Consider the following 55,201-nt stretch of genomic DNA (forward strand, 5'->3'; position numbering starts at 1 on the left):
GCAAGACGGCCGCGCGGAAGACCGCCAAGCGGAAGACCGTGGCGCGCAAGACAACGGCCCGCAAGTCGGCCGCGCGCAAGACAGCCGCGCGCAAGACAACGGCCCGCAAGTCGGCCGCCCGCAAGTCGGCGGCCCGGAAGACGGTCAAGCGCAAGACCGCGGCTAGAAAGTCGGCGCCCAAGAAGTCTGCACGAAAGGCGCCGGCTCGAAAATCGGCTGCCAAAAAGGCGGCTGCAAAGAAGAGAACCGCCAAGAAGACCGTCGCCAAGAAGAAGTCCGCTGCCCGCAAGGCTCCGGTAAAGAAGTCGGCGGCGAAAAGGACGGCTGCCAAAAAGAAGGTCGCGAAAAAAAACGACGGCGAAGAAAACGACGGCCAAGAAGGCGGCCGCCAAGAAAACGGTCGCGAAGAAAACAGTCGCCAAGAAAACAGTCGCCAAGAAAGCGGCTGTGAAAAGGGCCGCTCCGAAGAAGGCCGCCCCGAAAAAGGTCGCTGCGAAGGCCGCCGCCCCGGCGCCACGGCCCGCCGCACCGGCACCAAGGCCCGCCGCTCCGGTGAAGCCACCCATGGCACAACCGGCGCCGAGGCCCCCCGTGGCTCAGCCGGCTCCGCGGCCGCCGTTGGTGAAGCCGACGCCGTCGCAGCCCCCGTCTCCGGGTTTGGGCGGTTCCGCCCCCCGGCCGGGTGGACCTGGGAGCGCTATTCCCGGGTATACGCCGCCGCGGCCGCCAATGCCTGGAAGCACACCAGGACCGGCGCCCACGCCGATGCCCTACCGTCCGCCCTGGGAGCGGGACGACGATTAGGCCGTCTCTTCGCCAAGAGAGAACACGAAGGGCCAGCACCGGTGCTGGCCCTTCTTTTTATCGAGGGCCTTCCAAGTTATCGAAGGCCTTTCAAATCAGCGAAGGCCGTCCAAGACGCGGCCCGCGGCGCCGCCCGAAAGCGGATGAATGTCCGGTCCGCGATGGCCGAAGACGCCGTCCTTAAAGGGCGGAGGGTCAGACCCCTCTGAAAATGTTGCCGCAGGCAAGGATCACATAGGCTGCGATCGCGACCCAAAACTTGTACTCGCCGACGACCGGCAGCGGCATGAAGGTGCTGAGAACCGCAAGGATCGCCAAAACGATCGAAACGACAAAGACCAAGGTGGTCGGTGCAGATAGATTCATTGTCAAACCCTCCCTCATGTTGACGTTTAAACTGTAATCGTTTTCTGTGACTTTGCGAGCGCGGAACCGTGGCGCTAGGGTCACAGTATCGGCCGTTCGTAGGGGCTTTTCGCCAAGAATGTAGGAGACGTTGGTATGGCGCCGATGATGCGGCTCGTCCTTGGGCTTGGTGTTCTTGTTCTTATTTTGTCGGCAGTCGCGCTTGGGCTTCCGGCCTATGTCACGGCCACGCGGTCGGTGGTGATCAATGCGCCGGAATACGTGGTCTTCCCGTACGTGAACAATGTGCGGCGCTATCAGGAATGGGCGCCTTGGTCCGACAAGGACCCCAATATCAAACTGACCTATTCGGGACCGCCGGAAGGCAACGGCGCCAAGGCCGAGTGGGTCAGCGACGTGCCCGCCGTGGGCAATGGCAGCATCCAGATCATGGAGTCCAAGCCGTCGAGCAGCGTGACCCTCGCGGCGGACGCAAAGGGATCCAAGGGACCAGCTACTTCGATTTGGCGCCGTCGGGCGCGGGATCCAAGGTGACCTGGTCGTTCGGCTTCGAGACCGGCTCCAGCCCGATCAAGCGCTGGAAGGGCCTGATGCTCGATGGCTATATCGGCGAGGTTTACGAGGTGGGTCTGGCGAAGCTGAAAAAGACCGTCGAAGCAACCCGCGCGCCGACAACGCCTCAGCCCGCGCCTATGGCGCCCGCAGCGCCGGCGGAAGCCCCCGCGGGCGAGACGCCGGACGGTGGCGAGGCGCCGGACGGTGGCGAGACGGTCGTGCCGGAGCAGGCTCCCCCGGCGCAGCCGTAAGAGCGCGCCCGCCGGTGGATCGCTAGGAACACGTGCTTGGCCGAGTTTTGGGCGCGCGGGCCGGCAACGGCTCTACGAGGTCCAGAGCTTCGGCCTTTCAGCCGTCGCGCTTTCGGCCCTCAAGCTTTCGACCTTAGAGTTTGCGCTGGTTGTCCGCGGGCCGTGGCGCAGGGACGTTCTTCCGCGCCTGTTGGGTCGCCCGCAGGATCAGGCTGTCCAGCGGGCTGCACTCGAACAGTCCGGCTTCGCCTTGAGCCCCTTCCGCTTCGCCCGATGCCAGATGCGGGTCCACGACCGGGCGCCCCGTGACGCGGTAGACGCAGGTCGCGCCGTCGCTCGCGGTGAAGGTGATGCTGTCGCCAATGCCGACCGTGCCGGACCCGACATCGCCGAGCGCAACGTCACCCTCCATCGATCGGGCGATGGCGTCGCTCTGTTTCGCCGGGGCGGCGCCGGCAGGGCTGAGAGACACGGCTTGCGTCGCCGTGTCCGTCGCGTCGCGCAACGACGCGCTGAGCCCGAGGCGTCGCACCGGGGCCGAAGGCAAGCGGGACATGCGTGCCGAAACGTTCTGCCACGGCCAGTCCTGGGCGGTAGCGTGACCGGACAGGGCCTTGGTCCAGGCGCTCTGGCGCAACGACTGAGCCAACCCGCCCTCATCGACCGCCGGAAAGACGTCCCGGACCTCCGAGGCCGCCAACAACGCGGCGAACGCGGCACAAGCGCCGAGACCGGCCTTGGCCACGATGCGCCGGCGTCCTTTCGGCCGCGCACCCTGCATCGATCCCTCCAACTGCATTAGCGCTTCCTCGCGTTCCGTCGCTGAGCGACTTTCGCGCGCAAGGGCTGCGACCGCACGGACAGTGCGATCGTGCCGAGCGATCCAAGCAGTAGAACAACCAGTGCCAAGGTTTCCATTGTTCCCAAGGGTCCTGTCCCTTTCCGTCCCGTCACGTTCCCGTGGCGTCTTCGCTCCTGCGTCTCAGGTCCCGCGCCTCGCGGTCCCGATTCCCACGCAGTGTGCAACTTTACCATAGAGTCGCGCGGCCGAAAGAGGTCTTGAAGAACCTGCCGTTGTATCGAATCGGGCCCCTGTGGCCGAATTTTCAAGGACCGAACGGGGCCCAGTGCCAAAATATATCGGTAAATATCAATAAGTTGTAATATCAGGACATCCCCTCTCGCCCCGCCATCCGGGCCAAGCGGCTCGCGCCGTCCACACGCAAAAGTGGCGCGGGCGGTGCAATATTCCGGCCCACCGGCCCGCCGGCACGGCGGACGCCGGGCATGTCTATGGGGCCCGATCCGGTGCTTTTGTGCGTCTCCGCCGCCGATTTCGCCGCATGGGCCAATCGATCCGGGCAAATCCATGCTGCAATGCACTTGCGGCAAAACAGGCGCACGCATAGGGTTGCCGGGATTTCCGGATGCGCTTGCTTTATTGCAGTCCTCAGAACTTTTCAGGAGCACTTCATGGGTCTGGTCTCCCGCACGCTTGAACGGGTCAAGCCTTCGCCGACAATGGCCATCACGAGCAAGGCCCGCGAGATGAAAGCCGCGGGGTTCGACGTTATCGGTCTCGGCGCCGGCGAACCGGATTTCGACACCCCGGACAACATCAAGCGGCCGCCATCGAGGCGATCAAGCGGGGCGAGACGAAATACACCGCCGTCGACGGCATTCCCGAACTCAAGCAGGCGATCTGCGAGAAGTTCGCGCGCAGAACGGTCTCGACTACAAGCCGGCGGAAGTCACGGTCGGCAGCGGCGGCAAGCACGTGCTCTACAACGCGCTGCTGGCGACGCTCGATCCGGCGACGAGGTCGTGATTCCCGCGCCCTATTGGGTGAGCTATCCGGACATCGTGCTGCTGGCCGGGGCCGAGCCGGTCGTGGTCGACACGAAGCTCGAAGACGGCTTCAAGCTGACGCCCGCGGCGTTGGAGAAGGCGATCACGCCGAAGACCAAGTGGTTCATCTTCAACTCACCGTCCAACCCCACGGGGTCCGCGTATACGCGCGCGGAGATCAAGGCGCTCACGGACGTGCTGCTGCGCCATGAGCGCGTGTGGGTGTTGTCGGACGACATCTACGAGCATCTCGTCTATGACGGCTTCGAATTTTCCACGCCCGCGCAGGTGGAACCCAAGCTCAAGGATCGCACGCTGACGCTGAACGGCGTGTCCAAGGCCTATTCGATGACAGGCTGGCGCATCGGCTATGCGGGCGGTCCGGCCGAACTCATCAAGGCCATCGGCAAGCTGCAGTCGCAGTCGACATCGAACCCGTGTTCGATCAGCCAGTGGGCTGCCGTGGAGGCGCTGCGCGGGCCGCAGGATTTCCTGGCCGATTGGGTCAAGGCCTTCCAGGAACGGCGCGACCTCGTCGTGTCCATGCTCAACGAGGCGGACGGCATCACATGCGCGACGCCCGAGGGCGCCTTCTATGTGTATCCCTCCTGTGCCGGCACGATCGGCAAGAAGACGCCGAAGGGCGACGTCATCAACAACGACGAGGACTTCGCCACGCTGCTGTTGCAGGAAGAGGGCGTCGCCGTGGTGCATGGCGAGGCCTTCGGCCTTTCGCCGTTCTTCCGCATTTCCTATGCCACCGGTCTCGAAGCACTACGGGAGGCTTGCACGCGCATTCAGCGTTTCTGCGCAAGCCTCAGCTAAGCCACTTCGAGGTGTGTTGGAGACGAGACGACAAATTGTAGGGGGGAGCCATGTCCGAAGAACATACGATGAAGTTCTCCAAGCTCAGCACCGCGAACCAGATCGCGGGAAAGATCATGGAGATCCGAAAAGGGGCCGTGACGGCCATCGTCTACGTGCAGATCGCCGGCGACACGATGGTGGAAGTCAGCGTCACCATCGCGTCCCTGGAGACCCTGAAGCTCTACGAGGGCAAGTCGGTCACGTTGATCATCAACCCCGTCGACATCATGATCGGCTGCGAATAGCGCCGGATCCCGGTCTGTGAGCTGGACGGCCGCGGCCCGCGCGGGCGCCGTATGCGGCACGGCTATTGCATATCAGCTCTAAGCAGTACCAACACCGAAAGATCATGGACAAACACGTCTTGGACGACCCCGATACAATCGCCGACCGCTCCACGCGCGTGCTGCAGCTCGCGGACGGGCGGCGCATCGGCTATGCGGAATACGGTGCGCCCGACGGCCACCCGGTCGTCGTGCTTCACGGAACGCCGGGCTCGCGGACGTTGTTTGCGAGTACAACCGATGTTGCCCGTAAGATGGGGTTCAGAATCGTCGCGCCGGACCGCACCGGCTACGGCTTGTCCGATTACCACCGCCACGACACGCTGACCGATACCGCCTACGACATCCAGGCGCTGGCCAACGGGTTGGGGATCAACCGGTTCTTCCTCGTGGGTTTCTCGGGCGGCGGGCCCCATGCTTTGGCTGCGGCGCTTCTGATGAAGGACCGCATCCAACAGGTGGCGTTGATCTCGCCGGTCGGGCTCGTCGGCGAGGCCGAGCACGTGTCGATGACCAGCCTCCAGCATTTCATCTTCTCGTATCTCGGGCATTCCCAGATGGCGGCGCGCGCCTATTTCCACGGCGTGCGCGCGATGATCGAGTGGGTCCCCCACAGTGCGGAGCTGCTGGTGACTCAATACGCGACGGCCACGGACCGTGCCATTCTGGATCAATACGGCCTGCGCCATTCCCTCGGAGCGAGCATGCGCGAGGGCCTGAGCCGGTCCGTCGAAGGCGCGGTTCAGGACTTGCGCCTCTATTGCGGCCCGTGGGGCCTGGCGCTGGACAAGCTGCAGACGCCCGTGTCCATTTGGCAGGGAAGCGACGACACGATCGTGCCGCCGCAAGCGGCCTATCGTCTTGCGGATGTGCTGCCGAATTGCCGGCTCGAAGTGCTCGAGGGCATGGGGCACTATTGGCTCTTCGGTTCGTTCGAACGAATCCTGGACCGGATCCGGACAAAGCCGCCGCGCCGCAATCGTGCAACGCGGGCCGCCTCTTAGCCTCCCGCCGGCCTTTCGGCCAGCCCTACGAAGTTCCTCCCGTTTGTGGTCCAATGCCGTCACGATGACGGTGGCATTCACCCATTGCGCGCTTCAGGCCGCGGACCTCGATGAGTCCATCGATTTCTATGCGCGCTATTGCAGCATGGAGATCGTCAAGGAACACGGCGAGGGCGACAAGCGCGTGGTATGGCTCGCCAGCCCCGGGGCCGGGGACCGGTTCGTCCTGGTGCTGCTCGGGGGCGGCGCGGTCCGCGATCAGGCCGAAGACGATATGACCCATTACGGGTTCGGCGTCGCCACACGCGAGGAGGTGGACAGGATCGCCGCGCTCGCGAAACGGGACGGGTGCCTGCACTGGGAGCCGCGCGAATATGCTCGGCCTACGGGCTATCTCTGCGGGGTAAAGGACCCGGCCGGTTACATCGTCGAATTCTCGTACGGACAGCCGCTCGGGCCGCACGCGGCGTGAACGCGGCGCGTCAGTTCTGGCTGTAGATGCGACAGCAGCAATCCTTCAGCCCATCGGCCCGGAACTCGCAGACGAGCTTTTCCTGCGCGCTGCGGCAAACTTGCGGCGCGGCATTGGCCGCGAGCCCCCGGGTGCAGGTCTGCTTGTAGGGGATGCAGTGGCCGCCGAGGCGCTCGGTATTGGCCGGGCAGCCGCCCGCCGCTGCGCGCCGCTCGCCGCCGCTCCCTGCCGAGGGGGCGGCCGCCGGAGCCTCGTCCTTGTTGCCGCCCCAAAGCGATCCGCCGCCCCACAGTCCGCCGCCGCCCCAGGGGGCGTTTCCGGACGTGCCGTCCGATGGCGCGCTCGGCCCGCTGTCCGGGATCTTCGGCATCTTGCCACGGCGGATGGCGCCGCCTTCGCTGCGGCAGCGATAGCCTTCCGGCGTGTCGCCGCACACGATCTTCGCGCGCTGCACGTCCGTCGCGCCCGGCAACGGCCGAGCGGCAAGGTACTGGGCGGAAAAGGCCAGGGCGGAAAATGCCAAGGCGCGATCCTGTCCGATGGACAGCGGCGACAGTGCAACGACAACCAGCAGCGCGAACGCGGTGACGAGACGCATGAGAAACCCCTTGCAGCGATGGCGACACCATACTGTCTGAATTGGCAGATCAGAAGAGGCGAGGGCGCCGCGCCGCGGAGTTCTAAGACGCGGCCCTTGCCAGAGCCGGTTTCCCTTGTCACGATGGTGTCGTAAAGGCTCGCGGGAGGACGAAGGGCCGGAAAAACGGCCCACCTTGCGCGTTTGCCAAGGGAGGAAGATATGGGCCAAGCGCAGGGCCAACCAGCCCGCAGCGCTCGCTGCATCGCACTGGTTGGCCCCTATCTCAGCGGTAAGACGACACTTCTCGAAGCTATTCTGGCGCGGACCGGCGCCATCGACAGGCAGGGTACGGCGGCAGCCGGCAATACGACCGGCGATGCCTCCGAGGAAGCCCGCCATCACGGTATGAGCGTGGAGCTCAATGCCGCCACGGTCGACTATCTCGGAGACGCGTTCACATTTCTCGACTGTCCGGGCTCGATCGAGTTCCAGGCCGACGCGGCCAACGTGCTCGCGGCCTGCGACGCGGCGGTCGTCGTGTGCGAGCCGGACCCGAAGAAGGTTCCCGCGCTGCAACTGATCCTGAAGCAACTCGAGGATCGCGGCATTCCCCATTTCCTGTTCCTGAACAAGATCGACAAGGCCGAAACCCGGGTCCGCGACATCATTCCGATGTTGCAGCCGGCCTCGACCGTTCCGCTCGTGCTGCGGCAGATCCCCATCTGGGAAGGCGGCATTGTCAGCGGCTACGTCGATCTCGCCCTGGAGCGGGCCCATGTCTATCGCGAGCATGCCACGTCCGAGGTCATCGACATTCCCGATGCGCTGACCGCGCGGGAACAAGAGGCCCGGTTCTCCATGCTGGAGCAACTCGCCGATTACGACGACGAGCTGATGGAGCAGCTCCTGGAGGACGTGCCGCCGCCGCGGGACAAGGTCTTTGACGATCTGGCCCTGGACCTGCGCGAAGGGGTGATCTGTCCGGTGCTTCTGGGCTCGGCGGAGAACGGCAACGGCATTATGCGGCTTCTGAAGGCGCTCCGGCACGAGGCGCCCTTCGTGGAAGCGGCTGCCGAACGGCTCGGTGTCGCCGATGCCAAGTCCTGCGCCTTCGTGGTGAAGACGATCCATACGGCCCATGCGGGCAAGCTGTCGCTGGCACGGGTTTTCGCGGGCACGTTCGCCGACGGGGACGCCGTCTTCGGCGGGGAGGCCGAGGAGCGCATCGCCGGGACCTTCGACGTCCTGGGGCAGGAGCCCGTGAAGCGCGGGCCCGCCAAGCCCGGCGACACGGTGGCCTTCGGGCGCCTTGAAAGCGTGAAGACCGGGGATACTTTGTCGACCGAGAAGGGTGCCGTTCCGGCCATCGAGCGGGCGGTCATGCCCGAACCCGTGTTCGGTCTGGCGCTCGTCGCCAAGGAGAAGAAGGACGAGGTGAAGCTGACCACGGGGCTTGCGAAGATCGTCGAGGAGGACCCCTCGATCGCGATCGCCCACGACCAGGACATGGCGCAGATGGTCCTGTGGGGGCAGGGGGAGATGCATTTGCGCGTCGCCCTGGAGCGCCTGATCCGCAAATACGGCGCGGCCGCGGCGACCTATCCGCGGGAGGTTCCCTACAAGGAGACGATCCGGAAGCCGACGCAGGTGCGCGGGCGGCACAAGAAGCAGTCGGGCGGGCACGGCCAGTTCGGCGACGTGGTCCTCGACATCAAGCCGCAAGCCCGAGGCGGCGGTTTCACGTTTTCCGAGACCATCACCGGCGGCGTGGTGCCGAAGAACTACATCCCCTCCGTCGAGCATGGCGTCCGCGATTATCTTCACGCTGGGCCGCTGGGTTTTCCGGTGGTGGACGTGGCGGTCTGCCTGGTCGACGGGTCGTACCACTCGGTGGACAGCTCCGACATGGCGTTCCGGCAGGCCGGCCGGCTGGCGATGTCAGAGGGCCTGCCGCAGTGCCAGCCCGTGCTGCTCGAGCCCATCATGGCCGTGGAGATCGCGATTCCCTCGGAGGCGACGCCTCGGGTGAATTCGATCGTCTCGTCCCATCGCGGGCAGATCCTCGGCTTCGACGCCCGTCCGGGCTGGCCCGGCTGGGACGTGGTCCAGGCCCATATTCCGGAAGCCGAAATCCAGACCCTGATCGTGGAGCTGCGGTCGGCGACGGCGGGCGTGGGCACGTTCCAGGCCCGGCACGACCACTTGTCCGAGCTGGTGGGCAAGGCCGCCGATCAGGTTCTGTCCCACCGCAGCGACCAGGCGGCCTGATCGCGCGCGGCACGGGCGGGCACGGGGTGATTCGTTCTGGGTCGTCTGGTAGGTTTGGAGCTACCAAATTTTGGCCCTGCCCCTTGCCCCGCCCGTCCTGGCCCGCTAGACGAAGGGGCCGAATTCCAAGTCTGTTGACTGTCAGATAGAGGGTTTTTCCGATGACCGTATTTCCGCAGCTCGATATTCCAGAGACACTTGCCGCCGGCCCCGGGCCTGGCAACACCGATCCGCGCGTGCTGGAGCGCTTCGCCAAGACCGGCGTCGCCGACCACATGCAGGCGGACGTGCTGCGCGGCATGAAAGAGGCCAAGCTGATGCTGCGCGAGCTGTGGGGGACGAAGAACGTCTACACCTACGGCGTGGCCGGCACCGGCTTCTCGGGCCTCGATTGCGTGCTCAGCCTGATCCTGCCCGGCGACAAGGTCGTGGCCTTCCCGAACGGCACGTTCTCGGGCATCGACAGCCTGACCATCCGCATGAAGGCGTCCACGGCCGAGGAACTGGCCGCGGATTCGCTCAATCCGAAGCCGGCCAGCGTGACCGTCGTCGAGACGGCGCACGGGCACCGGTCACCGGCGAGATCGTCGATGCGGCGCTTGCCGAGCACAAGCCCATGTGGGCCTTCATGGCCCATTGGGAGACGGGCTCGGGCCGCGTGAACGACGTCAAGGGCTTCTCCGATGCCTGCCTGAAGCACGGCGTGATGGGCATTTGCGATGCCGTCTCGAGCCTCGGCGTCGGCGATTTCAACATCGACGACTATCCGGGCATCGTGGCCTGGGCGTCCTGTCCGCAGAAGGGCGTGCTGTCTTTGCCGCTGACCTACGCGCCGGTGAGCTTCACCGACAAGGCCATCGAGATGGTCAAGAAGCGGGGCTGCCGGACCTATGTCCACCACCCGATCCTCGACGCCCGCCATTGGGGCATCGTGGACGGTAAGGACGTGGACGCGCCCGGCTATCACCAGACCCATTCCTGCTACGCGGTCGCGGCCTTCCACGAGGCGCTCCGCATCATCCTGGGCTATGGCCGCGCCCGTAAGGCGTCGGACTACAAGTACCACGAAGCCGCGCTGCGCCAGGCCGTCGAGGCCATGGGCTGCGAGGTCACCTCGGACATGCCGAGCCTCGTGGTGCTGAACCTGCCCGGCAAGCTGGCCGGCAAGGAGAAGGAGCTGGTGCAGGGCGCCCGCGCCCAGGGCTTCGGCATCTGGCCGACCCTGTCGGAGCCGGTTCAGGTCCGCATCGGGATCCTCAACCAGCTCAGCCCCGAGCAGATCACCGAGATCGTCAGCCGCTTCGCCGACGCCATGCTGGCCATGGGTGCGGAGTTCGACAAGGCGCAGGTGATGAACCAGCTGAAGTCCTACTACGCCAAGGCCGCGTAGGACGGGATCGGGCGGGACGCGCTGCGTCCCCTGCGGTCTAAGAGGACTTGAAAGTGGCCGGTGCCCGAATGGGTGCCGGCCATTTGTTTTTGCGGGCGGCTAGTCGGTGCGCGGGTTGTTCTCGCGCCATTCGCCGGGGCGCTGGAACGTTCCGGCCCAGATGCCCTTGCCGGCGGCGCGGGCTTCGCTTTCGACGCCGGCATAGGCGAAGCCGGTCTTTCGGCCGAGATCGATCGCATAGCCTTCGCGTACCATGGTCTCGCCGATGTCGGGCACGCCCTTGGCGCGACACTGGGCGACGTTCCGGCCGTATTTGTCGGTCGCCTTTTCGACGCAAGACACGTCCCCGCTTCTGATGAGCTTGGCGAGCGCGGTCTTGGCGGCGCGGCCGCAATCCCATTCCTTGCCCTTGGCGTCGGTGCAGGTCTGATGCAGCTCCGGCGCGTCGATGGCGAAGATCCGGTACTCTTCCCCGTTACTGGCGCGCAGGGAATCGCCGTCCACGGCCACGAGCTTCGCGCTGGGCCGATCATCTCGGACTCCAGGCCGCAATAGCGATTGAGGAGCAGGACCAGAATCAGGACGATCAGCAGCGCGATGGCTTTGCCCAGTTGCTGGGCCAGCGTCTGCTTGGCCGACGTGGAGCGCCGCCGGCTGGTGGTGCTCTTGCTGCGCGATCTGGTTGGCGTGCGGGCCATCAGCCGCCGTCGATCTGGGCGCCGACGATGGCGATGGTCTGCTGGTAGACGCCGGCCGCGTTCCAGCCCTGGATCGCCCGGTAGTTGGGTTGACCGGGTTGATAGCCGGCGCCTGGGCGCCAGCCGTGACCGCGCAGGAAGTTGGCGGTGGAGGCGAGGGCGTCGGACTTGTTGTTGAGGTCGACGCGTCCGTCGCCGTTGCCGTCCACGCCATAGAGCAGCACGTTGCGCGGCAGGAACTGGGTGTGTCCCACTTCTCCATGCATGGCCCCGACTTGGCTGGGGCTCAAGGCGCCGCGGTCGACAAGCTGGAGCGCGGCGTAGAGATGCGGCGTGAAGAACTCCGGGCGGCGGCAGTCATAGGCGAGGGTGGCGACGGCCGAGAGCGTGTTCTGCCGGCCCATGTAGCGGCCAAAGCCCGTCTCCATGCCCCAAATGGCGATCAACGGGCCGGGCGGCACACCGTATCGGCGTTCGATGGCGTTGAAGAGCGCCGCGTTCGAGCTCTTGTAGCGCCGGCCTTGCGAGGCGATGGCCGAGGCGCCGCGCTTCTTCATGAACTGATCCAAGGACAGTTTGAAGCTGTGCTGACCGCGGTCGGCCTTGATGGTGCCGTAGGCGTATTGCGTCCCCATCAAGGCGTTGATGCCGCGCTTGCCGATGCCGTTGGCCGCGGCCTCTTGCGCGAAGGAGCGCTTCCACTTGTCGAAACCGGATGCGTTGTTGCCGCAGCGCGCGGCGAGCGCCGGGGCGGTGGCAAGCATAAGAAGGGCGCTCGCGAGCGCGATCAGTCGGGTATACGCCATCAGGGCCTTCCATCGTTGTCAAAGGCGCCGGGCGAGACCGTCGCGCCAAGCCGCCGTCCTTGCCTGTCTTGCACTTGCGCGTTCTTCGTCCGCGCAAGCTTGTCAAGCCGTGCTCCGTTCCCCGCGGGAGCCCTTGTAGCGTGAGGATTCCTTGCTTGGCAATCGGCCGTTGATGCTAGAGGGCGCAATTTCCATCGACACCGCCGCGCGGCCTCAGGCGCAACCACCCGGCCGCCGAGGCGGCGTCCACCGGACATGGCGCGTTCAAGGTCTTTGCCTTGGGCCCGCAAGCGCTTGACTGTCTACGGCTTCGAACGACCCGACTGCATGTTCTGCAGGGCGTCCGCCATCAACCAGGACAATTGCTGTGCCTGGATGCCGAAGGTCTGCATCTGCGTCTGCACATAACGGCTTTGAAGCGTCATGACCTGTTGCAGATCGCGGGCCTGGGCCAACTCGCTGGCCAGGGCGAAAGAGCGCTCGGCGTTTTCCTTGGCGAAGCCGACGGCGCGATCCTGAATGGCCTTGAAGTTCTTCGCTTCCGGCACGCCGGACGCGGACCAGGCATTCATCGCTTGGCTCATGAACTCCATGAATTGGCCATAGGCCACGCGCGCTTGCTCGACGTTCTTCTCGGCCAAGTCGCGCATGTCTGTCGGAAATTCGAACATTTGCTTCTTATTCATGGGGTCCCCTTCAGCCCGGGTCTATCCTTCAAAGAGTTCTGAGCCCAACTCCATAGGCACTGTAGAATACAGCATATCCGCCCACGAAAGCTATGGCATGGGCCTTAAGGAACGCTTGCCATGGGGCGGGCCCCGGCCCCGCGCTTCGAGCCTTTTCGGCGTTTTTGCCAGTTCCCGCTTGGTGAGGGGACGTGTTCGTGGCAGTTAGCTCAACACATGGCGGGGATCCACGACACCTTCACGACGGGTGCGGCGGCCAAGGCGGAGGCGGGGCCCTCGCAGCGGGAATTGACGCCGCGGGCTCTTGCCACCGGGCTGATCCTCGGCGCGCTTCTCGCCCCGTGCAACGTCTATTCAGGGCTGAAGATCGGCTGGTCGTTCAACATGTCGATCACCGCCCTTCTGCTGGCCTTCGCGTTCTGGGCGCCGGTCTCAAAGCTTTTCGGGCGGCCGTCCTGGGGCATGCTCGAGAGCAATATCAACCAAACGACGGCTTCGGCGGCGGCGGCCATCACCTCGAGCGGCCTCGTGGCGCCCATTCCGGCTCTGGCCGTGCTCACCGGCGGGAACATGCCCTGGGGCACGTTGACGGTCTGGGTCTTCTCCGTGAGTTTCCTCGGCGTCTGGATCGGCTGGTTTCTGCGGCCGCGGCTCATTGAAAAATCCGAGCTGGTGTTTCCCGCCGGCATGGCGACGGCGCAGACCATGCGGGACATGTTCGCCCACAAGGACGAGGCCATGGGCCGGGTCAAGGTGCTAATGTCGTCTCTCGTCGGCGCGGTGCTGTTCAACGTCGTCGACAAGCTCGTCTGGCATCTCCCGCGGGTCGGGCCCTCGCTGACGGCCTCGAAGCTCACCTTCGTCTTCGATCCGTCGCTACTGCTGCTCGGCTTCGGCGGGATTATCGGCTTGCGCGCCGGTCTCGGTCTTCTGGTGGGGGCCATCGTGGCGTGGGGGCTGATCGGCCCGGCCTTGATCGATCGCGGGATCGTCGCCGTCTCGTCCGGGGAGACGAACTGGTTCGAACCGCTCGTCGGCTGGCTCCTCTGGCCCGGCGTCACCCTGATGGTGGCGGCGAGCCTCACGAGCTTCGGCGCCTCGCTGATCGAGTCGACGAAGCCGCATCCGCACCGGCCCGCCCACGCCCACGCGCCCGAGAGCGGGTGGCTGCAATTCGCGGGGTTCGTGGCCGCCGCCGCGCTCGCCATCGTGCTCCAGATCGTCCTGTTCGACGTGCATTGGACCATGGCGCTTGCGTCCATTCCGGTGGCGTTCGCGCTGGCCACGGTGGCGGCGCGGGTGGTGGGCGAGACCTCGGTGGCGCCCATCGGCGCCATCGGCAAGGTCTCTCAACTGACCTTCGGCGTGATGGCGCCGGGCCAGCCCGTCACCAATCTCATGACCGCGAATGTCGCCGGCGGCGCGGCGGGTCAATCGGCGGACCTCCTCAACGATTTCCGCGCGGGCTACGAGGTCGGCGCCCATCCCACCCGTCAGGTCGTCGCCCAGTGCGCCGGGATCGTGGTCGGCAGCCTTGTCAGCAGTCTCGTCTATCTGATGTTGATTCCCGATCCCGCCACGCAGCTCTTCACGCCGGAGTGGCCGGCGCCCGCCGTCGCCGTTTGGAAGGCCGTGGCCGAAGCGCTCAGCGACGGCCTCGGCGGCATCGCGCCGTCGGCGCTCGCTGCGATGGGCGTCGGCGCGGTGCTCGGCGTGGGTCTGGCGCTGGTGGAACGCCAGCTCGACCCGAAGCACCTCCTGATCGTGCCGAGCGGGGCGACGCTCGGCCTTGCTTTCGTGATCCCCGCCAGCACGTCGTTGATGCTGTTCGCCGGCGCGGCCCTGGCGGCGCTGGCGCACAGATTCGCGCCTAATTGGTCCGCGCGGTTCCTGCTCAGCGTGGCCGCGGGGCTGGTGGCGGGCGAAAGCCTGTTCGGGGTGGCGTCGGTCTGGTTCTGAGGCTGCTCGTTCGCGGGGAGCCCGCTACTCGGCCGCTTCGGCGTGGGTTTCCGCCGCCGCCAGGTAACGCTCCACGTCGAGCGCGGCCATGCAGCCCATGCCGGCGGCGGTGACCGCCTGGCGGTAGACGTCGTCGGAGACGTCGCCGGCCGCAAACACGCCATCGACGCTCGTCGCCGTCGATCCGGGCACCGTCTTGATGTAGCCGCCGGGCTTCAGCTCCAACTGACCCTTGAACAGCTCCGTCTGGGGCGAGTGGCCGATGGCGATGAAGATGCCGTCGATGTCCATGGTGGTCTCTTCGCCGGTCTTGGTATTGGCGAGCTTCGCCTGGGTCACGCCGAGCGGGTCCTCGTCGCCGATCACCTCGACGAGGTTGTGATCCCAGAGGACCTCGATCTTCGGGTTCTTGAACAGGCGCTCCTGCAAGATCTTCTCGGCGCGCAGTTCGTCGCGGCGATGGACCAGCGTCACCTTGTCCGCGAGGTTCGCCAGGTACAGCGCTTCCTCGACGGCTGTATTGCCGCCGCCCACCACGATGACGTTCTTGCCGCGATAGAAGAACCCGTCGCAGGTGGCGCAGGCGGACACGCCGAAGCCCTGGAACTTGTCTTCGGTCGGCAGGCCCAGCCAGCGGGCCTTCGCGCCCGTGGCGATGATGAGCGCGTCCGCCGTGTACTCGTCGCCGCTATCGCCCTTCAGCCGGAACGGGCGCTGCGACAGGTCCGCCTCGACGATGGTGTCGGCGACCATGTCCGTGCCCACATGCTCGGCCTGGGCGCGCATCTGCTCCATCAGCCAGGGACCCTGGATCACCTCGGCGAAACCCGGATAGTTCTCGACATCGGTGGTGATGGTCATCTGCCCGCCGGGCTGGATGCCTTCGATCAGGAGCGGTTTCAGCATCGCGCGGGCGGCGTAGATGGCGGCGGTGTAGCCGGCCGGACCGGCGCCGATGATGATCACCTTTTCGTGGCGGGAACCCATGGGCTTTGCCTTTCGGATGGGACGTGTCGGGCACTTCTGCGTTGGATGCGAGAGGTAAGCAGTTGCGCGCGTCCGCGCAACCCATCGCGTTTCGCACCGCATTTATCCCCTCGATTCAAGTCCCAGCGCCTTGCGGATCGGGGCGGCGACGGCCTCGGTGTCGTTGACCGGTGCATAGTCGAAGGGCTCGATCCGTCCTTCGAAGGGCCGTGTGGCGCCGCGTTCGCGCATCAAGGCGTGGAACCGGGCAAGGCGCGTGGACCGGCCCGGCAGGGCCTGAACGTAGACCGGCTTTCCGGTGCCCGTGGCCTCGGTGACCATGTTGACCGAATCCTCGGTGACGACGATGGCATCCGCGAGCGACAGGAATGCGAAATAGGGGTTTTCGCCGGTTCCGTCCCAGACCATATGCGGCACGTCTTTCACGGCTTCGGCCACGGCCTTCAGCGTCTCCGGGCCCGTGCGGCGCGACGGGGTGATCAGAAGCGAGCCCCCGCACCCGCGGGCGAGGTTCGCGAGCGTCTCGCCGAAGCGCGCGCCGACCTCTGGCGGAAAGCTGAAGGCGCGGCTGTTCCCGCCCAGCAGCACCGCGATCCGGGGGTGGGGCAGGCCGGCGATCCGGGGGGCGAAGCGCGCCCCGGCCTCGGTCAGGCGGTCGGCGGTCACGCTGTGGACGGCGCCGAAGGTGCTGATGACGTTCGGGGCGGTGAAATCGTCGTGCACGGGCGCGGCAATCAGGTCGAACAGGCGGGCCGGGACCTTCGGGTCCTGGATATGCAGCCCGTAGGCGCCGCCCAGCCGTTTGATGGCGAGGGCAAGCGGGACGCTGCGGCGCCCGATGGAGATGACGAGACGGGGCCAGGGCGGGGCGAGCGGGGAACTCGACTCCGAGGCCGCGATGCGCCCTTTTGCCGGCACAAGATGTTGAAAGCGGGTGGGAATCAGCCGGATCGGCCCGGCGGGCCTGACGCGTTTCAGGATGTAGGGCAGGCCTACCGCCTCGGCCACGGCGATGCCTTGCGCCTCCATGCCCACCGCGCCGTCGGTGACGATCCAGGTTTCCGGCATGGTTTCCTTTAAATCCCGCTCAAGAAAATTTCCAGAATGGAAAATGCTCAATTTGTTTCCGATTCTGTTGTGTTGGCGGCACAAATATGTGCAAAACTTCCCCGCCGAACGTCAGTGCCTTGCCATCGCGCCTTCTACCGCGATGGGCCCGCTACCGTCCAGGGAGGATGGGGCCCAATGCGTGCCACCCGACTTGATTCCACGGATTGGCTCATTTTGCGTGAGCTCCAAGCCGATGGGCGGATTACCAATATTGAATTGGCGCGCAAGGTCGGCATTTCGGCCCCGCCCTGCCTGCGCCGCGTCCGCGCGCTCGAGGAGGCCGGGATCGTCCGGGGCTTCACGGTCCTGCTCGACGACCGGGCGCTTGGCTTCGACGTGTCCGCGTTCGCCATGATCAAGCTGCACAGCCAGGCGGAGCCGGATCTGACCGCCTTCGAGGACTGGGTCGCCGACAGTCCCGTGGTTCGCGACTGTCATATGCTCTCGGGCGAGATCGACTTCCTGCTGCGCTGCATCGCGCCGGACCTCGGCACCTTCCAGGACTTCATCATCCACGACCTCACCGCCGCCCCCCATGTGGAAAGCGTCAAGACCTCGCTCGTGATCCGGACCTCGAAGCAGGCGCCGGGCGTGCCGACGGAACTGGTGTCGGACCACGCGGAGCCGGTGCGGCGCGCGGACTAGCGCACCACGTTGGCGTAGACCGCGAGGTTGCGGTAGGACTCCGCGCTTTCCAGGCCGAGATCGGGGCCGATGGGCGTCGGCCCTTTCATCGCGCGGATCGCCCCGTCCTGGGCCCCGTCGATGAGATTGTCGGTGATGAGCGCCGTGCCGGCGCCGGCATTCGCGGCCACGCCGATGCCGATATGGCTCTTGCGGATCACGTTGCCGGTCACGGCCACGTCGCGCAGGTATGCGCCCCAGCCGACGATGATGCCGTAGGCGGGCGCCCCTTCCACCACGTTGCCCGAGACCGTGGTGTCCGCTTCCACGGCGATGCCGTTGCCGCGCACTTCGCCGGTTTTGCGGAAGAAGATGTTGCGGATGATGTTGCCTTGGACCACGGCGAGGCGTCCGCCCTCGTTGAAATTGGTGACGGAGATGCCGGTCGCGGCGGTGTCCACGATGTTGTTGGCGATGACCGCGCCTTCGAAGCCGAACTCGGCGTAGAGCGCGACCTCCCCGAGACGGGAGCACGAATTGGCGATCATCTGGCAGTTCGAGCCCGCATTGCTGCGGATGGCCGAGTACGCGCAGTCGGCGATGCGGTTCTGCGTCACCAGCACGGAGCCGGCGCGGAACACGTTCACGCCGTTCCCGTTCTGGCCGCTGCCGCCGCTCCGCGCGGCGATCCGTTCGATGCGGTTGCCGCTCACGAGCGTGCCGTCTTCGCCCATGTCCGAGCGCCAGACGAGGATGCCGTTGTCGCCGCAATCGTGAAGGTGATTGCCGGTGATCTCGAGGCCGCTTGCGTCTTCGCTGAACAGGGCCGCCCGCGCGATATTGCCGAAGGTGCAGTTGGCGATGCGGCCCGCGCATTTGCGCAAGTTCACGCCACCGCCGCCGCTGTTGACGAAGCGGCAGTCCGACACGTCGAGGCTTGAGGCCTCGGTCGCGGTCATCAGGCGCCGTCCTCGCCGAGCGGGATGCCGCCGCCGTCGAGAACGAGGCCGGAGAGGCGCACATTGTCCGCGCCCGGGACGTCGAGCATCGGTTCGCCGCCCGGCTCAGGATCGTGCGGCCCGGGGCGCCGTGCACGTGCGTGCCGGACTTCAGTGTCAGCGTATCGGTCTTGTAGGTGCCGGCGGGCAGGAAGAGCGGCACACCCGTTCTGGCCGCGTCGTCGAGGGCTTCTTGCAGCGTTGCGGTCTGCGCGATCGCCCCGCCGGCAGGAACGATGCCGCGGTCGTTGGAGACGCTTGCCTCTCGTGCCAGCGCCGCGTGCGGGGCCCACGTGCCGAGGCCGGCGCCAAGTCCTGTGCCGAGTCCTGTTCCAAGTCCTGCCAGCAGCGCGTCGCGGCGGCCGATTTGCGTGGCGCCACGGGCGCGCGGGTCTTTCGGTGCGCGCGTCATGAGGACTCCACCGCCGGGCCATCGATGTCGGTGGAGAGCTTGCTTTGCAACTGTATCGCGTGAAGCGCCTCGCGCAGGATCGCTTCTGCGGCCAACAACAAGGTCCGTCTGCTGAGGAGATGCGTTTGCGGCACGTGGACGAAGAGCGCGTCCGCGCCGTTCTGCTCGGCCCAATGGAGCGAGCGATAATAGAGGTCGTTGCAGAGATAGCGCCCGCACGACTGGGAGGTTCGGGCCGGGACCTGTTCGTCCTGCAGCCGGGCGGCGAGCGCATCGACGGGCAGGTAGGTTTCCAGCGTGCCGTCGCATCCGGAAATCACGTCGTGGCGTCCCGGATGCGCGCCGCAGGCATCGGGGCGGTGATCGACCTCGTTGTGGGCCCTGCACTCCAAATGAATCTCCGTCGCCTCGAGCTGGACGCCGAAATGGATCATGAGGCGCGGGCGGATGGACTGATGAAAATAGGCCGCGCGGCTCGCCACGGCGCCCCACTCGGTCGGAAACACGGCGCGATAAAGCGTGCAGTCGTCGGGGGTCGCGGCGGATGCCACCGTTTCGGCCAGCCAGCCGGACGGGTTCTCGGCGACGCCGGGGAAGGGGCCAAACCCCGTGAGCAGACGCGCGGCCTTGCCAACACTTTTGCCATGCCTCTGGCTTAGCTCCGCCGCGGCCAAGAGGGAAGGGGGTATCGCCCGCGTGGTTGACGGCGAAAGGCTACTCGGCGTCTTTCAGCCCGACCAGTTCGGCGAGCGCGTCGGCGCGCGCTTCGGCGGGGCTGAGCCGCCCCTCGCGCACCTGGTCCTCGATGTCCTGGTAGCCGCGCGCGGCCTTGCGTCCGCCCTTGAAGGCCGCGAGCAGGCGCTGCTCGAAAATCTCGCGCATCCAGGTTGCCGCCTGCTCGGCGCGGCGTTCGTCGAGGACGCCCGCCTCTTCGAGCTGCGCCGGCATTCGCCGATCTTCTGCCACAGCGTATCGAGGCCCGTATTGTCGCGCGCCGACATGGTGAGCACGGCGGGCTGCCAGGCGGCGTTGCCGGAGGCGAGAATGTGCAGGGCCGCGCGATATTCCGTGGCCGCGCGGTTGGCGCGTTCCACATTGTCGCTGTCGGCCTTGTTCACGGCGATGATGTCGGCGAGCTCGAGGAGGCCGCGCTTGATGCCTTGCAGCTCGTCGCCCGCGCCGGGGATGGCCACGACCACGAACACGTCGACCATGTTGGACACGGCGGTCTCCGATTGGCCGACGCCGACCGTCTCCACCAGCACCACGTCGTACCCGGCCGCCTCGGCGATGGCGATGGTCTCGCGCGTGGTCTTGGTGACGCCGCCGAGGCTGGAGCCCGCCGGCGAAGGCCGGATGAAGGCATTGGCTTCAGATGCGAGCCGGCCCATGCGCGTCTTGTCGCCCAGAATGGAGCCGCCCGTGCGGGACGAGGTCGGGTCGACCGCCAGCACAGCCACCTTGTGGCCCGCCGCGATCAGATTGAGCCCGAACTGATCGATCAGCGTGGATTTTCCGGCCGCCGGCACGCCGCTAATGCCGATCCGGATCGCCTTGCCGGTGTCGGGGAGAAGCATCTTCAGCAGCGCGCGCGCCCGGGCCTGGTCCTCGGGCCGCGTGCTCTCGATCAGGGTGATGGCGCGCCCCAGCGCCACCCGGTCGCCCTTGCGGACGCCGGCGGCGATTTCGTCAAGGCCCGGCTGGGGTCTTTGCGCAACCCCGGCGCCCAGGCCGCTCGAACGTGCCGCACTCATCTATTCGGCGGCGGCTTTGGCGGACACGCCGAGCTTGCCGAGAATATCCATGGCGGCATTGGCGATGGGTGTGCCCGGACCGAAGATGGCCTTGGCGCCGGCCTCGAAGAGCTCGGGATAGTCTTGCGGCGGGATCACGCCGCCCACGACGATCATGATGTCGCCGCGCCCCTGATCCTCCAGCGCCTGGCGCAGGGCCGGCACCAGCGTCAGGTGTCCGGCCGTGAGCGAGGACACGCCAAGGATGTGCACGTCGTTCTCGATGGCCTGGCGCGCGGCCTCTTCGGGCGTCTGGAACAGGGGGCCGACATCGACGTCGAAGCCGAGATCGGCGAAGGCCGACGAGATCACCTTCTGGCCGCGGTCGTGGCCGTCCTGGCCCATCTTGGCGACGAGGATGCGCGGCCGTCTGCCGTGCTCCGCCTCGAAGGCGTCGATCATTTCCGCGACGCGGGCCATGTTGCCGTCCTTCTTCATCTCGGACTTGTAGACGCCGGTGATGGTGGAGACGTTGGCGCGGTGCCGACCGTACACCTTCTCCATGGCGTAGGAAATCTCTCCGACCGTCGCCATCACGCGCGCGGCGGCCACGGCGCCTTCGAGGAGGTTGCCCTTGCCGGTCTCGGCGTAGTGCGTGAGCGCATCGAGAGCCTCCGTGACGGCGGCCTCGTCGCGTTCGCCCCGCAGGCGTTCCAGTTTCGCAAGCTGCTGTTCGCGCACCGCGCGGTTGTCGACCTTCAGGATGGCGATGTCGGCATCCGTATCGGACTTGTACTTGTTCACGCCGACGATCGTCTGCCGGCCGGAATCGATGCGCCCTTGGGTGGCCGTGGCCGCCTGCTCGATCATGCGCTTCGGAATCCCGGCTTCGATGGCCTTGGCCATGCCGCCGAACTCCTCGACCTCTTTGATGTGCTCCAGGGCCTTGGCGGCGAGATCGTGCGTCAGGCGTTCCACGTAGTAACTGCCGCTCCACGGATCGATGATGCGGGTGGTGCCGCTTTCCTTCTGCAGCATGAGCTGGGTGTTGCGCGCGATGCGCGCGGAAAAGTCCGTTGGCAGAGCAAGTGCCTCGTCCAGGCCGTTGGTGTGCAGCGATTGGGTATGGCCTTGGGTGGCGGCCATGGCCTCCACGCAGGTGCGGATCACGTTGTTGTAGACGTCCTGGGCCGACAAGCTCCAGCCGCTGGTCTGGCAATGGGTGCGCAGCGCCAGCGACTTGGCGTTCTTCGGCGCGAACTCTTCTTGCATGAGCTTCGCCCAGAGGATGCGGCCCGCGCGCATCTTGGCGATCTCCATGTAGTAGTTCATGCCGATCGCCCAGAAGAAGGACAGGCGCGGCGCGAACGTATCCACGTCGAGCCCCGAGGCGATCGCCGCGCGCACATATTCGATGCCGTCGGCGAGCGTGTAGCCGAGCTCCAGATCCGCCGTCGCGCCGGCTTCCTGCATGTGGTAGCCGGAGATCGAGATCGAGTTGAAGCGCGGCATCTCCTTCGAGGTGTAGCCGATGATGTCGGCGACGATGCGCATCGAGGGTTCGGGCGGATAGATATAGGTGTTCCGCACCATGAACTCTTTGAGGATGTCGTTCTGGATCGTGCCCGACAACTGGTCGTGGCCGACGCCTTGCTCTTCGCCCGCCACGATGAACAGCGCCAGCACCGGCAGCACCGCGCCATTCATGGTCATGGACACGGACACCTGGTCGAGCGGAATACCGTCGAACAACACGCGCATGTCGTAGATGGAGTCGATGGCGACGCCCGCCATGCCCACATCGCCCGTCACGCGCGGGTGGTCGGAGTCGTAACCCCGGTGCGTGGCGAGATCGAAGGCGATGGACACGCCCTGCTGACCGGCCGCGAGATTACGCCGGTAGAAGGCGTTGGAATCCTCGGCGGTCGAGAAGCCGGAATATTGGCGCACGGTCCAGGGCCGCTGCACGTACATGGTCGGGTAGGGACCGCGCAGATAGGGCGGCAGGCCGGGCAGCCCGTCGAGGAAGTCGAGGCCCTCGCGGTCCTCCGGTCCGTAGACCGGCTTCACGGCGATGCCTTCGGGCGTCTCCCATGCGTCCGCCGCGGGTCCGAGCGCGGGCTCCCGCGGCTCGCGGTAGTCGATGTCGGTAAATTTCGGAATGCCTGTCACTTAAGCCCCCAAATGCTCGTAGGCGCCGGTCAATGTCTCCAGCGCGTTGCCGCCCGCCGCGACGAAGCTCTCGACGCCCGCTTCATCGAGCGCGTTCTTGAGTTCGCCCGGCTTGCCGGCCAGATAGACATGGGCCGCGCCCGCTTCCTTGAGCGCGCGCGCGGCCGCTGGCCCAACGGCGGCGTAGACGGTGTCCGAGGAACACAGGCACGCGAGCGAAGCGCCCGACGCGCGAAAACCGTCCAGCACCTCGGTCAGGGTCTGGGCGCTGCTCGCCGCAATCGCCTCAATGCCGCCCGCCTCGAACAGGCTCTTGGCGAAGGCCGCGCGGGTGTTGAAATCGGCGGGGCGCCCAAGACAGGCGAGGAAGATCTTCGGCCGCGCGCCGCTCTTCGCGAGCACCGCGTCGCTGCGGTCGCGCAAGGCTTCGAACGGCGCGCCGAGCCGCATGGGCGCGAGCGGCGTCACGGTTTGCGTTCCGCGCTCAACGGTCGCGGGCGCTACGTCCATCACGGCGAGATCGTCCTCCCCGAGATCGGGAAAATCCGATGTGCCGATCAGCGATTCCTTCCGCCGCGCCATGGCCGTCTCGCGGACGGCGCGGGATGCGGTCACGGCACTTTGGATGAGACCGACTTCGAGGGCCTTCCCGGCCCCGCCGACGGCCTCGATGCCCTGGAACAGTGCCCAGGCGGCCGCGCAGAGATCGTTGGTGAGGCTTTCCAGCGCGCCGGACCCGGCCGACGGGTCGGCCACGCGATAGAGATTGGATTCCTCCAGCAGCACCGTCTGGGTGTTCCGGGCCACGCGGCGCGCAAACGCCTCGGGAAGGCCGAGCGCAGCGGTGTAGGGCAGAACCGTGATGGCGTTGGCGCCGCCCACGGCGGCGGCGAGCGTGGCGATGGTCCCGCGCACGATGTTTCCTTGGGCATGGCGCTTGGTCATCATGCGCCAGGCGGTTTCGCCGGCAACGAAGGCCGGCTCCGGGGTCAAGCCGCAGGCTTCTTCCACGCGCGACCAGAGCTTGCGTAAGCTACGGAACTTGGCGGTGGTCAGGAACTGGTCCTGATCGGCGGCGAGGCGGAAGAAGATCATCCTGCGCGCGTCGTCCAGGGCGATGCCCGCCGCCTCGAAGGCGCGCAGATAGGCCACCGCGGCGGCGAGGGCGAAGGCCAGTTCCTGGGCCTCGGTGCCGCCCGCATCGTGCACGGGGCGGCCGTCGGCGGCGGCGAAGGGGCCTTCGAAGCCATGCGCGGACAGGTCCTTGGCGAGCCCGGCGACATCGTCCGGGGTTGCGTCGCTCCAGCCATAGGCGGCCAGCGTGCCGATGGGATCGAAGCCGAACCGGATCTTGGTGTGGTTCGCGGCGATGCCGCGCGCTGCGACGAGGTCGGCGACCATGGCGGCGACGGCTCTTTGCGTTGGGGCCGAGCTGGAGTTCGACCGGCACGCCCCATTCCAGGTGGACGCCTTCGAGTGCGGCCTTGAGCGCGCCGGCGTCGGCCGGGAGCGCATAGCCGCGGTCGCCACGGCGCCTTGGAAGAGAAGCGCGATGCCCGAGGCGCCGCTGTTCAGATCGTCGAGAATCTGGCCGTTGGCCAGCCCGGCATCGGCGATTTCGATGCGCTGGGTGATCTCCCAAGGGGTTCCCGGATCGCGCCCGGGGATGACCGCGCCGCTTTCGGCCGGCGGATAGAGCGGCTCGATGGCCGCGCCATCGTAGGTCTTTGATTCCAGTACGGAAAACGGGACGCCTTTGAGCGCCTTTTCGACCAGCGCCTTCCATGCGGCATCTTCGGCCTTGGGGAAGGCGGATACGAGTGACAGATCTGACATGCGTGTAAGCCTAGATTGGTTCTGGATTTTCTCCTAGCACGAAGCCCGCGCGGCAAGAAACCCAAGGTGGGTGGGGCCGATGGCAGCTCCCTGCGGGGTAAATGGCCGTCTTGGCGGAATGCGCGTGTGGAAGTTAGAGTGCCGCGACGGGATCGGGGCGCGAAGACGGCGCGCGCATGAGGGAGATCGGGATGGCACGGCGGACCAAGGCGAAGAGCACGGATACCAAGAGCGAAAAGCCGGCCGAGGACAGTGCCGCCGAAGAGGCGCCCGTGGAGCCGATCGAGATTCCCGACGATTGCGTCTTCATCGGCAAGAGCACCAAACCCGAATACATCCTTCTGAAGCTCGCAAACCGGCACGGCCTCATCACCGGCGCCACCGGCACCGGCAAGACCGTGACGCTCCAGGGGCTCGCGGAGAGTTTTTCCGACGCGGGCGTGCCCGTGTTCTGCGCCGACGTGAAGGGCGATTTGTCCGGCGTCGCCGCCATGGGCAAGGCGAAGCCTTGGATCGAAGAGCGCGCGGCCATGATCGGCTACGATGTGAAGTTCACCGCCCATCCCGTGATCTTCTGGGACCTGTTCGGCGAGCAGGGGCACCCGGTGCGCACCACCGTTTCGGAGCTCGGGCCGCTGATGCTGTCGCGCCTGATGGATCTCAGCGAGGCCCAGGAAGGCGTGCTGAACATCGCCTTCCGCATCGCCGACGACGAGAAGCTGCCGCTACTGGACCTCAAGGACTTGCAGTCGCTGCTGGAGGACCTCGCGCGCGCGCCAAAGACCTCAACCACCAAATACGGCACGGTCAGCAAGGTCTCGATCGGCGCCATCCAGCGTCAATTGCTGGTGCTGGAGCAGCAGGGGGGCGATCATTTCTTCGGCGAGCCTGCCCTCGACGTGGGCAAGGACCTGATGCGCACCGACGACGAGGGGCGCGGCTATATCGGGGTGCTTGCCGCCGACAAGCTGATGCAGAGCCCGCGCCTCTACGCGACGTTCCTGTTGTTCCTCCTGTCGGAGCTGTTCGAGGAACTGCCCGAGATCGGCGATCCGAAGAAACCGAAGCTGGTCTTCTTCTTCGACGAGGCGCATTTGCTGTTCCGCGATGCGCCCAAGGCGCTGCTTGAAAAGGTCGAGCAGGTGGTGCGCCTGATCCGGTCCAAGGGCGTCGGCGTCTATTTCGTGACGCAGAACCCGCGCGACGTGCCCGACACGGTCTCGCGCCAGCTCGGCAACCGGGTGCAGCATGCCTTGCGCGCTTTCACGCCGGCGGAGCAGAAGGCGACCAAGTCGGCGGCCGAGACGTTCCGGCCCAATCCGGACCTCGATACGGAACAGATGATCATGTCCATGGGCATCGGCGAGGCGCTGGTTTCGACGCTCGACGAGAAGGGCCAGCCCAGCATGGTCCAGCACACCTACGTCAAGCCGCCGTCCTCGCAGGTGGGGCCGATCGCGCCGGAGGAGCGCGAGGCCCTCATGGAGAAGGACCCGGTCGCCGGCAAGTACGACGAATCGGTGGACCGGGAGTCCGCCCACGAGATCCTGCAGAAGCGGACGGAAGAGCGGGCCAAGGCGGCGGCCGAGGCGGAGAAAGCCGAGCCCGCCAAGAAGTCGTCCGGCGGGTCGCGCGGCGACGGCTTTTGGACGGCGCTTGGCAAATCCGTGGTGCGCGCGGTGGTGCCCATGGCGACGCGCGTGCTGGAAGACGCGATCCGGCGCAACGCGCTCGGGGGGCAGTCGCGTGGTGGTTACAAGCTCCTCGATGCGGGCGAGGACAACCGGCTTGAATCGACTGAGAAGGAAGAAAAAGAGAGCGACAACAAGGACGACGATGGCTCGGGCTATGAGCCGTTTCAGACAATTCCGCCAGCCCAGGGTGCCTCGCGCATCCGAAAACGTTGACGCTCGGTCTGCCACTGCCGATGTGCTAAACGGGCGCCATGTTCACGCTCGATGCCATCACTTTGCGTCTCGGCGGCCATGTCATTCTGGACCGGGCCTCCGTCGCCATGCCGCCCAAAGCCCGCGTGGGGCTCGTGGGCCGCAACGGCGCGGGCAAGTCCTCGCTGCTCAAGATGATCGCCGGGATCTACGAGCCCGACGAAGGGCGTATCGAGGCGCCGGCGGGCACGCGCATCGGCTATCTCAAACAGGATGCGCCGGGCGGCAGCGCCACGCCGTTCGAGACGGTGCTGGCGGCCGCCGAAGAGCGCGCCGCGCTGCTGGACGAAGCCGAGATGGCCACCGACGCGCACCGCATCGCCGAGATCCACGAGCGCCTCAACGCGATCGACGCCCATGGCGCGCCGTCGCGGGCCGCGCGCATTCTGGCCGGGCTGGGTTTTCCCGAGGAGGCCCAGCACCGGCCGCTCGACGAGTTCTCCGGCGGCTGGCGCATGCGCGTGGCGCTTGCCGCGCTGCTGTTCTCCGAGCCCGACCTGCTGCTGCTCGACGAGCCGTCGAACCATCTCGATCTGGAGGCGGCGCTGTGGCTCGAATCCTTCCTCAAGGCCTACCCCGCCAGCCTGATCGTGGTGAGCCACGAGCGCGACATGCTGAACACGGTCGCGAGCCACATCGTGCATGTGGACCACGGCAAGACCACGCTCTATGTGGGCAATTACGAGCAGTTCGAGCGCCAGCGCCGCGAACGCCAGGCGCAGGACGCGGCCATGCGCGCCAAGCAAGAGGCCAAGCGCCAGAAGCTGCAAGCCTATGTGGACCGCTGGCGCTACAAGGCCCATACGGCGCGCCAGGCCCAGAGCCGCCTGAAGGCGCTTGAGCGCATGGCGCCGCAAGCCGAAATGTTCGACGACGCCTCGCTCGTGTTCGACTTTCCCTCGCCCAAGGAGGTGAAGCCGCCGCTGGTGATGCTGGACGACGTGGCGGTCGGCTACGTGCCCGGCCACCCGGTGCTGTCGCATATCGATCTGCGCATCGATCCGGACGACCGGATCGCGCTCGTGGGCCGGAACGGCAACGGCAAGACCACGCTCGCCCGCGCGCTTGCGGGACAGGTCGGGCCCAATGGCGTGCAGATTATGGACGGGCGCATCAAGAGAAGCGGCAAGCTCAATGTCGGCTATTTCGCGCAGCATCAGATCGAGGAGTTGGTGCCGGAGGACACGCCGCTCCAGCACATGGAGCGCGCGATGCCGTACGCGAAGCCGGGCGAGGTGCGGACCCATCTCGCGCGCTTCGGCTTCTCGGGCGACAAGGTCGGCGTCCAGATCAGTGCGCTGTCGGGCGGGGAGCGCGCGCGGCTGTCGCTGGCGCTGGTGACGCGCGATGCGCCGCATATCCTGATCCTCGACGAGCCCACCAACCATCTCGACGTGGATGCGCGCGAGGCGCTTGTGCAGGCGCTGGCCGGGTTCGGCGGCGCGGTCATCGTGGTCAGCCACGACCGGCATCTGCTGAGCCTCATCGCCGACCGGCTGCTGCTGGTCGACGGGGGTACGTCCCGCGCGTTCGACGGCACGCTCGAGGATTATCGGGACAGCGTGCTCGGCGCGGCGCGCTCCGGCAAGCGCAACGGCCGCGGCAAGGTGCAGGCTGAAGCGCCGAAGGCGCCGGTGCCGAAGGTGGACCGCAAGGAGAAGCGCAAAGCCGCGGCGGACGCGCGCGAGCGCACCAAGCCGTTGCGCAAGGCGGTCGCGAAGGCCGAAGCGGACATGAAGGCGCTCGCGGCCAAACGCGACGCGGTCGATGCGAAGCTGATCGAGGCGGCACCGGCGCAAGCGAGCGATCTCATGAAGGAGCGGGGCCGGATCCTCCGCGAGATCGAAGAGGCCGAGGCGCGCTGGCTGGACGCGAGCGAGGCCGTCGAGACCGCCATGGCGGACGCGGAGGCTTAAACGCGAAGCCCAAAAGAAAACGGGCGCCCGCCTTCGACCATGGGATCTTGGGGACGCCCGCTTCGATAGACGGAACGCAGGTCTATGCTACGCGCCGGGTGCCTGGGCGTAGAGCTCTTCGACATGGTCCCAGTTGATGAGATTGTCGAACCAGGCTTCCAGATATTTCGGGCGCGCGTTGCGGTAGTCGATGTAATAGGAGTGCTCCCACACATCGCAGCCGAGCAGCGGCCAGCCGCCATGGACCAGCGGGTTCTCGCCGTTGGGCGTCTTGGTCACTTCCAGCTTGCCGTCCTTCAGCGTCAGCCAGGCCCAGCCGGACCCGAACTGGGTCGCGCCGGCGGCAAGGAAGTCGGCCCGGAACTTGTCGAAGCCGCCGAGGTCGCGGTCGATCAGCGCCAGGATCGCGCCCGGCACTTTCTTGCCGCCGCCGTCCTTGGTCATCCAGGGCCAGAAATGGATGTGGTTGAAGTTCTGCGCGGCGTTGTTGAAGACGCCCGCGTCCTTGCCGAAGCTTTCCTTGATGATGGTCTCGAGGTCCTTGCCCTCGTAGTCGGTGCCTTCGATCAGCTTGTTGAGATTGTCCACGTAAGCCTTGTGGTGCTTGTCGTGGTGGTACTCGAGCGTTTCGGCCGACATATAAGGCTGTAGGGAATCGTATGCGTAGGGGAGGGGTGCGAGTTCGAATGCCACTTTCGGTCTCCGCGAACTAGGGGGTGAAAAGAATACCGGACGGCGCGAAGCTAAAGCGTGCGGCAGGCCGAAGCAACCGGGCGCGTCGAAGGGCGACAGGCGCCCTTGAGCGTCCCGGGCGGCAAGGCCCTAGCGGCTTCAATTGTCTTGGAAAACGGGGGTGGGCGTGGAGCCCCTGAACTCCACGCCCGGTGCCGAGGAAGGTTCGCTACATCAGCTACAGGGATCTGACGCGTATGAGATTGCGATTTTCCACCTGAACGTAAGCTGAACCGGAAATGCAGGGTCCGTTCAGGAACCTTAACGTCGCTTATCCGGGGCGGGAGAAGGGCACGACACCATGACGAGCGATGCGGCACTGCGAATAGTCCCCGCCAACGAGGCGCGTTGGAGCGATTTGAGGGCGGTGTTCGGCCGGCGCGGGGAGGCGGCCAGGTGCCAGTGCCAGCGGTACAAGTTGCGCCCGCGCGAATCCTTCGGCTCGTTTCCGGCCGAGGTCCGGGCCGAGCGGCTGCGGAGCCAGACCAATTGCGGACGCCGGGGGGCAAGCGGCACCAGCGGCCTCGTCGCATATCTCGATGGCGAGCCCGTCGGCTGGTGCGCCGTCGAGCCGCGCACGTCCTATGCGGGTCTGTTGCGGGTGTACCGCGTTCCCTGGCTGGGCCGGGCAGAGGACAAGACCGACGGAAGCGTCTGGGCCGTGACCTGCGTTTTCACGCGCGCGGCTACCCGCCGCCGGGGTGTCAGCCGCGCACTTGCCGCCGCGGCGGTCGATTTCGCCCGGACGCGCGGCGCGCGTGCGCTCGAAGCTATCCCATGGTCACGCGCCCGGGTCAGGACGTTCCCTGGGGAGAGCTCCATGTCGGCAGCCGTAGCATCTTCGCCGCGGCCGGTTTCACCGAGGTCTGCCGGCCGACGCCCAGGCGGGCCGTGATGCGGATCGACTTCTAGGGCGCCCGGAGAGGGACGCGCTATTTGACCAGCGCCTGGAGCGCCTTGAACTCGGGCGTGCCCGCGCGCTCCATCCACTCGAAGAGCACCATTTCGGAGTCCACCACGTCGACGCCGGACCGCTGCAGGCGCGACAATGCGAGCTTGTAGCTGCTCTTGGAACGCGATCCCACCGCGTCGGCGACCACGAAGGCCTCGAACCCTTGCGCTTCGAGGTCCATGGCCGTCTGGGTCACGCAGACATGGGCCTCGATCCCGCCGATCACGACCTGAGAGCGCCCGTCGCGGCGAAGCGTGTGGAGGCGGTCCCGCAACATGTCGTTGCGCATGCAGGAGAACTCGGTCTTGTCGGCGAGGAAGCCGTCGTTGGCGAAGGCGTCGCGGACCGAATCGTGGGTCGGGCCCAGTCCTTGCGGGTATTGCTCCGACAGGGTGATGGGGATGCCGAGCTTGCGGGCGGCGAGCACGAGCCGCACGCAGCGGTCGACGACCTTGTCCGCCCCCGAAATGGCTTTCAGGAGCTTGTCCTGGACGTCGACGATGAGGACTTGGGATTTTTCGCGGGAGAGCAGCATGGGCGGCACTGTCGCATAGATGGCCCGCGTCCGACTAGGGCATGCCGGCGGAGAATCGCATCCATGCAAGACGCGACTGCCTTAGATGTCGATCACGGTGAAGGCTTCCGATTTGTATTCGCGGCGGTAGACGATGACTGTCACCAGCGCGCATCCAATCGCGAACAAGATCGGACTCACGAACCAAGCGAGACCGGCGATCGCAAAATAGATCGTCCGTAGCCCCGAATTGAGATGGCGGCCGGACAGCGCGACGAGCTGCGCCGTCTTTTTGGCATGGATCTTGGCTTCCTCGGTGTCGGCGTCCGGATGCAACGGCAAGGCGCCGAACATGGTCCCGACATAGTGCGTAAGCCGGAACGCCCAGGCAAAGGCGAAGAACGCCATGATCATCAGTCCCATGAGGAACAGGATCTTGAACTCCCACGAGACGAGAGGTGCGTCCGTGACGAAAGGAAGCTGCTCGAGGCGGGTCTTCACGTCGTCCGCGGAGCCGAGCATGGCCGTGAGGCCGCCCAGGACGAGCACCGACGTGGAAGCAAAGAAGGCGTTGCCGCTCGAAAGCGAGGTCAGGAGCTGCGAGTCCATGATCCGGATGTCGCGCCTGAGCGCCGTCTCCATCCATTGCAGGCGGCGGTCGTTGACGGCGGCAACCAGCCCGCGCCGCGATTTCAGCGGGCCGTAGCTTACGGCCCAGGCATAGCCGAAGTAGCACAGGCAAAACCAAACAAACGCCAAGATATCGAGAAGGTCCATGGTCGGGCGCCCGTTCGTCGACTGCTGCCCGACCATCTTGGGTCCAAGATGGTAAGGCCCGCAAGGCTTTAGGTCATTGGCCCGCCATGGCGGTGGGATGCGGAAAGTGCCGGCGCCAGTTATGCCGTCATGGCCGGACCCGCGCTCAAGTAGCGAAGCGGTAGCGCATTGGAAGTGTCCGGGCATGACGAGTCAGAATGTAGGACGCTGACATCGATAGTTTCTCAGTGTTGTCATGGCCGGGCTTGACCCGGCCATCCACGTCTTCACTGATTGAGCGATACGTAGAGATCGTCCCAATCGGGATTGTCCGCCAGAATGAGCCGCACCTTCCAGGCGCGGGACCAATGCTTGATGTTTTTCTCCCTCTGGATCGCCGCGGTGATCGTCTCATGGTGTTCGCACCACACAAGTCGCTTCAGGCCGTAGCGACGTGTGAATCCTGGCGCCACACCGTCTCTATGCTCGAACGCTCGTCGCGCGAGGTCGCGCGTGACGCCCGTGTACAGAATGCCGTTGGGCTTGTTTGTGAGGATATAGACCCAGCCACCGCGCATGGGGCGAGTCTGCAAATCGTGGATGCCCGGATCAAGTCCGGGCATGACGAAGTAAGTGGCGTGGTGCGGAATTGGGCACCCTCAAGTTCGTCCGTTTCCTCGTCATGGCCGGACCCGCGCTCAAGTAGCGAAGCGGTAGCGCATTGGAAGTGTCCGGGCATGACGAGTCAGAGTGTAGCGAAAACACACAAGACCCCCAAGCTGGTGCGGCGCTGTTAAGCCTCGGCGCGGTCCGCCAGCTTCAACGCAAACGCATAGGACAGCGCGACCTCTTTCAGCCGGTCGAAGCGGCCGGAGGCGCCGGCGTGGCCCGCCTCCATATTCGTCTTCAGGAGCAGGAGATTGTCGCCCGTGCTCACTTCGCGGAGCTTGGCGATCCATTTCGCGGGCTCCCAATAGGTCACACGCGGGTCCGTGAGCCCGGCCAGCGCCAGGATGTTGGGATAGTCTTGCGCGCGCACATTGTCGTAAGGCGAATAGGCGGCGATGGTCTTGTAGTCGTCGGCGCTTTCGATCGGGTTGCCCCATTCGGGCCATTCGGGCGGGGTGAGCGGCAGGCTCGCATCGAGCATCGTCGTCAGCACGTCCACAAAGGGCACTTCGGCGATGATGCCGAGGAACAGATCCGGCGCCATGTTGGCGACGGCGCCCATCAGCATGCCGCCGGCGCTGCCGCCATGGGCGACGATCTTGCCGCGCGAGGTGAAGTTCCGGTCGGCCAGATATTCGCCCGCCGCGATGAAATCCGTGAAACTGTTCAGCTTCTTCGCGCGCTTGCCGTTCTTGTACCAGGCAAAGCCCTTGTCCTTGCCGCCGCGAATATGGGCGATGGCGTAGACGAAGCCGCGATCGACGAGGGACAGCGCGTTGGTCATGAAGCCCGCCGGAATGGTCATGCCGTACGAGCCGTAGCCGTAGAGCAGCAGCGGCGCGGTGCCGTCGAGCGGCGTGTCCTTCCGGTAGAGCAGGGACACGGGGACGGTCTCGCCGTCCTTGGCCGGAGCGAAGACGCGGCGCGTCACGTATTGGCTCGGATCGTGGCCGCTCGGGATCTCCTGCGTCTTGCGCAAGGTCCGTTCGCGTGTCGCCATGTCGTAGTCGTAGGTCTGGGACGGCGTCGTCATGGATGCGTAGGTGAAGCGCAAGCTCGTCGTGTCGTATTCGTAGCCGGCGCTCATGCCGAGCGCGTAGGCCTCTTCGTCGAAGGCGATCTCGTGTTCGGTGCCGTCGGCGAAGCGGCGGATGACGATGCGCGGCAGACCGTTCTCCCGCTCGAGCCGCACGAGGAAGTCCTTGAAGGCAATCACGTCGAGGATCAGCCGCCCGGGCCGGTGCGGCTCGATCTCCACCCAGTTCGCGGGCGCCGGATCGTCGGCGGGCGCTTCGACGATGCGGAAGTCTTCGGCGCCGCCGGAATTGGTCAGGATGATCAGGCGGCCCTCGTGGTGGCACACGGAGTATTCGTGCTCGGGCTCGCGCCGGGCGATGAGCCGGGGCGCGGCGTAAGGGTCGGTCGCGTCGATCAGGCTGACCTCGGAGGTCTCGTGGTCGTGGGTGCCGAGCAGGAGGTACTTACGGTCCTGGGTCAGGTCGATATCGAGAAACAGGCCCGGATCGGTCTGGTCGTGGATCAGACGATCCGCGCCGTCCGCGCCGATCCCATGACCGAAGAGCTTGCGGGGCCGGTGCTCCTCGTCGAGCCAGACATAGAGCAGCGTCTTGCTGTTCGCGGCCCATTCGAGTCCCCCGCAGGCATCGGTGATCGCGTCGTCGACGGTGGCGCCGGTTTCGGCGTCGATGACCTTGGCTGTGAAATATTCCGAGCCCTTGGTGTCGACGGCGTAGGCGATGAATTTGTGGTCGGGGCTGTGCGCCACCTGCGCGATGCGGAAATAGGCGTGGCCTTCGGCGAGCGCGTTTCCGTCGATCAGGACGGTCTCTTCGCCGCCGCCGCGCGGGCGCCGGCAAAACAGCGGCTGCTGCCCGCCGGTCACATAGCGAACGTAGTAGTCGAACGGGCCGTCGGGCGCCGGCACGGAGGAATCGTCTTCCTTGATCCGCCCCTTCATTTCCGCAAAGAGCGTCTCCTGAAGGGCCTCGGTATCCCCCATCACAGCCGCCGTATGGGCGTTCTCCGCCTCAAGATGCGCGCGGATATCCTGGGGGAGAACGGCGGGGTCGCGCATCACCGCCTGCCAGTTGTCGGCGCGCAGCCAGGCGTAGTCGTCTTCGCGGTCGATGCCGTGATGGTGCGCGTGAGAGGGGCGGCGGGGCGCTATGGGGCCGCGCCTGGCGATGTCGGGTTTGTTCATAGGAATACGTCTAATCTGAGCGTAATCGGGCCATAGTTGAGTACGGCATGCGCCCCCCGCGCGAAGGGCGCATGAGGGCACATGCCGCTTTCGGAAACTAGCCCGACGTGTTGCCGTCCGCGCCGCCCGTGTCAAGCGCGAGGGCGCAGCCGTTGATGCAGTAGCGCAAGCCCGTATCCCCTGGTCCGTCCGGAAAGACGTGCCCCAGATGGGCGTCGCAGGACGCGCAGCGCACCTCGACACGGCGCATGCCGTAGCTGTTGTCCTCGTGTTTCGTCACCGTATCGGCGTCGGCGACGTCGGTGAAGCTCGGCCAGCCGGTGCCGGAATCGAACTTCGTGTCGGAGCTGAACAGCGGCGCGCCGCAGCAAACGCAGCGGTACATGCCGGTGCGCTTCTCCTGATGATAGGGATGGCTGAAGGCGCGCTCGGTGCCGTGTTCGCGCGTCACGTGGAACTGCTCGGGCGTGAGGCGCTCGCGCCAATCCTCGTCGGTCGTGGGATTTGTCGAGCCGGTCTTGTTATCGGTGTCGCTCATGGGGTGCCTTTTCCATCGATCGTTTTGGTGCTCACCGGAGAATATAGGGTGGCAGGCCCATGTCCCTAAGAGGTGTCACGCAAGCTTGATTCAGCAACGCCTATCCGTGACCTCCCTCTTTCTGGGTCATCTTCAGGTTACCGGCAATGCAAACGAACTCAGCGGCCAATCAGCGCAGACAAAATTGCAAATCTGCGGCTGATGGTGCACTTTTCCACAGTCTTCGCGAGAAATGGTGCGTTGCTATTCCAGCTGAAGGTGCTATACGAAGCAAATCGCTGGAACTAAACCCACACAAGGGCATTTAGATTCCGTAGTTTCGAAGTTTCTGGCCACAAAAACGGCGCAATTTGGTGACTTTCAAATAGCGCATGATTGTAGGAAACGCGTGTTGAGTCGCAGAATCGCTGTTTTGGACGTTCAAATCCGGACGGGGACGGCATAAGGAGCCAAATCATGGACGCAGTGGTGGATAAGGACGAGCTTGTTGAACTGACGGCAGAGATTGTTTCGGCCTATGTCAGCAACAACACTGTCGTGGCCACGGACTTGCCGGCCCTTATCAACAACGTGTTCGATGCCTTGAAGAAGGCCTCCAGTTCTGGCGGCCAGCCCGTCAAGGAAGAGCTCCGGCCCGCCGTTCCGGTCAAGAAGTCCGTGACGTCGGAATATATTATCTGCTTGGAAGACGGCAAAAAGTTCAAATCGCTGAAGCGCCATCTGCGGACCCACTACGATCTGTCGCCCGAAGAGTATCGGGAGAAGTGGGGCTTGCCGCACGACTATCCGATGGTTGCGCCGAACTACGCCGCGGCCCGTTCGGATCTGGCCAAGCGCATGGGGCTCGGTCAGCGCCGCCGCTAGCGCGGAACGCGTTTCCAAGACGCGCCTTCGGGAAGACCCCCGCAGGGCCGAGCGTTAAGGCCCATCGCCAAGGCCCGTCGCAAAGACACGGCTCCAAGGTCCTCCTTCAACACGCCCCCACAAGACCACGGCTGCGGCGCTTCTGGCGCGGCGTGGCTGTCATGATTCCGCAAACGGTATCCCCGGCCCCGGGCGCCGCGCCGGCTCTTTCGGGGCTGGATCGCAAGATCGGGTGTGTCCGCGCCGTATCGGCACAACTCCTTGTGATGTTTGGGGAAATCGATCGGCTCTCTTGCATGTGACGGCGCAACGCGCCCATAGTCGGAGGGCGGGCCGATTCGATTTTGCGAGGGGGAAAGATGCTGTCCGATTGCGCCTTCCGGGCACAGTTGGCGCTGCCGGAACAGCGTGTACTTTTCGCGTACTGGCACGAAATCGCTGATGGACGGGCGATGCCGGCGCGGGCGGATTTCGATCCGCTGAAATTTCCCCATCTCCTGCCGCATCTCGGTCTGATCGATCTCCGCGAAGGTTTCGATCGCGGCTATTACCGGCTTGCGGGCACACGTTTGCGGGACATTTACGGGCAAGAGATCACGGGCCTGCGGCTGCCGGAGGTGTTCGCGGGGCGCTGGGCCACGCCCTGGTACGGCATCCATTCGCGCATCGCGACCGAGGCCGTTTGCGCTCAAGGCGTGGTGCGCGGGCCGACAGACGATCGCGAACACGTGGTGCTTTCCTGGCTGCGGCTGCCCTTGTCGGACGACGGCGTTCGCGTCGATCGCATTCTCTGCCACGACATGGACACGGGCGAGGCCGACACCGGAATGGCAACCGAGTTCACGGCGTATTACGCCGCCCTGCAAGAGCCGGAGGCAGCCCGCGCCTAGGGCGCAAGGCGCGACCTTGGGCGCGCGCGCCAATCCTCGAAGGCCAATTCCTCGAAGGCCAGATCCCGAAGCGGGCGAAGTCCTCCCGTTCCCTCTTCAGGGCGCGGAACAGGGCGAGATGCCGGTTCAGGTCGTAGTCCGTCTTCCCGGCCATGGCGCGCCGGCGCTCCGCCTGCATGGCGCGAGACAGGTGCGAAAGAACGCGCAGCCGTCCCGCGCGCGAGCCATCCCGGATCTCGTGGGGCCAGAGCGGCACCAAGCGAGGAAGATCCCGCTGTCTCTCATAAGCTGGCACGTTCGCCAAGCCATCCCCGAAGCCGTCTCCGCGATAAATCTTCCCGAGCCGCCAGGGTCTGTTCTCAGGGGGCTCGCCCGCTTCTCCGCTCGTCTCCAACCGCATGGCACTCTCCAACCTCGTCGCTAGCGCAGAAGCATGCACGCCTTTGACGGCCGGGGAGTTTCGCGGGCACAGGCGGTCGGCCCGACGGTGACCGGGCGGCTTTCCTATCCCCGCCGTTGTGTTCGCTCTTAGAGTGTATAGGACGATATTCCCATTTATATGGATGACAAAGCAGATAAGAGCGAGTTAGATTCGGACCTGCGTGACAGGCTGGTTGCTTACGATTGTGAGCGTCTGAAGATTGCTGCTTCGTGGTTAGATCGCTGGGCGAATGGCGACCATGAATCTCTAGCCGTTGAACTCGGGATCGAGGACCAGGACGAGATGTTTACTTCTCTGCCGGTTCTGAAGAAGGCGGTTGAGTTTCTGGCTGGAAGCCTTGAGACCAAGCGTGGAGGGTGAACGGAGCAAGCCTTTGTAGAAGGTTGTTTGTCTCAATCAACAGCGTCTCCAAATCCTTCTTTTCGACCTTGAATCTTCGGTAAAGCGTTCTAGGTCCGTCCTGCTTGTAATGGATGCCTGACGCGGCGGTGTCAGAGCCACTGAATCCAATAACCGCATGGATGAGTGGGTTTCGTTTTTGGGACAGCGCTACTGCGTCGTCCGCGAACTTGAGAGCCCTGGATTGCCTTCCAGATACCTCCGGAAGCGTTTGGTATAGCTTTCTCCAGAGCTTGATCTTCCGCTTAAATGATACCGGAATTTCACGTGGTCGAATGTCTGCTGCCGAAGGTAGCGCGGCCAGTTCAACGAGCACATATTCCAAGGTACTATCGAGCCGACCCCACAAGACGGCGCAACGACCAAAGAGTTCGTAGAACTCTGGCGCATCTGGCGGTTCCGTCCCGAACGGTTTTAGGTACAGCTTGAACATGGCTAAACCCCGAAAATCTCAAGACGAGAAAGACCTAGAGAAGCTGGCCAAGACGCTCTTGTCCACGCCTCCTAAGCCGCGTGAATCAGACAAACGTCACGACACAAAAGAGAACTCAAGACGCGACGCAGGCCAGCCGCGTAGAGCCAAAAAACAGGGGTAGCATATGCTGTCGGACCAACAGTTGCAGTTTGCAATTGATGACGCGCGGCAACGCCATGCCGCCCTCACTGAACTCATCTATTTTACAGACTCGCAGGCAATGGCATTGCTCCGGCTCTACAGCACCGTTGGCATCGCTATGGCGTCGGCATCGGCGGCCCTATTTGCTGCTGACCCGCCGGTTTCGACTGCTCTTGCTTGGGCGTTGGCAAGTGCGACGGTAGTGTTGGTTATAGGTGCCGTTTTTTGTTGGCTCGCGATGCAAACCCTTCAGGTTAGTTTGCCGGGGCGTGGCGCTGAGTTTTGGCTTTGGGCGATGGATGCCAGGGTTACGGCTGCTTCGGCCTTCACCAAATATCTCGAGAACTTAGAGAAAGAGAGCGTGTGGAATCGCGAGGTTAATGACACCACGTCCCAACATCTTATGGCGGCCAAGATAGCGGGAGTTTTGGCGCCGGCGTTTGCCTTTGGTGCAGGACTCCTAGCGGCACAATACGGCGGCTAGCGGTCCTTCTCCTTTTTGCCCTGCGGTTTCGGGGACACATTAGCCCCCTTCTTTCCTCGCCAATCAGCCGGTGGTTCAGGCGCCTTGTCCTCATCCTTCTCCTGTTCGTCGGTCATTCTGTTTTCTCCAACATAGGAAATGCCTCGCCTTCTGCTTAGGCGTTTTTGGCTTCACCAATCCGCCGATAGGTCAGACGGCGGCCAGCGGCCTGTTCGATGATCTTGGCGGTGCGCTCCGTGTCTTCGACACCGAGTCCCGAGCGATTATTGTAGCGGAAATCGAACTCTGCAACGTAGCGGTGTAAATGCGCTTCTCCACAGTGCTGGTAGACCCCTTTCATGCCGCGCTTGAAGATCGAGAAGAAGCCTTCGACCGTGTTTGTGTGGGTATCACCGCGAACGTACTCGTTGGCGGTGTGGCGCACCGTTTTGTGCCCTGCGAACTCTTTTCCGACTTCCGTGTAGAGGCGGCTTTCATCCGTGTTCAGAACTGTATCGCGTGACACGTTGCGAACGATGACTTCGCGGACATTCTCAGCGGTCGCGTGCTGGACGTGGAACGTGCGGGACTTACCGCCGCGCTCGACAAGGGAAACAACGGCGCGCTTGCCACCGGGACCAGCCTTGCCCCTTTTGGTGTAGGGACGGCCCTTGCGTTGCTTTGAGGGCAGCGGCGTTTCGCGCTTGCCGAAATAGGTTTCGTCAACTTCGACGGTCTCACCGCCACCGCCCATAGGGCCGGATTTGTCGTTGCTCATTGCTTCGCGGATGCGATGCGAGAGGAACCAAGCCGACTGGTAGGTGATGCCAAGAACGCGGTGCAGTTGGTGGGCGCTAATGCCCTTCTTGCTGGACGCCATGAGGCGCATAGCCAGGAGCCACTTGTTTAGTGGGATCTTGGAACGCTCCATGACGGAGCCTGTCGTGACAGTGAATTGCTGGCGGCAATCGTTGCACTGGTAGACGCCGGGACGATGGGCTTTGCCCTTCAAAGGGGTCACAGAGAATGACCCACAATGAGTGCAGTGCGTGCCGTTCGGCCAACGCTGCAATTCCAACCATTCGCGAGCCTTATCAGGGTCTTGGAAACGAGGGTCTGTGAGGTTCATCGGCTTTGCTCCCGTCCGTACCCTTGACAAATGGGGACTGACATATGCTTTGTCAACCATATAATTAGGACGATATTCCTAAATTGTGCGGAGAGGAGAGCGAGTTCATGAGTGCGTTGGGGAGTGAGCGGATTCAGGACGTGCTGGGTCGGATCGAGCTGCGCTATGGCGCTCAAGGCCGGTTGCGCCAAGTGATCGATCCGGCAGTGGCGCTGGTCTTTGAAGTGGACCCGAAGGAGCTTGGCGCTGCGACCCGCCGGTCGCGCGCGCCGCATTCGCCCGGCAAGTGGCCATGTACCTGACGCACGTGGTGTGCGGGCTGAGCATGACGGAAGTGGGCGCCCTTTTTTCGCGGGATCGAACGACCGTGGCCCATGCTTGCGAGGTCGTCGAGGACCGGCGGGACGACCCGGACTTGGACAAGCGCGTGGAACGCTTGGAGTGCGCCGTGGCCGCGCTGGCCGGCGCGCTCGCCTGGCGTGGGAGGTGCTCGTGAGCGCGCGAGGGCAGGCGAGGGGGCTGGAGCGGCGGGCCGTGGCCGAACTCAAACGTCTTCTGGATCGACTTGCGGGCGGCGGCGCCATTACCGAGGATAGCGAAGGCGGATTCCGCGTCGTAGGCGGGCCCGGGCGCGGTGCCGTCGCCAATACCGTAAGCCGTCAGGTGATGGAGGCCTGTCTTGCGGGCGATCTGCTCGAGCGGGAGGCTCGAGGCTGGGTGCTGAGCGATGCCGGTTACGCACGTGTCCGGCGAAACGAAGCCGGGGGCGATGAGCCCTTCCGCGCCCAACATCAGCGCCGAACGCGCGATTTGCGCGACGTCGGCGGGGCCCGCCGGACCGTCCTCGTGAATGACGGCGAAAGCCCGCTTGGCTGGCTTCGCAGCCGGAAGGACCGTTCCGGCCGGCCGTTGATCGGGCCGGAGCAATTCGACGCTGGCGAGCGTCTGCGCGCGGACTATTGGTTCGCGCAGATGAGTGCGCGCGTGACTGCCAATTGGTCGGCCCCGGCGCCTCATGACCGCGCCAGGCGGGGGGCGTCCGCCAATGGCGCCGGCCTCCGCGACGAGGTCCTGGCGGCCAAGGACCGAGTCATGCGCGCGCTTGCCGCCGTTGGGCCGGAGGTCTCCGGCGTCCTTGTCGATGTCTGCTGTGAGCTGAAAGGCCTCGAAGAGGCGGAGAAGAAGAACGGTTGGCCGCAGCGCGCGGGCAAGGTCGTTCTTCAGATCGCCCTAACGCGGCTTGCGAAGCACTACGGCCTTATCGTCGATGGGAAGCGGCGGAAACTCCGCCATTGGGGCGATGCCGGCTACCGGCCCCGCATCGGCACCGAGCCGGAGGAGCCCAACCGGTCCTAAACTTCGCGCCAGGGCGTCAGCCGGCGGCCGCGCGTGCTTTCTCCGCATCGCCGCGAATGCGCGTCACCATCGCCATGAGCCCGTTGGAGCGTTGCGGCGTGAGGTGTTCGTTGAGGTGGAGTTCGCCCAACGTCGCCACGGCGTCGACGTCGAGAATCTCGTCGGCCGTCTTGCCGGAATAGATCGCGAAGAGAATGGCGACCAGTCCACGAACGATATGCGCATCGCTGTCGCCCACAAAGGTGAGCCGCGGGACGCCGTCGGGATGAACCGTCGTCGAGAGCCAGACTTGGCTGACGCAGCCCTGGACCTTCGTTTCAGACGTTCGAAGTTCGTCCGGAAGCGGTTCCAGTTTCTTCCCGAGCTCGATGACGTAGCGGTAGCGATCCTCCCAGTCTTCGAGAAGTTCGAAGTCCGCGAGAATGTCCCCGAAAGAGGGGAGGTCTGTCTTCGTTGCAGTGTCCATACCCCAACTATAGTTCCGCTCGGCGCAAGCTGCGAGAGGATAGCGGGCAGGAGCGGCAAAGGAGCGCGCAGCGGATGGTCCCGCGGGGAGGAACCGTTCCGGCTGCGCGCTTTGGTGGCAGCGGGGGACTGCCGGGGGAATTTCGGCGCTCCCAGCGAAGGAAGCGCGGGCTGATGCCGCTTTGCGGGGTGCGGCCGGGCACGTCGTCAGACGTTCGGGCCGCTCCACTCCTCTTCAAGGTCCCGAGGGCTCAGAGTGTTCTGGGGATCGCTCTGCACCCAGGGCGTGGGCTCGATCGGCACGGCCGACGGCACCGGCATCATGGCGTTGTCGGTGGACGCGGCCGTTGCGCCAGGCTGACTTTCGCCAGCGGCCAAACCCACCGCCGCCGCCTGGTTCAGACCTGCGGCGAGACCGGGACCAAAGCCGTCAGCGTGATCGGTGACCAGGGCCTGGACCATCCGGGCGCCGTACTGCACCTTTTGCACGAGTGCGTTGACTGCGTATTGGCCCGAAGCGCAAGTCTCGGGGTTCCGATCGCAAAAACTGCCAATGTCGGCCACCGCAGTCTGCGCCATGCCGTAGATTTTCTTCTGTTGCGCCCCATCCGTCGGGATCAGAAGGATGAGCACCATCAGCCAAAAGGCCGATCTCATCAGGAACATCATTTGTTTGCCCTCACTGTCGATGGCGGCACTGTTTTTTCGCCGCTCATTGCCCTGCTGCTTTCTGCAGATGAGGGAACTATAGATCAAACGAAATAACACCCCTTCTCAAAAGCCTGTAAATTTTTACTGGAGCCATAAGTCTTCTCTTTTCGCTTTTCGGCTCAATTGTAAGTAACCAGTTAGTATACCCTGTTCGATGACTTTGAATTGAATTTGTCTAAAATTTTAGACAAATCGTACCAGTTGCCCAGCGGCCCGTCGTCTCGGCTGCGCCCAGCGCTGGCGCTTTATGCTTTCCTTAAGTGGGAGGCGGGAATAATGCGCTGCCATAAGAAGATACGAGGACGCAGCGGTCGCGGGCCGCTCCGAGTTGCGAGTGTTGAGTCGAGAGAGTGTTCGCGGGCTTTCCGCCTATTTTGAATCGCTGGTCCACGAGTCGGCGCGCGGCGATGCGCTGACTTTGGCGCGCCATCAGACATTTATTGCCTCGCGTCTCTTGGGCGGCGCCTTGGCACTCTGCGTGTTCCCGATCTATTTGGTCGTCGGCGGCAAGCCGTCATTCCTGAGCGCCTTGGCCTTCCTGTGGCTGTTGTCCCCGATCGCAATTGCGATCTACCTGTCGCGGACGGGCCAGTTTGCGATCGCCCATCGGGTCTCGGCGATCAATTTCGCCGGCCTCATCACCTATTGTGCCTGGCTCACCGGCGGCCTTGCCTCGGCACTGTTGCCCTGGCTCGTCGCGGTCCCGCTCGAAGCCGGGCTCAGCACCGACCGGCGGAGCGTTGTCTGGGCCGTCGGGGCCGCTAGTGCGGGCCTTGTCGGTCTCGCCGCGTTGGGGGCGACCGGCTACAATCCGTCGCCCTTGACACTCCCGATGTCGCCAGCAGCCTTTGCCTTCCTCGGCGCCGCGAGCGCCATGGCCTATGCCGCCGGGCTCGTGGTCACGCTTCAATTGGTTCACAGGCAATCCGAATACGCGATCGAAGCGAGCGAGGAGCGCTATCGCCTGCTCGCGGAGAACGTGAACGACATGATCACGCTTCACGACCGGCGCGGGCGCGTGGTGTTCGCCTCGCAAGCCGCCCGGCAACTCCTTGGCGCATCGGCCCCCGCGGTTCTCGGGGACGGCTTCTTCGAGCATGTCCATGTGGGCGATCGTCCGGCTTTCCTTTCGGCGCTCAATCGCTGCCGCGCGAGCAACGAGCCCATGTCCGTGGAATTCCGCCTGCGCGGTGGGGCGCCACCGACAACGCCTACTACGCGTGGGTCGAGATGCGGTGCCGCCCCATGCCCCAGGGCGATAGCTTCGGTGATTCCGGGGTTGTCGCCGTCACGCGGGACATCTCGCAGCACAAGGAATCCGAGGCCAGTCTCGTGCGCGCGCGCGGCGAGGCCGAAGGGGCCAGCCGCGCCAAGAGCCAGTTCCTCGCCAGCATGAGTCACGAGCTCCGGACACCGCTCAATGCGATTATCGGGTTCTCCGAGATTTTGGAGCGGGAACTTTTCGGTCAGCTCGGCGAAGAGCGCTATCGCGACTATGCGCGCCTGATCCATGAAAGCGGCGAGCACTTGCTGGGCGTCGTCAACGGCATTCTCGACATGTCGAAAATCGAAGCGGGCAAATTCACCATTGTGCGGGAGCCGTTCGGCGTCGGCGCTCTGGTGGAGTCGTGCTGCGAGATCATGCGGCATACGGCAGAGACCAAGGGGTTGACGCTCACGACCGAAGTCGCCGCGGACCTGCCCGAGCTCGCCGCCGACAAGCGTGCCTGCAAGCAGATGCTGCTCAACGTGATCTCCAACGCGGTCAAATTCACCGAGACTGGCGGCTGGGTCAAAGTCGCCGCCTCGGTCGAGAACGGCAATGTGGTTTTCGCCGTGTCGGACAATGGTATCGGCATCGCCGAAAAAGACCTGCCGCGCCTAGGCAACCCATTCGTGCAGGCCGCGAGCTCCTACGACCGGAGCTATGAAGGCGCAGGCCTTGGCCTTTCGGTGGTTCGGGGGCTTGCGCAGCTCCATGGCGGCTCGCTCGAACTCGACAGCACGCTGGGGCAGGGCACGACCGTGCGGATCGTTCTCCCCCTCGATGCGGGCGAGGATCCTGCTGCGAGCGGGGCGCGGGCGGCCGCGGCATAGAGGCCCTGAAGCGTTTAGTAACTCTTTAGCTTCCGACGCCAAGATGCGTTAGGGGAGGGGCGTGGTGCTTTTTCCGATTCGGGGGGCAAAGTCTCTTCAGGCATGATTCTGTGGGCACAATGGGCGTAGTCACCGCGCGGCTCTTGTTTTTGGCCTTCTTGGCCCTGACCGCGACCATCACGTACAACGCGCTCTACTTGCAGGCGCAGCCGCCGCACGGCATGGCCGATGCGACGCCGGCCACGCCCGTAGGCTATGCCACGACGCGGGTCATCGGCATCGCGCCGCCCGGCGCCGATGCGGGCGCGAGCACGCAGATGGCCAGTGCCTATGAGAAGACGCCCACGTCCGACGCCGTCGGGCCCGCGGTCACCGATCTGCCGGCACAAGCGCCGGGCGGCGGCGAATCTCAGCTGGTCGTGAGAGCCATTCAGCGGGAACTCTCGTTGCGGGGCTACGATGTCGGCGAGGTTGACGGACAATTGTCCGACAAGACCCGCAAAGCGATCTCCGCGTTCCAAATGCGCGAAGGGCTTGCCGTCACCGGTCTTCCAAGCGACGACGTTTTGCGTCAGATCCTGCTTGGGGACACCATTGCCACGTCCGATGCGACCGGTTCGGTCCCGGCTGTGGATAGTATCGCGGCGCATACGGCCGAGAACGGCACCGTCATGCGTGTGCAACAGGTTCTTGCCGAACTCGGCTACGCGCCCGGGACGATCGACGGCGCCTGGGGTCAGAACACGGCGGATGCGGTCAGTGCGTTTCAGCGCGACCGCAACATGACCGTCACCGGGACGATCACCCCTGAGCTCCTCGCGGAGTTCCAGCGCGTGACGGGACGCGATTTCACGCGAACGGCGGCTCGTCGCTAAACGGTCCGCCGCGGCGTCCGAGCAACCGAGAGGGCCGTCCGATGCGCTTGAAAAGCGGGATCTGGGTGAGCGCTTATCTGCGCAGATGTGCCGTCGAAGACGTCCCCGCGATCGTGGTCCGGCGCGGTCATGCCGACGCCGGTGCGATCTTCATCGCCGTCGACCTGCTCGACGGAACGCTCAATCTCTACGAACCCGCACCCGCGGGCCTCGCTGTCACCGATTCCGAACGCCGCTGGATTGCATGCTTCGCCGGCCAGCCGGCGATCGAGGAGAAGGTCAACGCCTATCTGGCGCGGCAAGCGGAGTTCGACCCGGATCTATGGGTGATCGCGGTCGAGGACAAGCACGGACGCCATTTTCTCGGCGAAGCGCTGACAGCCGCCTAACCGATGAAGCGCGGTGCTTTAGGGGTTCGTTAACCTTAACGGGGGCCTAATTCGGGAAAGGCGCGTTGTGCGCGGGACACGTTTGCGCATCGCGTGAGGCAAGCCGTGGAGACCTGAGATGGCGACCATATTGGAATTCCGCGTGACTGAGTATGACGGCGCCCGAAAGGGGGTGCCGATCGAGGGCGCGCTCGGTGAGATCATTATCTTCCCGGGTGTGCGTATTGAGCGCCATGGTACCCCAGGGCCGACGCTGGCCACTTCCGATGGCGAACTGTCGGCGGAAGCCCGCACGAAATCACGGATTTGACGGCGCGGGCGCGGGTCGAGGGGGTGCCTGCGGGGCCCCTGCGGCAGGGGGTGCCGCAGCGGTCTGCCGGCCGCAATAGGTGGCTTTGAGCGCGCGTTCGGCCTCGCCGCCGCGGCTCGGTCCGGCCAGCGGCGCGCGGATCAAGGCGATCCCACTTTTGACGGGTGAATTCACCACCACCAGGTTTTCAAGGGCTTCGGGAGAGTCGCCCGTGGCGTCCGTGACGGCCTGATCTTCGGTGGTGACGATCAAGTCCACATTGCCTCGCTTCATGTCGGCCCCGATGACCGTATAAAAGTTCTCGCCAATCGGCGTATAGAACGCGATCAGCCAGAGTTCGTCGGGAATGTTCGCGCGCAGGCGGACGGGCCCGTCGGAGAGATCGAACAGACAGGCTGCGTAACGCACGTCCGGCGCCATGTTCGGCATGACCTGCTGTCCGGGGGTCGCCGCCGGCAACTGAATGATGGTGTTCGCGGGGCCGAGCGCCGCGAGTCTGGCATGGGCATCACGCGGTGCCAGCACCGGCAGTGTGAGGACCGCAATCACGTGAATCAGACCGGCCAAGACGACCGCCAGGGCGATATAGAGTCCGGGAAGCCTTACCCGCATCGTATGAGCTCGATCTTTGGCAGGCTTTCGGCTGGAATCTGACCGATCCCGCTGACATCGGTGTCGCGGGGGCCGTAGATGCGCAGCAAAAGCGTGAGGTTTCGATCCGGGTCGACTCCGCTGGGGAGCCAGTTCCCCGGGCGTGCCGTCTGCGAAACATGAACTTCATAGCTGCCGTCCGACCGGCGAATGGCCTCTTCGCTGTTGAAGCTATACCGGTTGGATGGGTTGGGAATGATGGACCCGTGCGAATCGTATAGCGCGAGCGACCACCAGCGGGCGTTCAAGGGGGCGCCGGCGATCGCGTATTCGCACGCCGCACTCAAACGGTCGCCGCTCGAGTCCGTGTTGGCCACGAAATAGCGGGCGGCGGTCGACGTAAGCGGCAGGCGCCCGCTGCGGGCGAGATGGGCGCGCGTGTAGGGGTCCGCGTTGGGGTTGCCTTCGCTGAGCCAGCTCGTCCACGGCCCGATGCGCGTGGTTGTCAGCATGGATCCTCGCTCGATCATGTACCACGCCGACCCGATACCCAGGATCAACGCCACGGCAAAGGCGCCGATGAAATAGCCCAGCGCGCGCATGGACGTGCCGCCTTCGTCGCGCCAGAGGCTGTTGTGGGTCTGCGAGCCGGAGACCGGCATGTCTGGGAGGACTGTCACGCGAGCATCGTCTTTCGATCTAGGCGCAACGCGGTCTTACTGGCGGCCGGTGCTGGCTGTGCGTGCCGCCCGCTCCGCGTTTCGATTCGCGACCGGCTTGGGTGGGGGCGTGTTCCGGACCGCCGATGCCACGTTCGATTTGGGTTTGTTGCCGGTGGGCTGCGTTGCCCGGCTCTGCTGGCCAGGTTTGCGCGGGCTCACGGGCGGCGCCTTCTGCAACAGCGTCGCGATGTTCCCGAGAACTTGGCGGGTCGCCTTCGACATGTCCTTGGAGGTGTCGATTGGCGGCGGCACAGGAAGTTCCGCCGTGGTGTTCTGCTGCATGACGGCGGCCAGGCGCTGCCGCTCGGCGATCTGCCGCGGATGCGGCGTGACGCCCGGCGCCGTGGGAATGTTGTCGCCGTCATAGGCCGCGTCCATGAAAGTCTTCCAGGTCTGCGCCGGGAAGCTGCCGCCCGTCACGCGTCCCATGGGGGAGAAGTTGTCGTTGCCGTACCAGACGCCGGTGACGTATTGACCGGTGAAACCCATGAACCAGGCATCGCGATAATTGGAACTCGTTCCGGTTTTCCCGGCGGCGTTCGTGTAGTCGAGCCTCGCCCGGCGACCGGTACCGGCATCGACGACGGTCTGCAGCATGTTGTTGAGCGTTTCGACCGCCTCCCGCTTGAATATCTGCTGCGGCTTGGGCTCGTCCCGGTCATGGTTGTAAAGAAGCTGGCCGCCGATCGTGCTGATTTCCTCGATGCCGTAGGGGCGGATGGACAGGCCGCCGGACGCGAAGACGGCCCAGGCGCCTACATGTTCAAGCGGTGTCATGCCGTTATCGCCAAGCGCCAACGAGCATGTCTTTTTCAGGTGCTTGATGCCCATCTTGTCGAGGTCATCGAGCACGGTCTGACGGTCCACTTCGAGCGACAGCTTAACGGCCACGGTATTGATCGACTTGGCAAGTGCCGTACGCAACGTCATGGCGCCCCGATAGCCGCCGGAATAGTTCTTCGGCGACCAACGTCCGCAACTCACATAGCCGTCCACGACCCGTCTGTTGGGCGTGTAGCCGAGGTGCTCGATGGCTGAAAGATAGACATACGGTTTGAACGAGGAGCCGGGCTGCCGGTAGGCATGCGCTGCGCGGTTGAACTGGCTAACGCCGTAATCCTTGCCGCCGACCATGGCGCGCACGGCGCCGTTGATCTCCATGGAGACGAGGGCACCGGCATTGAAGTTCCGCGAGCGCCCGAATTGCGAGATCGTGTCCTCGACGGCGGTTTCGGCCGTCTTCTGAAGACCAAGATCCACCGTCGTCCGCGCGACGACGATGCGGATTGGGTCTGTCGCCCATGATCCGCTGCACCTCTTCGAGGCCCAGTCGAGGAAGTAGTCCGGCGTATTCGAATCGCCGCGCTCGACGACGCGCGCCGGATTGAGCCGGGCACCGTAGACCTGGCCCTCGCTGAGATAGCCGGCCTCGACCATGTTGCTCAGGACCTCGTTGGCCCGGGCGCGCGACGCGGCCAGATTGACATGGGGCGCGTAGCGGGTCGGCGCCTTGAACATGCCGGCGAGCATGGCCGACTCGGCCAGGGTCACGTCGCGGATCGACTTGTTGAAGTAGTACTGCGCGGCCGCCTCAACGCCATAGGATCCGCCGCCCAGATAGGCGCGATCGAAATAGAGCTTGAGGAGTTCCGGCTTGGTGTAGTGGTTTTCGAGATAGATGGCGATAAACGCCTCTTTGATCTTTCTCGTGATGGCCCGCTCGGGCGAGAGGAACATGTTCTTGGCGAGCTGCTGTGTCAGCGAGCTACCGCCTTGCACCACCGTGTCGGCGCGGGCGTTCTGCACCAGCGCGCGCATCGTGCCCATGATGTCGATGCCGAAATGATCGAAGAAGCGGCGGTCCTCGGTGGCGAGGGTCGCCTTGATCATATGGTCGGGAATTTCCTCGAGGGGGACGGAGTCGTCGCGCAAGAGGCCGCGCTTGCCGATTTCGTTTCCGTAGCGATCGAGGAAGGTGACGCTGAACTCGTCCGACAGGTTGATCTTGCCTTGGGCAATTTCGAACGACGGCAACGCGAAGGCCAACACGACGAGGAGCCCCGCCACGCTTAGCGATAGGCCGTCGCAGACCAGTTCGTTGCAAGCCCGCCAGAAGCCCTTGATCTCGAAGCGGCCGAAGAACGACGAGTACGCACCCCACCAGTCGCGGAAGCTCGTCAACGCGGAGTACAGCCCCGAATCGATCCACGAATCGATTTTGAGCCAGTCGATCAGCTTGCCGCGATTATTGCCCTGGATGTCCCGCAATGGAGTCCGACCTCTTTAGGGGGGTGTGCGATCCGCCCACGCGAAATCCGGCCGCCCCGATGGGGCGACCCGAATTTTTAAGTATACACCGAATACGGCCATTTATAGAGCTTGCGCGCGGTGCGGCGAGCAAAATCTGGCCGGTTCTGTCTCCGGCCGCATCGGCCCGCTTCAAGTCCTATTCGAGCTCGGCGAAGCCTTGGCTTCCATACACTCCACGTAGTCGGATTCGGAGATCTTGCCCTTGAACAGCAAGATGCGGGTGACCGACGAGATCCCCTTGCGGCGGGCCCGCTCGAGGCAGGATTCCTTGGCCGACTCGAACGCGGCCTTCTTGTCCTCGGCCTTGACGGCGGCGGTCGGCAGGAAGGAGACGTCGGGCGCGGGATCACGGCGGCTGCAAGCGCCAAGGGGCGCGGCCACGACGGCCGCCACCAGCAATGCCACACACAACCTTACCACGGTCGCACTTACCACGGTCGCAACTTCCCTTTTCGGCGCCCAGCCCGGAACACGCCGTATGCGCAACGCCACTGCCAATCCGTTCGCCAGGAGTCCCGAACAGCCCAGCCGGCGGCAAGCCCCCTCAAGGTCGCAGCTTGATGGTCGCCCGCCCGCACGATCGCCCTTTTCGCGTCCACCCAACTCAATACGGTCTCAAGCCTGCCCCAAGCAACGCCTTGTTCTGCAACCTTTGCGGTAAATAAAGTCGTTATCAAGAACATATGCGCGACCCAACGCCTCACATCGCGCGCTTGGCCATCAAGCGAGGCGGTGCCCAGGGGTTGCGCGCCCGCCATGCTTGAATCTCCCGGAAAGGCCGGGAAGAATGCCGCTTCAGGCTGCAGAAACATTCCAGCAAGAGCAAGACATCGAGCAGGACCACGACATCCAGCAAGACGACGGCAACCAAGCGGAAACAAGACAGCCGATTGAGAACAAGGGTCACGGGGAGGGAGTGTGCCGGCCATGCAGAGCTTTGCCTTGAAGACGATCGTCGCAATCGCCGCCGCTTTGGGGCTGATGACATTGACGACCGGGGCGTTCGCGCAAGACGACGCCTTCGATCTGTCCGTGCCGAAGCCGGATGCCGAGGTCGGGGGGGCGGCGGATCTCGAATGCGGCACCGAGATGATCTCGGGCAGCGGGCCGGGCTTCACCGCCGATCGCGACCAGGCCGAGAACGTGGCCATCGAGGATTGGACGGAGAAGGCCACGAAGATCTACCCGGACGCGGATTTCGATCTCGCCAAGGACTCCAATCTCAGCTGCGCCGTGCAGGGGCTCTACTCGAAGTGCTTCGCCGACGGCATTCCCTGTAAGCCGAAGGCGGAGTAGGGGCCCCGGAGCTGCGCGCCATAGCCAGTTCCTGCAAGACGGATGGGCGGCTCCGCGCCTAAAGCTAGGCGGTGCGCATTTGGCGCGGCTGACTTGCGAGACCGGTTGTTGGGAGACTTGACGTGAAGCGGATTGAAATCGCGATGGCGTGCGCGGCGATGGCCGTGTGCGTTGGGTTTGCGGCGCCGGCGGGCGCCGAAGAGGCGGCGCCCGTCTGCAAACGGGCCGAGGTGAACCCGGTCACCGGCCATGTGCTCTGCGTCGATCCGCTCGGCGCGCCGGTCGCGCCCGCGCCCAAGGCCGATCCGTGCAAGACCGGCGCGGAAGCCCCGGACCCGTCCCAGGACGCCGACTTCACCTGGCGGCCCACCTGCATGGACGAGAAGAGCAGCTAGGGCACGCCTCTTCGCACCCACCTGTATCATAACGTGATACATTTTCTTGACCGCGCCGCCGATGTATCATACGGTGATACAGGAAAGGCGCGCGCGTGATCCGCTCCTTCAAGGACAAACGGACCGAGACGGTCGCGAGCGGAAAATGCCCGAAGGGCTTCCCGCCGGACCTGGTGCGAAGCGCGGTGCGCAAGTTGACCATGATCGTGGCGGCGCATGTCCTGGACGATCTCCGCAGCCGCCCGGCAAACCGTCTGGAGGCGCTGAAAGGAGACCGGGACGGCCAGCACTCGATCCGGATCAACGATCAATGGCGGATCTGCTTCGTGTGGACCGATGCCGGCGCCGAGGCGGTCGAGATCGTGGACTATCACGGAGGCTAAGGAGAACGGGCATGGCCAAGATGCTGCCCCCGGTTCACCCGGGCGAAATCCTGAAGCACGAGTTCCTTGCCCCGCTGGGCCTCAGCGCCGGCGCGCTCGCCCGGCGCATCGGCGTGCCGCGCACGCGCATCGAGCGCGTGGTGAAGGAGGAGACTCCGATCACGACGGACACGGCGCTGCGCCTCGCCAAGGTGTTCGGCACGAGCCCTGAGTTCTGGGCCAATCTGCAGAGCCTCTACGACCTCAAGATCGCCGAGAAGGCGATGGCGTCCGAGCTTGCCCACATCGAGACCCTTGAGGGGACGGCAGTTTAGGGGCGTTGTTCTAGGAAAATAATCCTTGACAGCGTGACGCTGATGGGCTAGGTTTCCTCTACAACGCGACAGTTGGGCAAGAGGGCTGGGCCCTTTGGGGCACGGCCCCTTGTGGGGGTTTTCCCCTCCGAGTTCCGCGTCGCTGTCGTGTTTAGAACGCCGCTTCCAGAAATGGGGCGGCGTTGTTGGTTTCAGGGGCCGGGTTTCTTAATTTGCGCTACCTGCCATTTTGCTTGCCCTACCGCTTCGCTGCTTGAGGGCGGCGGCGCCTACTTGAGCGCATGTAAATTTGCGCTATCGGCCACGTTTTGGTGCCCTATCGGCCTTCGGCCTACTTGAGGGCGGGCCTGCTTGAGCGCGCCGGCTTATTCATCGTCATGCCCCGGCTTGACCGGGGCATCCAGTAACCACCGTTCTTCGTGGTCCACGAGGTTGCCTTTACTGGATCGCCCGCTCGCGGGCATGAGGGAGTGCGCGTGCTCCCACTCTGACTGTTCGATTTCCAGAAATAGGTGCCAATGACGCAGTCCGGTTCCCACGACCCGAGCGGCGATGGCACTTGCGGCAAGCGAGGAGGGGACGGTGCCGAAGCCCGACGGGCCGAGGCTCCCCACGCCGCCGGCCCGATCGACTGGGAGGCGGTGCGCCACGACTTTCTCCATAGCGGCATGTCGCTGCGCCGTATTGGCCACAAGCACGGGACGACCTCGGCCAATGTGGCCAAGCATCGGGACGAGGGCGGTTGGGAGCGCGTGGCCCCAATGGTGCCGCTGCCGACGCGGCGGCTGCCACCGGAAGACGGTTTGCCGCCGACACCCACTCAGGAGCGGCGCGGGCGGATCGTGAAGCGGCTCTACAATCTGCTGGATGCGAAGATGAGCGAGATCGAGACACGCATGGCCGAAGCCGACGGACGCCCCATGAGCGCGGCGGATGCGGAGCGCGAAGCGCGCAACCTCAACTCCCTGGCGCGGCTTTACGCCAAGCTCGTGGAGATGGACGAGGCCAAAGCCGCGCGCAGTGGGGCGGACGACAAGAAAACACAGGACGGTGCCGATGCGGACAGACTCCGCCGCGACCTTGCGGGCCGCCTTGCGCGACTCCAGCCCGGAGACGATTGAGCGATTCCTTTCGAGGCTTTCGCCGTCCGAGCTGACGGCGCTCCACTACGATTTCGAGATCTGGGCGCGCGACGACCAACTGCCGCCCGAATCATCTTTACACGGATCATCTGAGAGCCGTCCGCCCTGGACCACCTGGCTGATGCTGGGCGGGCGCGGGGCCGGCAAGACGCGCGCCGGCGCCGAATGGGTGCGGGCCCATGCGGGGGCCGCGAACGATGCGCGCATCGCGCTCGTCGGCGAGACCCTGTCGGACGCGCGCGCCGTGATGGTCGAAGGCGTGTCGGGGCTGCTCGCGGTGCATCCGCCGGGGGCGAAGCCTCTGTTCGAGCCGTCGAAGCGGCAGCTGCGCTGGGGCAACGGCGCGGTGGCGCAACTGTTCTCGGCGGAAGACCCTGAAAGCTTGCGCGGACCCCAATTCAGCGCGGCCTGGTGCGACGAGCTCGCCAAATGGCGGCGCCCGCAAGAGACCTGGGACATGCTGCAATTTGGCTTACGCTTGGGGCTTGCGCCCCGGCAGGTGGTGACCACCACGCCGCGGCCGATCCCGTTGATCAAGGCGCTGCTGGCGGACGCCCGGACGGTTCTGACGCGCGTGGCGACCTCCGCCAACGCGGCGAACCTGGCGCCGTCCTTTTTGGACGCGATCGTCGGGCGCTATCGCGGCACGCGGCTCGGGCGGCAGGAACTGGACGCGGAACTGCTCGAAGACCGCGCGGACGCACTGTGGCCGCGTGGGGTGATCGAGCGGCACCGCGTGACCGCGCCCGCGCTCTTGGTCCGTGTCGTCGTGGCGGTCGATCCGCCGGCGAGTTCGGGCCCGCGCGCGGACGCGTGCGGCATTATCGTGGCGGGTCTCGGCGAGGACGGGCGCGCTTACGTGCTCGCGACGGCGACGCTGCAAGGCGTGCGCCCGCTCGATTGGGCCCGGGCCGTGACGGCCGCCTACCGGCGTTACGAGGCGGACCGCATCGTCGCCGAGGTGAACCAGGGCGGCGAGCTGGTCGAGACCGTGTTGCGGCAGGTGGACCCGGCCGTGCCGGTGCGGAGCGTGCGTGCCATGCGCGGCAAGGTGCTGCGCGCCGAGCCCGTGGCCGCGCTCTACGAGCGGGGCCTCGTGTCCCATGTTGGCGCGCTGCCGGCGCTGGAAGACGAGATGTGCGATTTCGGCCTCGACGGCCTGTCCGGCGGCGGCAGCCCCGACCGGGTGGACGCGCTGGTCTGGGCACTGACGGATTTGTGTTTGCGCGGGCAAGGCGAGCCTCGCGTGCGGGGTTGTGTGATGGCCCTCATTGTCATGCCCCGGCTTGCCCGGGGCATCCAGTAACCACCGGTCTTCGCGACCACGAATTCCGGCCATTACTGGATCGCCCGGATCATCGAGCTTGTGCCCGGGGCGGCAAAGCCGGACCCGGGTGCCGGGCGATGACGAGAGGGATCGGTTGGCGCCGGTCTTTCGTGACTCTTCTGCGACTTCTGAAAGGTGATTCATGACAACGGGTTTACGGGCTCAGTTGCGGCGATTGTTCGGCCTCGAGGCGAAGGCGAGCCAGACGGCGAAGCTGGTCGCCTGGGCCACGGGCGGGCATCCCGTCTGGACCCCGCGCGACTATGCGAGCCTGGCGCGCGAAGGCTTCACCAAGAACCCGATCGTCTACCGTTCGGTGCGCATGATCGCCGAAGCCGCGGCCTCCGTGCCGCTCTATCTGTTCGACGGCGCCAAGGAGGTGGACGAGCATCCGCTGCTCGCGCTTCTCAATCGGCCGAACCCGATGGCGTGCGGTCCGGACCTGCTGGAGTCGTTCTTCGGACACCTGATCGTGGCGGGCAATGCCTATCTGGAAGCGGTTTCGGTCGACGGCACCGTGCGCGAGCTCCATACGCTGCGGCCCGACCGCATGAAGGTGGTGCCGGGGCCGGACGGCTGGCCGGAGGCCTACGAATATTCGGTCGCGGGGCAGAGCATGCGCTTCGACCAGGACGGGCCACCCGTGCGGCCCATTCTGCACATGGCGCTGTTCCATCCGCTCAACGACCATTACGGCATGAGCCCGCTGGAGCCGGCGGCCGTGGGGCTCGATCTGCACAACGCGGCGGGCGTCTGGAACA

The 55,201-nt window shown here is 65.1% G+C and carries 58 protein-coding genes and 2 pseudogenes (1 of these 60 cut by a window edge); 33 read left to right on the top strand and 27 right to left on the bottom strand.

Annotation, left to right across the window (positions count from 1 at the left end; all coding sequences use genetic code 11):
* The coding region (locus tag AUC68_RS11705) for a histone H1-like repetitive region-containing protein (protein WP_193407092.1) at window positions 1-1,013 on the top strand (1,013 nt) is incomplete at its 5' end.
* Here the strand turns inward: AUC68_RS11705 and AUC68_RS16995 are convergent.
* The gene (locus tag AUC68_RS16995) at window positions 1,000-1,170 is read right to left on the bottom strand and encodes a hypothetical protein (protein ID WP_193407093.1); all 171 of its coding nucleotides are present in this window, start codon (window positions 1,168-1,170) and stop codon (window positions 1,000-1,002) included. The genes AUC68_RS11705 and AUC68_RS16995 overlap by 14 nt on opposite strands.
* A gap of 302 nt (window positions 1,171-1,472) precedes the next feature.
* On the opposite strand from AUC68_RS16995, the gene AUC68_RS18760 reads away from it, so the two are divergent.
* A complete protein-coding gene (locus AUC68_RS18760) occupies window positions 1,473-1,976 on the top strand; it encodes an SRPBCC family protein (protein WP_083240692.1) in 504 nt (167 codons plus the stop codon).
* Between the two features lie 133 nt (window positions 1,977-2,109).
* On the opposite strand, the gene AUC68_RS11720 is transcribed toward AUC68_RS18760, so the two are convergent.
* Complete coding sequence (locus tag AUC68_RS11720; RefSeq protein WP_141701246.1) at window positions 2,110-2,775, bottom strand: hypothetical protein; 666 nt, start codon at window positions 2,773-2,775, stop codon at window positions 2,110-2,112.
* A 749-nt stretch (window positions 2,776-3,524) separates the two neighbouring features.
* On the opposite strand from AUC68_RS11720, the gene AUC68_RS11725 reads away from it, so the two are divergent.
* From AUC68_RS11725 to AUC68_RS11740, 4 genes are all read left to right on the top strand, one after another.
* Entirely contained in the window at window positions 3,525-4,649 is a 1,125-nt protein-coding gene (locus AUC68_RS11725) for a pyridoxal phosphate-dependent aminotransferase (protein WP_244500528.1), read from the top strand.
* Between the two features lie 50 nt (window positions 4,650-4,699).
* Window positions 4,700-4,936 carry a TOBE domain-containing protein gene (locus AUC68_RS11730; RefSeq protein ID WP_083240694.1) on the top strand — a complete coding sequence of 79 codons (237 nt, stop codon included), beginning with the start codon at window positions 4,700-4,702 and terminating at the stop codon, window positions 4,934-4,936.
* 104 nt (window positions 4,937-5,040) lie between these two features.
* A complete protein-coding gene (locus AUC68_RS11735) occupies window positions 5,041-5,979 on the top strand; it encodes an alpha/beta fold hydrolase (RefSeq protein ID WP_069437832.1) in 939 nt (312 codons plus the stop codon).
* Window positions 5,980-6,043: 64 nt separating this feature from the next.
* Entirely contained in the window at window positions 6,044-6,451 is a 408-nt protein-coding gene (locus AUC68_RS11740; protein WP_069438161.1) for a VOC family protein, read from the top strand.
* A 10-nt stretch (window positions 6,452-6,461) separates the two neighbouring features.
* Here the strand turns inward: AUC68_RS11740 and AUC68_RS11745 are convergent, their stop codons facing one another.
* Window positions 6,462-7,049, bottom strand: coding sequence for a hypothetical protein (locus AUC68_RS11745; protein ID WP_069437833.1), 588 nt, complete (start codon window positions 7,047-7,049; stop codon window positions 6,462-6,464).
* Window positions 7,050-7,250: 201 nt separating this feature from the next.
* Between AUC68_RS11745 and AUC68_RS11750 the strand changes: the two genes are divergently transcribed.
* The 3 genes from AUC68_RS11750 to AUC68_RS17195 all read left to right on the top strand — a co-directional run bounded on the left by AUC68_RS11750 (window position 7,251) and on the right by AUC68_RS17195 (window position 10,689).
* Entirely contained in the window at window positions 7,251-9,299 is a 2,049-nt protein-coding gene (locus tag AUC68_RS11750; protein WP_069437834.1) for an elongation factor G, read from the top strand.
* A 161-nt stretch (window positions 9,300-9,460) separates the two neighbouring features.
* The gene (locus AUC68_RS17190) at window positions 9,461-9,961 is read left to right on the top strand and encodes a PLP-dependent aminotransferase family protein (protein ID WP_204377029.1); all 501 of its coding nucleotides are present in this window, start codon (window positions 9,461-9,463) and stop codon (window positions 9,959-9,961) included.
* On the top strand, window positions 9,916-10,689 hold the full coding sequence (locus AUC68_RS17195; protein ID WP_204377030.1) for a pyridoxal-phosphate-dependent aminotransferase family protein: 774 nt from the start codon (window positions 9,916-9,918) through the stop codon (window positions 10,687-10,689). The genes AUC68_RS17190 and AUC68_RS17195 overlap by 46 nt, the downstream gene beginning before the upstream one ends.
* A gap of 99 nt (window positions 10,690-10,788) precedes the next feature.
* Here the strand turns inward: AUC68_RS17195 and AUC68_RS11760 are convergent, their stop codons facing one another.
* The 3 genes from AUC68_RS11760 to AUC68_RS11770 form a co-directional block, all read right to left on the bottom strand.
* Window positions 10,789-11,193, bottom strand: coding sequence for a thermonuclease family protein (locus AUC68_RS11760; protein WP_244500511.1), 405 nt, complete (start codon window positions 11,191-11,193; stop codon window positions 10,789-10,791).
* 193 nt (window positions 11,194-11,386) lie between these two features.
* A complete protein-coding gene (locus tag AUC68_RS11765) occupies window positions 11,387-12,193 on the bottom strand; it encodes a lytic murein transglycosylase (protein ID WP_069437836.1) in 807 nt (268 codons plus the stop codon).
* Between the two features lie 302 nt (window positions 12,194-12,495).
* Window positions 12,496-12,879 carry a phasin family protein gene (locus AUC68_RS11770; protein ID WP_069437837.1) on the bottom strand — a complete coding sequence of 128 codons (384 nt, stop codon included), beginning with the start codon at window positions 12,877-12,879 and terminating at the stop codon, window positions 12,496-12,498.
* Between the two features lie 216 nt (window positions 12,880-13,095).
* Here AUC68_RS11770 and AUC68_RS11775 point away from each other — a divergent pair, with 216 nt between their 5' ends.
* Window positions 13,096-14,838, top strand: a complete 1,743-nt coding sequence (locus AUC68_RS11775) for an OPT family oligopeptide transporter (protein ID WP_069437838.1) — start codon at window positions 13,096-13,098, stop codon at window positions 14,836-14,838.
* 24 nt (window positions 14,839-14,862) lie between these two features.
* Here the strand turns inward: AUC68_RS11775 and trxB are convergent, their stop codons facing one another.
* Window positions 14,863-15,825 (bottom strand): thioredoxin-disulfide reductase, encoded by a 963-nt coding sequence (gene trxB, locus AUC68_RS11780; RefSeq protein ID WP_069437839.1) that lies wholly within the window; start codon window positions 15,823-15,825, stop codon window positions 14,863-14,865.
* 102 nt (window positions 15,826-15,927) lie between these two features.
* A complete protein-coding gene (locus AUC68_RS11785) occupies window positions 15,928-16,893 on the bottom strand; it encodes a mitochondrial fission ELM1 family protein (protein WP_069437840.1) in 966 nt (321 codons plus the stop codon).
* 177 nt (window positions 16,894-17,070) lie between these two features.
* Here AUC68_RS11785 and AUC68_RS11790 point away from each other — a divergent pair, with 177 nt between their 5' ends.
* The gene (locus AUC68_RS11790) at window positions 17,071-17,580 is read left to right on the top strand and encodes an Lrp/AsnC family transcriptional regulator (RefSeq protein WP_069437841.1); all 510 of its coding nucleotides are present in this window, start codon (window positions 17,071-17,073) and stop codon (window positions 17,578-17,580) included.
* Here AUC68_RS11790 and AUC68_RS11795 read toward each other — a convergent pair.
* The 5 genes and pseudogenes from AUC68_RS11795 to AUC68_RS11815 form a co-directional block, all read right to left on the bottom strand.
* Window positions 17,577-18,518 (bottom strand): TIGR03808 family TAT-translocated repetitive protein, encoded by a 942-nt coding sequence (locus AUC68_RS11795; protein WP_069437842.1) that lies wholly within the window; start codon window positions 18,516-18,518, stop codon window positions 17,577-17,579. The genes AUC68_RS11790 and AUC68_RS11795 overlap by 4 nt on opposite strands.
* Before the next feature lie 447 nt (window positions 18,519-18,965).
* Window positions 18,966-19,643, bottom strand: a complete 678-nt coding sequence (locus AUC68_RS11800; RefSeq protein WP_069437843.1) for a pyroglutamyl-peptidase I — start codon at window positions 19,641-19,643, stop codon at window positions 18,966-18,968.
* A gap of 40 nt (window positions 19,644-19,683) precedes the next feature.
* Window positions 19,684-20,723: pseudogene (gene meaB / locus AUC68_RS11805) on the bottom strand (methylmalonyl Co-A mutase-associated GTPase MeaB).
* Window positions 20,724-22,874 carry a methylmalonyl-CoA mutase gene (scpA, locus tag AUC68_RS11810; RefSeq protein ID WP_069437844.1) on the bottom strand — a complete coding sequence of 717 codons (2,151 nt, stop codon included), beginning with the start codon at window positions 22,872-22,874 and terminating at the stop codon, window positions 20,724-20,726.
* Complete coding sequence (locus AUC68_RS11815; RefSeq protein ID WP_244500512.1) at window positions 22,875-24,710, bottom strand: methylmalonyl-CoA mutase family protein; 1,836 nt, start codon at window positions 24,708-24,710, stop codon at window positions 22,875-22,877.
* A 191-nt stretch (window positions 24,711-24,901) separates the two neighbouring features.
* Here AUC68_RS11815 and AUC68_RS11820 point away from each other — a divergent pair, with 191 nt between their 5' ends.
* Complete coding sequence (locus tag AUC68_RS11820) at window positions 24,902-26,617, top strand: helicase HerA-like domain-containing protein (RefSeq protein ID WP_083240746.1); 1,716 nt, start codon at window positions 24,902-24,904, stop codon at window positions 26,615-26,617.
* 38 nt (window positions 26,618-26,655) lie between these two features.
* Window positions 26,656-28,572: an ABC-F family ATP-binding cassette domain-containing protein gene (locus AUC68_RS11825; RefSeq protein WP_069437846.1), complete on the top strand. Its 1,917-nt coding sequence runs from the start codon at window positions 26,656-26,658 to the stop codon at window positions 28,570-28,572.
* A gap of 87 nt (window positions 28,573-28,659) precedes the next feature.
* Here AUC68_RS11825 and AUC68_RS11830 read toward each other — a convergent pair whose 3' ends face one another.
* Window positions 28,660-29,265, bottom strand: a complete 606-nt coding sequence (locus tag AUC68_RS11830; RefSeq protein ID WP_069437847.1) for a superoxide dismutase — start codon at window positions 29,263-29,265, stop codon at window positions 28,660-28,662.
* A gap of 340 nt (window positions 29,266-29,605) precedes the next feature.
* Between AUC68_RS11830 and AUC68_RS18765 the strand changes: the two are divergent.
* Window positions 29,606-30,064 (top strand): annotated as a pseudogene (locus tag AUC68_RS18765) (GNAT family N-acetyltransferase); the annotation flags it as partial.
* A 17-nt stretch (window positions 30,065-30,081) separates the two neighbouring features.
* The gene (locus tag AUC68_RS18190) at window positions 30,082-30,216 is read left to right on the top strand and encodes a hypothetical protein (protein WP_280138554.1); all 135 of its coding nucleotides are present in this window, start codon (window positions 30,082-30,084) and stop codon (window positions 30,214-30,216) included.
* A gap of 20 nt (window positions 30,217-30,236) precedes the next feature.
* On the opposite strand, the gene AUC68_RS11840 is transcribed toward AUC68_RS18190, so the two are convergent.
* From AUC68_RS11840 to msrB, 5 genes are all read right to left on the bottom strand, one after another.
* Window positions 30,237-30,791 (bottom strand): isochorismatase family protein, encoded by a 555-nt coding sequence (locus AUC68_RS11840; protein ID WP_069437848.1) that lies wholly within the window; start codon window positions 30,789-30,791, stop codon window positions 30,237-30,239.
* 81 nt (window positions 30,792-30,872) lie between these two features.
* Window positions 30,873-31,583, bottom strand: a complete 711-nt coding sequence (locus tag AUC68_RS11845) for a DUF599 domain-containing protein (RefSeq protein ID WP_158008303.1) — start codon at window positions 31,581-31,583, stop codon at window positions 30,873-30,875.
* A gap of 230 nt (window positions 31,584-31,813) precedes the next feature.
* A complete protein-coding gene (locus tag AUC68_RS11850) occupies window positions 31,814-32,104 on the bottom strand; it encodes a GIY-YIG nuclease family protein (RefSeq protein WP_069437849.1) in 291 nt (96 codons plus the stop codon).
* A 215-nt stretch (window positions 32,105-32,319) separates the two neighbouring features.
* Window positions 32,320-34,416: a S9 family peptidase gene (locus AUC68_RS11855; protein WP_069437850.1), complete on the bottom strand. Its 2,097-nt coding sequence runs from the start codon at window positions 34,414-34,416 to the stop codon at window positions 32,320-32,322.
* Window positions 34,417-34,513: 97 nt separating this feature from the next.
* Entirely contained in the window at window positions 34,514-34,954 is a 441-nt protein-coding gene (msrB, locus tag AUC68_RS11860; protein ID WP_069437851.1) for a peptide-methionine (R)-S-oxide reductase MsrB, read from the bottom strand.
* Window positions 34,955-35,410: 456 nt separating this feature from the next.
* On the opposite strand from msrB, the gene AUC68_RS11865 reads away from it, so the two are divergent.
* Both AUC68_RS11865 and AUC68_RS11870 read left to right on the top strand, forming a co-directional pair.
* Entirely contained in the window at window positions 35,411-35,818 is a 408-nt protein-coding gene (locus AUC68_RS11865; RefSeq protein WP_069437852.1) for a Ros/MucR family transcriptional regulator, read from the top strand.
* 359 nt (window positions 35,819-36,177) lie between these two features.
* Window positions 36,178-36,708: a PAS domain-containing protein gene (locus tag AUC68_RS11870; RefSeq protein WP_069437853.1), complete on the top strand. Its 531-nt coding sequence runs from the start codon at window positions 36,178-36,180 to the stop codon at window positions 36,706-36,708.
* Window positions 36,709-37,436: 728 nt separating this feature from the next.
* Here AUC68_RS11870 and AUC68_RS16480 read toward each other — a convergent pair.
* Window positions 37,437-37,982 carry a hypothetical protein gene (locus AUC68_RS16480; protein ID WP_141701247.1) on the bottom strand — a complete coding sequence of 182 codons (546 nt, stop codon included), beginning with the start codon at window positions 37,980-37,982 and terminating at the stop codon, window positions 37,437-37,439.
* A gap of 166 nt (window positions 37,983-38,148) precedes the next feature.
* Here AUC68_RS16480 and AUC68_RS11880 point away from each other — a divergent pair, with 166 nt between their 5' ends.
* A complete protein-coding gene (locus AUC68_RS11880) occupies window positions 38,149-38,649 on the top strand; it encodes a hypothetical protein (protein ID WP_141701248.1) in 501 nt (166 codons plus the stop codon).
* Between the two features lie 154 nt (window positions 38,650-38,803).
* Here the strand turns inward: AUC68_RS11880 and AUC68_RS11885 are convergent, their stop codons facing one another.
* Window positions 38,804-39,757, bottom strand: coding sequence for an IS1595 family transposase (locus AUC68_RS11885; protein WP_069437856.1), 954 nt, complete (start codon window positions 39,755-39,757; stop codon window positions 38,804-38,806).
* 107 nt (window positions 39,758-39,864) lie between these two features.
* Here AUC68_RS11885 and AUC68_RS11890 point away from each other — a divergent pair, with 107 nt between their 5' ends.
* The 3 genes from AUC68_RS11890 to AUC68_RS11900 are packed head-to-tail and all read left to right on the top strand — an operon-like array spanning window position 39,865 to window position 41,113.
* A complete protein-coding gene (locus AUC68_RS11890; protein ID WP_141701249.1) occupies window positions 39,865-40,059 on the top strand; it encodes a hypothetical protein in 195 nt (64 codons plus the stop codon).
* Entirely contained in the window at window positions 40,050-40,253 is a 204-nt protein-coding gene (locus AUC68_RS11895; protein WP_069437858.1) for a helix-turn-helix domain-containing protein, read from the top strand. The genes AUC68_RS11890 and AUC68_RS11895 overlap by 10 nt, the downstream gene beginning before the upstream one ends.
* Window positions 40,250-41,113, top strand: coding sequence for a DUF6456 domain-containing protein (locus AUC68_RS11900; RefSeq protein WP_141701250.1), 864 nt, complete (start codon window positions 40,250-40,252; stop codon window positions 41,111-41,113). Before AUC68_RS11895 ends, AUC68_RS11900 begins: the two co-directional genes overlap by 4 nt.
* A gap of 16 nt (window positions 41,114-41,129) precedes the next feature.
* Here the strand turns inward: AUC68_RS11900 and AUC68_RS11905 are convergent, their stop codons facing one another.
* Together AUC68_RS11905 and AUC68_RS11910 are read right to left on the bottom strand one after the other, a co-directional pair.
* Entirely contained in the window at window positions 41,130-41,579 is a 450-nt protein-coding gene (locus AUC68_RS11905; RefSeq protein ID WP_069437859.1) for a SufE family protein, read from the bottom strand.
* A 206-nt stretch (window positions 41,580-41,785) separates the two neighbouring features.
* The gene (locus AUC68_RS11910; protein WP_141701251.1) at window positions 41,786-42,247 is read right to left on the bottom strand and encodes a DUF5330 domain-containing protein; all 462 of its coding nucleotides are present in this window, start codon (window positions 42,245-42,247) and stop codon (window positions 41,786-41,788) included.
* 376 nt (window positions 42,248-42,623) lie between these two features.
* On the opposite strand from AUC68_RS11910, the gene AUC68_RS16485 reads away from it, so the two are divergent.
* The 5 genes from AUC68_RS16485 (at window position 42,624) to AUC68_RS11935 (ending at window position 45,960) form a co-directional block, all read left to right on the top strand.
* Window positions 42,624-43,685 carry a PAS domain-containing protein gene (locus AUC68_RS16485; protein WP_069437861.1) on the top strand — a complete coding sequence of 354 codons (1,062 nt, stop codon included), beginning with the start codon at window positions 42,624-42,626 and terminating at the stop codon, window positions 43,683-43,685.
* Window positions 43,622-44,386, top strand: a complete 765-nt coding sequence (locus tag AUC68_RS11920) for a sensor histidine kinase (RefSeq protein ID WP_069437862.1) — start codon at window positions 43,622-43,624, stop codon at window positions 44,384-44,386. The genes AUC68_RS16485 and AUC68_RS11920 overlap by 64 nt, the downstream gene beginning before the upstream one ends.
* Before the next feature lie 119 nt (window positions 44,387-44,505).
* Window positions 44,506-45,261, top strand: coding sequence for a peptidoglycan-binding domain-containing protein (locus tag AUC68_RS11925; RefSeq protein WP_069437863.1), 756 nt, complete (start codon window positions 44,506-44,508; stop codon window positions 45,259-45,261).
* A gap of 41 nt (window positions 45,262-45,302) precedes the next feature.
* Window positions 45,303-45,650, top strand: coding sequence for a DUF1491 family protein (locus tag AUC68_RS11930; protein WP_069437864.1), 348 nt, complete (start codon window positions 45,303-45,305; stop codon window positions 45,648-45,650).
* 118 nt (window positions 45,651-45,768) lie between these two features.
* Entirely contained in the window at window positions 45,769-45,960 is a 192-nt protein-coding gene (locus tag AUC68_RS11935) for a hypothetical protein (protein ID WP_069437865.1), read from the top strand.
* Here the strand turns inward: AUC68_RS11935 and AUC68_RS11940 are convergent.
* The 4 genes from AUC68_RS11940 to AUC68_RS11955 form a co-directional block, all read right to left on the bottom strand.
* The gene (locus AUC68_RS11940; protein ID WP_158008304.1) at window positions 45,949-46,527 is read right to left on the bottom strand and encodes a DUF1254 domain-containing protein; all 579 of its coding nucleotides are present in this window, start codon (window positions 46,525-46,527) and stop codon (window positions 45,949-45,951) included. The genes AUC68_RS11935 and AUC68_RS11940 overlap by 12 nt on opposite strands.
* Before the next feature lie 35 nt (window positions 46,528-46,562).
* Window positions 46,563-47,231: a DUF1214 domain-containing protein gene (locus AUC68_RS11945; protein ID WP_141701253.1), complete on the bottom strand. Its 669-nt coding sequence runs from the start codon at window positions 47,229-47,231 to the stop codon at window positions 46,563-46,565.
* Window positions 47,232-47,267: 36 nt separating this feature from the next.
* Window positions 47,268-49,541 carry a transglycosylase domain-containing protein gene (locus AUC68_RS11950; RefSeq protein WP_069437867.1) on the bottom strand — a complete coding sequence of 758 codons (2,274 nt, stop codon included), beginning with the start codon at window positions 49,539-49,541 and terminating at the stop codon, window positions 47,268-47,270.
* A gap of 171 nt (window positions 49,542-49,712) precedes the next feature.
* Window positions 49,713-50,018, bottom strand: a complete 306-nt coding sequence (locus AUC68_RS11955) for a hypothetical protein (RefSeq protein WP_141701254.1) — start codon at window positions 50,016-50,018, stop codon at window positions 49,713-49,715.
* A 492-nt stretch (window positions 50,019-50,510) separates the two neighbouring features.
* Here AUC68_RS11955 and AUC68_RS11960 point away from each other — a divergent pair, with 492 nt between their 5' ends.
* The 7 genes from AUC68_RS11960 to AUC68_RS11995 all read left to right on the top strand — a co-directional run.
* Window positions 50,511-50,879 carry a hypothetical protein gene (locus AUC68_RS11960; protein WP_069437869.1) on the top strand — a complete coding sequence of 123 codons (369 nt, stop codon included), beginning with the start codon at window positions 50,511-50,513 and terminating at the stop codon, window positions 50,877-50,879.
* A 122-nt stretch (window positions 50,880-51,001) separates the two neighbouring features.
* Complete coding sequence (locus AUC68_RS11965) at window positions 51,002-51,274, top strand: hypothetical protein (protein ID WP_069437870.1); 273 nt, start codon at window positions 51,002-51,004, stop codon at window positions 51,272-51,274.
* Between the two features lie 95 nt (window positions 51,275-51,369).
* Window positions 51,370-51,657, top strand: coding sequence for a type II toxin-antitoxin system RelE/ParE family toxin (locus tag AUC68_RS11970; RefSeq protein WP_069437871.1), 288 nt, complete (start codon window positions 51,370-51,372; stop codon window positions 51,655-51,657).
* A gap of 11 nt (window positions 51,658-51,668) precedes the next feature.
* The gene (locus AUC68_RS11975) at window positions 51,669-51,971 is read left to right on the top strand and encodes a HigA family addiction module antitoxin (protein ID WP_069437872.1); all 303 of its coding nucleotides are present in this window, start codon (window positions 51,669-51,671) and stop codon (window positions 51,969-51,971) included.
* Between the two features lie 518 nt (window positions 51,972-52,489).
* Window positions 52,490-53,092: a hypothetical protein gene (locus AUC68_RS11985; RefSeq protein ID WP_141701255.1), complete on the top strand. Its 603-nt coding sequence runs from the start codon at window positions 52,490-52,492 to the stop codon at window positions 53,090-53,092.
* The gene (locus AUC68_RS11990; RefSeq protein WP_083240700.1) at window positions 53,028-54,419 is read left to right on the top strand and encodes a DNA-packaging protein; all 1,392 of its coding nucleotides are present in this window, start codon (window positions 53,028-53,030) and stop codon (window positions 54,417-54,419) included. The genes AUC68_RS11985 and AUC68_RS11990 overlap by 65 nt, the downstream gene beginning before the upstream one ends.
* 163 nt (window positions 54,420-54,582) lie before the next feature.
* On the top strand, window positions 54,583-55,201 hold the 5' portion of the coding sequence (locus tag AUC68_RS11995; RefSeq protein WP_069437876.1) for a phage portal protein. Its footprint extends 599 nt past the window's final position; only the first 619 of its 1,218 coding nucleotides appear in the window; it begins with the start codon at window positions 54,583-54,585; the stop codon falls past the right edge of the window.

Source organism: Methyloceanibacter methanicus, assembly GCF_001723285.1.
Lineage (GTDB): Bacteria > Pseudomonadota > Alphaproteobacteria > Rhizobiales > Methyloligellaceae > Methyloceanibacter > Methyloceanibacter methanicus.

Bases quoted from the DNA above. Each gene is read 5' to 3' on its own strand.
- AUC68_RS16995 (WP_193407093.1), bottom strand. From the start codon at position 1,170: ATGAATCTATCTGCACCGACCACCTTGGTCTTTGTCGTTTCGATCGTT.
- AUC68_RS18760 (WP_083240692.1), top strand. From the start codon at position 1,473: ATGGGCGCCTTGGTCCGACAAGGACCCCAATATCAAACTGACCTATTC.
- AUC68_RS11720 (WP_141701246.1), bottom strand. From the start codon at position 2,775: ATGCAGTTGGAGGGATCGATGCAGGGTGCGCGGCCGAAAGGACGCCGG.
- AUC68_RS11725 (WP_244500528.1), top strand. From the start codon at position 3,525: ATGAAAGCCGCGGGGTTCGACGTTATCGGTCTCGGCGCCGGCGAACCG.
- AUC68_RS11730 (WP_083240694.1), top strand. From the start codon at position 4,700: ATGTCCGAAGAACATACGATGAAGTTCTCCAAGCTCAGCACCGCGAAC.
- AUC68_RS11735 (WP_069437832.1), top strand. From the start codon at position 5,041: ATGGACAAACACGTCTTGGACGACCCCGATACAATCGCCGACCGCTCC.
- AUC68_RS11740 (WP_069438161.1), top strand. From the start codon at position 6,044: ATGACGGTGGCATTCACCCATTGCGCGCTTCAGGCCGCGGACCTCGAT.
- AUC68_RS11745 (WP_069437833.1), bottom strand. From the start codon at position 7,049: ATGCGTCTCGTCACCGCGTTCGCGCTGCTGGTTGTCGTTGCACTGTCG.
- AUC68_RS11750 (WP_069437834.1), top strand. From the start codon at position 7,251: ATGGGCCAAGCGCAGGGCCAACCAGCCCGCAGCGCTCGCTGCATCGCA.
- AUC68_RS17190 (WP_204377029.1), top strand. From the start codon at position 9,461: ATGACCGTATTTCCGCAGCTCGATATTCCAGAGACACTTGCCGCCGGC.
- AUC68_RS17195 (WP_204377030.1), top strand. From the start codon at position 9,916: ATGTGGGCCTTCATGGCCCATTGGGAGACGGGCTCGGGCCGCGTGAAC.
- AUC68_RS11765 (WP_069437836.1), bottom strand. From the start codon at position 12,193: ATGGCGTATACCCGACTGATCGCGCTCGCGAGCGCCCTTCTTATGCTT.
- AUC68_RS11770 (WP_069437837.1), bottom strand. From the start codon at position 12,879: ATGAATAAGAAGCAAATGTTCGAATTTCCGACAGACATGCGCGACTTG.
- AUC68_RS11775 (WP_069437838.1), top strand. From the start codon at position 13,096: ATGGCGGGGATCCACGACACCTTCACGACGGGTGCGGCGGCCAAGGCG.
- trxB (WP_069437839.1), bottom strand. From the start codon at position 15,825: ATGGGTTCCCGCCACGAAAAGGTGATCATCATCGGCGCCGGTCCGGCC.
- AUC68_RS11785 (WP_069437840.1), bottom strand. From the start codon at position 16,893: ATGCCGGAAACCTGGATCGTCACCGACGGCGCGGTGGGCATGGAGGCG.
- AUC68_RS11790 (WP_069437841.1), top strand. From the start codon at position 17,071: ATGCGTGCCACCCGACTTGATTCCACGGATTGGCTCATTTTGCGTGAG.
- AUC68_RS11795 (WP_069437842.1), bottom strand. From the start codon at position 18,518: ATGACCGCGACCGAGGCCTCAAGCCTCGACGTGTCGGACTGCCGCTTC.
- AUC68_RS11815 (WP_244500512.1), bottom strand. From the start codon at position 24,710: ATGTCAGATCTGTCACTCGTATCCGCCTTCCCCAAGGCCGAAGATGCC.
- AUC68_RS11820 (WP_083240746.1), top strand. From the start codon at position 24,902: ATGGCACGGCGGACCAAGGCGAAGAGCACGGATACCAAGAGCGAAAAG.
- AUC68_RS11825 (WP_069437846.1), top strand. From the start codon at position 26,656: ATGTTCACGCTCGATGCCATCACTTTGCGTCTCGGCGGCCATGTCATT.
- AUC68_RS18190 (WP_280138554.1), top strand. From the start codon at position 30,082: ATGGTCACGCGCCCGGGTCAGGACGTTCCCTGGGGAGAGCTCCATGTC.
- AUC68_RS11840 (WP_069437848.1), bottom strand. From the start codon at position 30,791: ATGCTGCTCTCCCGCGAAAAATCCCAAGTCCTCATCGTCGACGTCCAG.
- AUC68_RS11845 (WP_158008303.1), bottom strand. From the start codon at position 31,583: ATGGTCGGGCAGCAGTCGACGAACGGGCGCCCGACCATGGACCTTCTC.
- AUC68_RS11850 (WP_069437849.1), bottom strand. From the start codon at position 32,104: ATGCGCGGTGGCTGGGTCTATATCCTCACAAACAAGCCCAACGGCATT.
- AUC68_RS11855 (WP_069437850.1), bottom strand. From the start codon at position 34,416: ATGAACAAACCCGACATCGCCAGGCGCGGCCCCATAGCGCCCCGCCGC.
- msrB (WP_069437851.1), bottom strand. From the start codon at position 34,954: ATGAGCGACACCGATAACAAGACCGGCTCGACAAATCCCACGACCGAC.
- AUC68_RS11865 (WP_069437852.1), top strand. From the start codon at position 35,411: ATGGACGCAGTGGTGGATAAGGACGAGCTTGTTGAACTGACGGCAGAG.
- AUC68_RS11870 (WP_069437853.1), top strand. From the start codon at position 36,178: ATGCTGTCCGATTGCGCCTTCCGGGCACAGTTGGCGCTGCCGGAACAG.
- AUC68_RS16480 (WP_141701247.1), bottom strand. From the start codon at position 37,982: ATGTTCAAGCTGTACCTAAAACCGTTCGGGACGGAACCGCCAGATGCG.
- AUC68_RS11880 (WP_141701248.1), top strand. From the start codon at position 38,149: ATGCTGTCGGACCAACAGTTGCAGTTTGCAATTGATGACGCGCGGCAA.
- AUC68_RS11885 (WP_069437856.1), bottom strand. From the start codon at position 39,757: ATGAACCTCACAGACCCTCGTTTCCAAGACCCTGATAAGGCTCGCGAA.
- AUC68_RS11890 (WP_141701249.1), top strand. From the start codon at position 39,865: ATGAGTGCGTTGGGGAGTGAGCGGATTCAGGACGTGCTGGGTCGGATC.
- AUC68_RS11895 (WP_069437858.1), top strand. From the start codon at position 40,050: ATGTACCTGACGCACGTGGTGTGCGGGCTGAGCATGACGGAAGTGGGC.
- AUC68_RS11905 (WP_069437859.1), bottom strand. From the start codon at position 41,579: ATGGACACTGCAACGAAGACAGACCTCCCCTCTTTCGGGGACATTCTC.
- AUC68_RS11910 (WP_141701251.1), bottom strand. From the start codon at position 42,247: ATGATGTTCCTGATGAGATCGGCCTTTTGGCTGATGGTGCTCATCCTT.
- AUC68_RS11925 (WP_069437863.1), top strand. From the start codon at position 44,506: ATGGGCGTAGTCACCGCGCGGCTCTTGTTTTTGGCCTTCTTGGCCCTG.
- AUC68_RS11930 (WP_069437864.1), top strand. From the start codon at position 45,303: ATGCGCTTGAAAAGCGGGATCTGGGTGAGCGCTTATCTGCGCAGATGT.
- AUC68_RS11935 (WP_069437865.1), top strand. From the start codon at position 45,769: ATGGCGACCATATTGGAATTCCGCGTGACTGAGTATGACGGCGCCCGA.
- AUC68_RS11960 (WP_069437869.1), top strand. From the start codon at position 50,511: ATGCAGAGCTTTGCCTTGAAGACGATCGTCGCAATCGCCGCCGCTTTG.
- AUC68_RS11975 (WP_069437872.1), top strand. From the start codon at position 51,669: ATGGCCAAGATGCTGCCCCCGGTTCACCCGGGCGAAATCCTGAAGCAC.
- AUC68_RS11985 (WP_141701255.1), top strand. From the start codon at position 52,490: ATGACGCAGTCCGGTTCCCACGACCCGAGCGGCGATGGCACTTGCGGC.
- AUC68_RS11990 (WP_083240700.1), top strand. From the start codon at position 53,028: ATGCGGACAGACTCCGCCGCGACCTTGCGGGCCGCCTTGCGCGACTCC.